Raw genomic sequence first — 57671 nt, forward strand, 5'->3', positions numbered from 1 at the left:
CCCCAGCCGCGCCGCATCGAATCCTCCGGCGTCGCCGACCTGTCCATCGAGATCACCGAAGAACTGCGTGGGGAGATCCGCCGCCATGGCAAGCATTGACATCGTGCCCGGCGTGCAGCGGCGTATCGGGGCGGTCGCCTCCCGGCCTCGCTCCGGGTCCCGTCCCCAGCCCCGCTCCGGGCTGCGTGCCACGGAGCTGCACGGCGTCGAGGCCGGTCTGGACGCCCTCGACGCCGTCCGGCCCCTGCGGACCCCGGTGGCCCGGGTGCTCCGGGAGACGGTGCTGCCGCCGCTGCTCGGTCTGCTGCTGGTGCTCGTCCTCTGGCAGGGCGCGTACAGCCTGCAGCTGACCTCGGAGTACCGGCTCCCCGGCCCGGCCATGGTCTGGCACTCGCTGACCGACCTCTGGTACGAGGGGACGCTGTTCTCGATCATCTGGACCAGCGTCTGGCGGGGTCTGTCCGGCTTCGCCGCCGCCGTGGTGATCGGTACACCGATCGGACTGCTGGTCGCCCGGGTGCGGTTCGTACGTGCCGCGGTCGGCCCGGTGCTCTCCGGCCTCCAGTCGCTGCCCTCGGTGGCCTGGGTGCCCGCCGCCGTCATCTGGCTCGGCATCAACAGCTCGGCGATGTACGCCGTGATCCTGCTCGGCGCCGTTCCCTCCGTCGCCAACGGCCTGATCGGCGGCATCGACCAGATCCCGCCGCTCTTCCTGCGCGCAGGCCGGGCCATGGGCGCCACCGGACTCGCCGGTGCCCGCCACGTCCTGCTGCCGGCCGCCCTCCCCGGCTACCTGGCCGGTCTCAGGCAGGGCTGGGCCTTCTCCTGGCGCTCCCTGATGGCCGCCGAACTCATCGCCTCCTCCCCCGACCTGGGCCTCGGCCTCGGCCGCTACCTGGAGAACCAGCGGGAGTTCAACGACATGTCCGGCGTCCTGCTCGGCATCATCCTGATCCTCTTCGTCGGCGTCGCCATCGACCTGCTCGTCTTCACCCCGCTGGAGCGGTGGCTGCTCCGCAACCGGGATGTGCGGGCGGCCCGTTAGGGCTTCCGGGCGGATGGTGCGAGCCGCTGCGGACTGCCGGGTGGAATTCGGGGCATGGTGGTACGCATGGACTTTCGAATCTTCACCGAGCCGCAGCAGGGCGCTTCGTACGAGACGTTGCTGCGCGTGGCCCGTGCGGCCGAACAGCTCGACTACGACGGCTTCTTCCGCTCTGACCACTATCTGCGGATGGGGGACGGCGACGGGCTGCCCGGTCCGACGGATGCCTGGATCACCTTGGCGGGCCTGGCGCGGGAGACCGAGCGGATCCGGCTCGGGACGCTGATGACGGCCGCGACCTTCCGGCTGCCCGGGGTGCTGGCGATCCAGGTCGCGCAGGTGGACGCGATGAGTGGCGGCCGGGTCGAACTCGGCCTGGGCGCAGGGTGGTTCAAGGAGGAGCACGACGCGTACGGCATCCCCTTCCCCGACCGGCGGTTCGGCCTGCTGGAGGAGCAGCTCGCCATCGTCACCGGATTGTGGGAGACCAAGCTGGGCGAGACCTTCAGCTTCGAGGGCGCGCACTACCGGCTGAAGGACTCCCCGGCGCTGCCCAAGCCCGTCCAGGAGCGGATCCCGGTGCTGATCGGCGGCCTGGGTGCCAAGCGGACGCCGGCTCTCGCGGCGCGCTACGCAGCCGAGTTCAATCTGCCCTTCGTCTCGGTCGAGCAGACCCGGGAGCAGTTCGCCCGGGTGCGGGCGGCGGCCGAGGAGCGCGGACGGCCGGCGGACGATCTGGTGTACTCCAATGCCCTGGTCGCCTGCGTGGGCCGGGACGATGCCGAGGTGGCCCGCCGGGCGGCGGCGATCGGGCGGGACGTGGCGGAGCTGAAGGCCAACGGTCTGGCCGGTACTCCGGCGGAGGTGGCGGACCGGATCGGCCACTACCGGGAGGCCGGGACGCAGCGGATCTACTTCCAGATCCTCGACCTGGACGACCTGGAGCACCTGGAGCTGATCGCGGCCCAGGTACGTCCGCAGGTCGGCTGAGCCGGCCCGGCTCCGGCGGTGGGCCGGCAACCGGGGGCGCCCAACGGGTGTGACCGGTGCACCTGGCCCGGACGGGGGTCGAACCGGCGGGGTTGCTTTCAGGGGCGCGGCGCCCTGCGAAACCTTCGCAGGGCGTGAGCAGTGCCCCTAAAAGCACTCACGAGGCTTCCGAGTCGACCCAGCTCTGGACCAGGCTCCGGACGGCGGGGAGGACCGGGCCCGGCCGGGACATCGCTCGGACGAACCCGGCCTCCCTGATCTCCAGGTAGCGCTTCAGCGCCGCCAGGTCGCCAAGCTGAACATATCCAGCCGGGTCCGACCCACCCGCCAGGTGATGGGGCACGACACCGTCGGCTGACCCGGCGTCAGCCGGTGCTACGTTGGATCAATGGTCGAACTGGCTGTCGGAAGTACCCGCGTGGACAATCGGACGCAGGTCCAGGACGGACTCTCGCCCGTCGGGCAGGCGGCGAGGGGCCGGGTGGTGGTCGAGGTCAGGCCGTTCCCGGCGAATGTGTGGTTCCATCGGGCGTTCACCAGGCCGGTGGTCGAGATCGACGGCGTCGAGTTCGGCGCGGTGTGGGGCGAGAACGAGGTGGCGGTCGGTGCCGGGTCGCACGAGATCGCGGTGTTCTTCCGGTACCGGGGTCAGCGCAAGGCCCGGCTGGGCCTGGGGCACGGCGTGTTCCGGGTGGACACCTCGGCGGCCGTGACCCGGGTGCGGGCGGCACTCGGGCCGACCAACGGGAGCCGCTTCCGGATCAGCGTCGGCTGAGACCGCCCGTACGAGCCCACCGAGTACGCCGAGTACGCCGAGTACGCCGCCGAGCGGTGCGAGCTGCCCAGGTGGCGAGAACGGGTACCTGCGGTCATGGTGGGCGACGGGGGTCACCACCAGGGAGGCGAGATGCCTGAAGTTACCGAAGCGTACGCGCCCGGCACACCGTGCTGGGTCGATCTGATGGCCAAGGACCAGCAGGCCGCGCTGGATTTCTACCGTGACCTGTTCGGCTGGCAGGGCCAGATCGGCCCGCCCGAGTTCGGCGGTTACACGGTGTGCACCCTGAACGGGAAGCCGGTCGCAGGGGTCATGACTGCCATGGCGCCCGAGGGGCAGCCGACGCCGCCGACCGTCTGGACCACCTACATCTCGACCAGTGACGCCGACGCCGCCCAGCAGGCCATCACCGCCAACGGCGGCACCGTGATGTACCCGGTCATGGACGTCGGCACCGTCGGCCGGATGCTGGTGGCGGCGGACCCGACCGGTGCGGTGTTCGGCGTCTGGCAGCCGGTGGACTTCTTCGGCGCGCACGTGGTCAACGAGCCCGGCGCGCTCACCTGGAACGAGCTGCACACCGGCGACGTCGACGCCGCCACCGCCTTCTACGGGAGCGCGCTCGGCATCGACGCCGGGCCGATGGAGGGCGCCGAGGACTACTACGCGCTCAAGGTCGGCGGGAAGCCCGTCGGCGGGATGACCAGGCTCAGCAACGACCCGCCCGGTACCCCCGCGCACTGGCTGACCTACTTCTCCGTGGACGACGCGGACAGCGTGGTGGACGCGCTGGTCAAGCGCGGCGGCACGGTACTGGTGCCGCCGTTCGACATGGTCGCCGGGCGGATGGCGGTGCTCGCCGACCCGCAGGGCGCCGTCTTCGCGGTCATCAAGGCCAAGCCGATGTAGGACTCCTCCGCAGCAGAGACCGGAGCCGCCCTGCGACGCGCCAGACGCGCCGCAAATGGGCGGCTTCGAGCTGTGGAAGGGCCACACTGGCAAGCATGTTGGGGCTTCCGGACCACATCCACGCCTTCCTCTTCGACCTCGACGGTGTGCTCACCCAGACCGCCAAGGTGCATGCCGCCGCCTGGAAGGACATGTTCGACACCTTCCTGAGAGCCGAGGCCGACCGCAGTGGTGAGGAGTTCGTCCCGTTCGACGCGGTCGCGGACTACGACGACTACGTGGACGGCCGCCCGAGGCTGGACGGCACCCGGGGGTTCCTCGCCTCCCGGGGCATCGACCTGCCCGAGGGAACCCCGGACGACCCGCCGGGCACCCGTACCGTCCAGGGCCTGAGCACGGCCAAGAACGTCACCGTGCTGCGCATGATCCAGGAACAGGGCGTCCAGCCGTACCAGGGTTCGGTGGCGTACCTGCACCGGCTGCAGGTGCTCGGACTGCCGCGTGCCGTGGTCTCCTCCAGCGCCAACTGCCGGGACGTGCTGCGGGCGGCGGGCATCGACGGGCTGTTCGACGTGGTGGTGGACGGCCTGGTCGCCCAGCGCGACCACCTGCCGGGCAAGCCCGCGCCCGACACCTACCTGGCCGCCGCCAAGGCCCTGAACACCCCTCCCGAGCACGCTGCCGTCTTCGAGGACGCCCTCGCCGGGGTCGCCTCCGGCCGGGCCGGTGGTTTCGGGATGGTGGTCGGTGTGGACCGCGTCGGACAGGCCGAGGCCCTGCGCGAGCACGGCGCCGACGTGGTCGTCACCGACCTCGCCGAGCTGATCGAGCCGGCCGGCGGCCAGGGTTCGGACAGTGCCGAGGACCCCGAGGGCGGCGGCAGCGGTGGGGGGAACCAGGCATGAGTCCGGCGAACGTCTTCACCATCGACCCCTGGGGCGTCGCTGAACACGGCCTCGACCTGCCCGGACTCGCCCGCGCCGAATCGGTGTTCGCGCTCTCCAACGGCCATATCGGCCTGCGCGCCAACCTGGACGAGGGCGAGCCGCACGGTCTGCCCGGCACCTACCTCAACGGTGTCTTCGAGCTGCGTCCGCTGCCGTACGCCGAGGGCGGCTACGGCTTCCCGGAGTCCGGGCAGAGCGTCATCAACGTCACCAACGGAAAGATCATCCGACTGCTGGTCGACGACGAGCCCTTCGATCTGCGCTACGGCGAACTCCGCAGCCACCAGCGCAGTCTGGACTTCCGTGAGGGAGTGCTGCGCCGGGAGGCGGAGTGGACCTCGCCAGCCGGCCGGACCATCAGGGTCGCCTCCAACCGGCTGGTCTCGCTCACCCAGCGCGCCGTCGCCGCGATCGAATACCGGGTGACGGCGGTGGACGGCCCGGTGCGGATCGTGCTCCAGTCCGAGCTGGTCGCCAACGAGCAACTCCCGGACAGCACCGGCGATCCACGTGCCGCAGCCGCCCTGGAGGCCCCGCTGCTCGCCGAGGCCGCGCACGCCAGCGGGATGAAGGCCGTGCTGGTGCACCGGACCAGGTTCAGCAGTCTGCGGGTGGCCGCCGGGATGGACCACCTGGTCGAGGGGCCCGAGCGTTTCGACACCACCGCCGAGAGCACCGAGGACCAGGGCCGGATCAGCGTCACCACCGTGCTGAAGCCCGGCGAGGAGCTGCGTCTGGTCAAGTTCATCGCCTACGGCTGGTCGGCGACCCGTTCGCTGCCCGCCGTCCGGGACCAGGTGGAGGCGGCGCTGACCGCCGCCCGGTTCACCGGCTGGGAGGGCCTGCTCGCCGAACAGCAGGAGTTCCTCAAGCAGTTCTGGGACACCAGCGACGTCCAGCTGGACGGCGATGTGGAGTTGCAGCAGGCCGTCCGCTTCGCACTCTTCCACATCCTCCAGGCCGGTGCCCGGAGCGAGGAACGGGCCATCCCTGCCAAGGGGTTGACCGGCCCCGGCTACGACGGGCACAGCTTCTGGGACACCGAGACCTTTGTGCTGCCGGTGCTCACCTACTGCCTGCCAGCCGCCGTCAAGCAGGTGCTCACCTGGCGGCACAGCACGCTGCCGATGGCCCGCGACCGGGCCGCCCAACTCGGCCTGGCCGGAGCGGTGTTCCCCTGGCGGACGATCCACGGCGAGGAGTGCTCGGGCTACTGGCCCGCCGGTACGGCGGCCTTCCACATCGGTGCGGACATCGCCGTCGCCGTCGCCCGCTACGTCCGGGCGACGGGGGACGCCGAGTTCGAACGCACCTATGGCCTTGAGGTGTTGGTGGAGACGGCCAGGATGTGGCGCTCGCTCGGCCACCACGACTCGGTCGGCCGCTTCCGCATCGAGGGCGTCACCGGGCCCGACGAGTACAGCGCCATCGCGGACAACAACGTCTTCACCAACCTGATGGCGCAGACCAACCTGCGCGAGGCCGCCGAGGCCGTAGCCCGGCACCAGCACGAGGCCGCCGCCATGGGCGTGGACACCGAGGAGACGGCGGCCTGGCGGGACGCGGCAGCCGCGATGTACATCCCGTACGACGAGAATCTCGGCGTGCACCCGCAGGCCGACGACTTCACCCAGCACCAGTTCTGGGACTTCGACAACACCCCGCCGGAGAAGTACCCGCTGCTGCTGCACTATCCGTACTTCGACCTGTACCGCAAGCAGGTGGTCAAGCAGGCCGATCTGGTGCTCGCCATGCAGGTGCGCGGAGACGCCTTCACCCCCGAGCAGAAGGAGCGCAACTTCGCCTACTACGAGCGGCTCACGGTCCGTGACTCCTCGCTCTCCGCCTGCACCCAGGCGGTCATCGCGGCCGAGGTCGGCCAGCTGGACCTGGCGTACGACTACACCGCCGAGGCCGCCCTGATGGACCTGCACGACCTCGGCGGCAACACCCGCGACGGCCTGCACATGGCCTCGCTGGCGGGAGCCTGCATCGCCCTGGTTGCGGGCTTCGGTGGTCTGCGTGACCACGGGGAGGAACTCTTCTTCAGCCCCCGACTGCCCCCCGGGCTGCGGCGGTTGGCCTTCGCCATGGTGGTGAGGGACCGGCTGCTGCATGTGGAGATCACCCATCACCGGACCACCTACACGCTGCGCCGGGGTGAGGCGATGACCCTGCTGCACGACGGGGAGAAGCTGAAACTGGGCCGGGGCAGGCCGGTCAGCCGGCCGACCGTGGTGCCCGAGGCGCCCACCGAGCGGTGCGTCCAGCCTCCGGGACGCGAACCTGCCCGGAGGCAGGCGCAGGCGGGCCTGCCGATCGGCGTGGTGGAGCACCTGCCCGCCGAGTGATTCGGCCAACTCCTTTCCGCCGGAGGGGGGCTGGTCGTGTTTCCGCAATGTACCGGAGCTGTGAACTCGCCCCGGGTTTCCCCCTGCCCCGGTAAAGGGCTGGTCGAATCTTTGAACGACCCGTTGTTTGACCTGACCATGGCTCACTAGCGTCTGCGCCGGATCCCGGTGGTGAGTGGCGGCCTGATCGACCGTCATTTCCGCCCGTCCGGTCGCCGGCGCGCCCACCTGCGCCCATGCGACTGCCCCCCACGCACAGCCCCCGGTTTACCCCCGCCACAGGAGGCAGTTCGGTGCATACCCCCACCATGCCCGCGTCCACCCGCCGGTTCGTCCTGGCACTCGCAGGCACCGCGGCGCTCGCAGTATCGGCCATCTCCACCGCCGTTCCGGCCGGTGCCGCCCCCGCCACCGTCCACAGCAAGGGTGGCACTTCGTGGGTGCGGGCCTGTGACACCCTCGCCAAGGGCGACACCATGGCCTGTAACGCGCTGCGCGTCACCAGCACCGTCCAGTCCGTCCACACGCTCGGCGTCACCCCCGATGCGACGCCCTCCGGCTACGGCCCGAGCGACCTGCTCAGCGCCTACAACCTGCCGGCGGGCGGCGGCGCGGGCCAGACCATCGCCATCGTGGACGCGTACAACGACCCCAACGCCGAGTCGGACCTGGCCGTCTACCGTGCCCAGTACGGTCTCCCGGCCTGCACCACGGCCAACGGCTGCTTCAAGAAGGTGAACCAGACCGGCGGCACCAAGTACCCGGCCAGCAACTCCGGTTGGGCGGGTGAGATATCGCTCGACCTCGACATGGTCTCCGCGATAGCCCCCAACGCGAAGATCATCCTGGTCGAGGCCAACACGGCGAGCATGACCAACCTCGGCACCTCGGTGAACACCGCGGTCAAGCTCGGGGCCAAGTTCGTCTCCAACAGCTACGGCGGCTCGGAGTCCTCCTCCGACACCTCGTACGACACCTCGTACTTCAACCACCCCGGCATCGCCATCACGGTCAGCGCGGGCGACTCGGCGTACGGCGCCCAGTACCCGGCCTCCTCCAGGTACGTCACCTCCGTCGGCGGTACCGCGCTCAACCGCAGCTCCAACGCCCGTGGCTGGAGCGAGTCGGTCTGGTCCACCAGCAGCACCGAGGGCACCGGCTCCGGCTGCTCGGCGTACGATGCCAAGCCCAGCTGGCAGAAGGACACCGGCTGCGCAAAGCGCACCGTCTCGGACGTCTCCGCCGTCGCCGACCCGGCCACCGGCGTCGCCGTCTACCAGACCTACGGCGGCAGCGGCTGGGCGGTCTACGGCGGTACCAGCGCCTCCTCGCCGATCATCGCGGGCGTCTACGCGCTGGCGGGCACCCCGTCCTCGGGCAGCTACCCGTCGTCCTTCCCGTACGCGCACACCTCCTCGCTCAACGACGTGACCACCGGCTCGAACGGCAGCTGCTCGCCGTCCTACCTCTGCACCGCGGGCACCGGCTACGACGGCCCGACCGGCCTCGGCACCCCCAACGGCACCACCGCCTTCGCGGGCTGATCCGCTCCGCCGCGAGGGCCCGCCGCTGCGGCGGGCCCTCGTCGGCTCGCTCACCCTTCCGGCGCACCCCTGATGCCCGGGGCCGCTGCCGCCCTCAGGCTGGTGGCGTCCTGTGACCGGACGGTGAGACGAGGTGCCCGATGGGCAGCGTGGCCGAACAGATGGTGGAAGTGCTCCGGCAGGCCGGGGTGGAGCGGGTCTACGGCGTGGTCGGGGACAGCCTCAACCCCGTGGTGGACGCCATCCGTCGCGCACCGGACCTCGCCTGGATCCACGTCCGCAACGAGGAGGCCGGCGCCTTCGCCGCAGCCGCGGAAGCCGAACTCACCGGGCAGCTGGCGGTCTGTGCCGGATCCTGCGGCCCCGGCAACACCCACCTGATCCAGGGCCTCTACGACGCCCAGCGCAGCGGCGTTCCCGTGCTGGCGCTGGCCTCGCACATCCCGTCCGGCCAGATCGGCACCGGCTTCTTCCAGGAGACCCACCCCGAGCGGGTGTTCACCGACTGCAGCAGCTTCTGTGAGATGGTCGGCACGCCCGCCCAGCTCCCGCGCCTGCTGCGGGTCGCGGTGCAGCACGCGCTCGGCGCGCGCGGCGTCTCGGTCCTGGTCTTCCCCGGCGACGTCGCCGCTCTCCCCGCCGCCGGGCCGACCGGCAGCAGCCACTTCCTCACCGAACAGGCCGTCGCCGCCCCGCCCTGGTCCCAGGTGCAGGCCCTGGCCGAGGCGCTCAACTCGGCCTCCCGGATCACCCTGTTCTGCGGCGCCGGTGTACGCGACGCCCACACCGAGGTGATGGAACTCGCCGGAAGGCTCAACTCCCCGATCGGCCACTCGCTGCGCGGCAAGGAGTGGATCCAGTACGACAACCCCTATGACGTCGGGATGAGCGGCCTGTTGGGCTACGGAGCCTGCCACGAGGCCCTGCACGAGGCCGAGTTGGTCCTGCTGCTGGGCACCGACTTCCCGTACGACTCCTTTCTGCCGCAGGCCCGCACCATCCAGGTCGACCACGACGCGACCAGACTCGGGCGGCGCACGCCACTCGAACTCGCCGTTCACGGCGACGTATCGGCGACCCTGCGGGCCGTACTGCCACTGCTGGAGCAGAAGCAGGACCGCCGCTTCCTCGACGACCTGCTGCAAAAGCACTGCAAGGCGCTGGAGGGCGTGGTCGGCGCCTACACCAGGAAGATCGACACCCTGGTGCCGATCCACCCCGAGTTCGTGGCGGCCGTACTGGACGAACTCGCCGCCGAGGAGGCGGTGTTCACGGTCGACACCGGGATGTGCAACGTCTGGGCGGCCCGCTACCTGACACCGAACGGCAGTCGCCGGGTGATCGGCTCCTTCCTGCACGGCTCCATGGCCAACGCGCTGCCGCACGCGATCGGTGCCCAACTCGCCTTCCCCGGGCGGCAGGTGATCTCGATGTCCGGCGACGGCGGGATCGGCATGCTGCTCGGGGAACTCCTCACCGTGGCCAAACACCGCCTGCCCGTGAAGACGGTGGTCTTCAACAACGGCGCGCTCGGCATGATCAAGCTGGAGATGCTGGTCTCCGGCTACCCCGAATGGGAGATCGACAACGGCGACGTCGACTACGCGGCCATCGCCCGCGCGATGGGCATCCAGGCCAAGCGCGTCACCGACCCGGCCCAGGTGAGGCAGGCCCTCACGGAGGCCCTGGAGCGCCCGGGCCCCGCCCTGGTGGACGTCGTCACCGACCCCAACGCACTCTCCATCCCGCCCCGCATCACCGCCGCCCAGCTCAAGGGCTTCGCACTGGCGGCGAGCAGAACGGTCCTCTCGGGCGGCGTCGGCAAGATGATCGACCTGGCCCGCAGCAACCTGCGCAACATCCCCAGGCCGTAGGCCGGTTGAGACGCCGAGGCCAGGCAGGCCCGCTGCTCCGTCGGTGCCGCACGGTCCGCCGTCGTCGGTAGTCACACGGTGGCCGCGAATGCACGACACCGGAAACATGCGGGCTCACCAGCCTCAACCGCCGGTGTGCCCGACCCTACGATGTCCATGATGTCCGTAAATGTCGCTACGCCGGATATGGATCCCCATGGATGACGACGCCCATTCCGCAGACGCAGTCCCCGCGGCCCCGTGCGGACCCGGCGCCGCCCGAGTGGTACCGCCGACTGCCGTGGTCGCAGGCGGCGGAGCGCTGGCGGTCTGGGAGCCCGCTTTCACACTCGGTGCCTACAACGTCGTTTTCTACTACCAGGTGCTCACCCTCTGGGCGGTGTCGACAGGCGTGCTGCTCAGCAGCCTGCTGCTACGTGACCGCGGGCCAGGGCGCGGATGGGTGTACCGGGCATGCCTGGCGCTGCCCAGCGTGTGGATCGGCGTCGCGGCCATCGTGCCCCACAAGGGGAAGCTGCCGGGCGGCCTGCTCTTCCTGGGAGGGGGCATCCTCAGCATCGTCGGCACGCCGCTGTTGACCTGGCTGCTCCTGCAGATCCTGCTGTTCGGGGATTCGACGCTCTCCGTGCGCCAGCAGAGGAGGGTCGTCGGCGCCATCGCGGTCGTCGGTGTGCTCGCCTTTGCGCTCGGCAAGCTGAACCATGTCTTTCTGACCTGCGGGGACTTCGACATCAGCGGCAACAGCGCCCCCAGGGGATGCAGGCCGGGGCACGCCTCCCCGTTCGGCTGACGGTGTGTCCTTCCGTTCGCCGCAGACAGGGCGACCGGCCAGTCGGCCGTCCAGCGGTTGGGGTGGGTGTGTAGTCAGACGGTGCCGAAGTCGCCCTGTGCGGCGGCGGCGAAGCTGGCCCAGGCGTCGCTGGTGAAGTGGAGCTGGGGCCCGTCAGGGTTCTTGGAGTCGCGGACGGGCACGATGCCGTGGGTGGAGGCGAACTCGGGGGCGAACTCGATGCACGCCCCACCATCGCCGTTGCTGTGCCTGCTCTTCTGCCAGCGGGGGGGGGAATCCGTCGGTGCCGAATGCTGCGGCAAGGGCGTTCGCGTAGTCCTCGCCTGGAGTCCGCCTGGCTGTCTCGACGAGTCCGCTCGCTGGACGACCGGCACAGGTCGCTGCCGCCCGACCGTTCCACGGTGGTCGAGGCGGCGGCCTGGGCGGACGGCCTGCCTGTTCGGCGGCTGGAGGGGCACCGGATGGTGAGAGGGGTTGCCCGGGTTTGCCTGTGGGGCAAAATTCTTGCCTGGGAGGCATGGCCGGTGTGCACTGGACGCATGAGTGAGGACCAGGAGGTCGAGGGCCTCGGCGCCCGGTTGAGGGAGCACCGGCTGGGCAGTCGGTACACCCTCGAAGCGGCGTCGGCCCGGGTGGGCCTCTCCCCAGCGTATCTGTCGCGTCTGGAGACGGGGCAGCGGCAGCCCTCGCTTCCGGTGCTGCTCGGGTTGGCCCGGGCGTACGGGACGACGGTCGCCGGACTGCTGGGCGAGTTGCCCGGTGAGCCGGATCCGGTGATCCGGGGCGGTGCGATCGAACCCGGTCGGGCCGGTGGCTGGGGCTACCGGCGGGCGGGCGCGCCCGGGCGTGCGATGCAGGCCCTGCGCGTCCACGTGCCGCCGGGCCTGCAGGATTCCGTGGTCCGGGTGCACCCGGGCGAGGAGTGGCTGTACGTCACCAAGGGCCGGATGCGACTGACCCTCGGTGACCGGGTCCATCTGCTGGACGAGGGTGACTCCGCGCACTTCGACTCGCTCACCCCGCACCGCATCGCCGCCGACTCGCCCGACGGCGTCGAGCTCCTCTTCATGCACACCCTGCTCCAGAGCCCGGCCGGCGAACTCTGCCTGGGCATGGCGCACTGAGCGGTCGGCGGCAAGAGCTCTGCCGGCTGAGACCCAATCCGACGGGAGGCCCGGGATGACCAAGCGCACGATCGACGCCGGACGGGTAGCGGACCGGCGTGTCTGGATACGCATGATCGTCTACACGGCGGCGACCCATGTGTTCGCCGGTTTCATTCTGCTGCTCTTCGAGCTCGGCTCGCGAAACAAGTAGGCGTAGCAGTCCGGTTGTTGCGATCACAACCGGAGCAGTGTGCACAGCGCCTCCAGTGCGGGGGCGAAGGCGTGCTCGGGTGGGGTCCCGTAGCCGATCACCAGGGCGGGCGCCTGGTCCGGTGCGGGCCCGGCGGCGGGGGTGCGGCACTCCGACAAGGTTTGTAGCGAGAGGCCCAACCAGGCGGCCTGGCTGCGCAGTTCGTGCTCGCTGAGCGAGTCGGGCGGCAGTCGGACGACCGCGTGCAGCCCGGCGGCGATCCCGGTGACCCGTACCCGCGGGGCGCGTTCGGCGAGGGTGGCGACCAGCTGGTCGCGCCGGCGCCGGTAGTGCAGTCGGGAGCGGCGGATGTGCCGGTCGAAGCCGCCCGAGGTGATCAGTTCGGCGAGGGTGAGCTGTTCGAAGGCGCCGGACTGGCCGTCGGCCAACTCCTTCTGCCGGACGACCGGTTCGACCAGGTCGCCGGGCAGGACGAGCCAGCCGAGCCGCAGTCCGGGGGCGAGACTCTTACTGGCGGTGCCCGCGTAGACCACCCGTTCCGGATCGAGGGCCTGCATGGCGCCGACGGGCTGCCGGTCGTACCGGAACTCGCCGTCGTAGTCGTCCTCGATGACGATCCCGCCGCTCTCGCGGGCCCAGGCGACGGCGGCCGCCCGGCGCGCGGCCCGCAGCGGTACGCCGGTCGGGAACTGGTGCGCCGGGGTGAGCACCGCCGCGCCCACGTCCGAGCCGGCCAGCAGATCGGTGCGTGCCCCGCCCTCGTCCAGCGGCAGCGGCACGGTCGCCAGGCCGGCCGCCGTGATCACCTGCTGCTGGGGCGGCAGCCCGTACTCCTCGACCGCCAGTGCCCGGACGCCGCGCTCGCGCAGTGCACCGCAGAGCAGCCCGAGGCCCTGGGTGTAGCCCGAGCAGATCAGAATCCGCTCCGGATCGGTGCGGACGCCGCGCACCCGGGCCAGGTACTCGGCGAGGGCGCGGCGCAGTTCGATCCTGCCGCGCGGGTCGGAGTAGCTGAGCGCCTCGTGGGGTGCCACGGCCAGGGCCCGGCGGGCAGCCGCCAGCCAGGCGGAGCGCGGGAACCGCGAGACGTCCGGGCGGCCCGCCAGCAGCTCGTACCGGACGGCGGGCCGCCGGGGCCGGATGGCCGGCGCGGCAGTGGCGGACGGCGTTCCGCGCTCGGCCACCACCGTGCCGGAACCCTGCCGGGAGGCCAGCCAGCCTTCGGCGCTGAGCTGGGCGTACGCCTCCGCGACGGTGTTCCGGGCGATGCCGAGGTCGCCGGAGAGCACGCGGGAGGAGGGCAGCCGGGTGCCGGGCGACAGGCGGCCGTCGCGGACGGCGGTGCGCAGCGCGTCCTCCAGCGCCTCGCGCAGGCCGAGGCCGCGAGCGCGTCCGGCCGTCAGGTCCAGGTGCAGGTCGCCACCGAAAGTGGCCCAGGATTCCATGTGCCAAATGAACCACGGTGACGGGCCACCTGGCACCTACGGTTGAACACATGACGACGAACCAGAACGCTTACGTCCCCGCCCCCGTCCAGCGCATCTCGCTCCCCGAGCTGGCCCCGGAGTTCTACCGGGCGATGATCAAGCTGGACAGCGCGGCGTCCGCCGGACTCGACCCGATCATCGCCGAGCTGGTCAAGATCCACGCCTCGATGATCAACGGCTGTGCCTTCTGCCTCGACATGCACACCACCGACGCCCGCAAGATCGGCGAGCAGGACCACCGGATCTACAGCCTGCCGGCCTGGCGCGAGACCCCGTGGTTCACCGCCCGCGAGCGGGCCGCCCTGGCGCTGACCGAGGCGGTCACCAAGGTCACCGAGGGGCACGTCCCGGACGAGGTCTTCGACGAGGCCGCCAAGGTCTTCGAGGAGAAGGAGCTGGCCCAGCTGCTTGCGATGATCATCACGATCAACTCCTGGAACCGGATTGCCATCGCCTCCCGCCTCAGCCCGGCCCCCAAGCAGGGCTGAGCCCAACCTCTCCGGGCAAGCGTGAGCCAAGCAGAGCCCCGCGCCCCTATGCGGTTACCCCTTGCCCCTAAAGGGTCTACTCGGGCCGATTTCCGCCAGTCCGCTGCCATGCCTCACCGACAGGCTGCCACCATGACGACTCAGTACGACAAGGCCAAGCTCTTCACCGACCTGCACCGGCCCGGCGACCCGCTGGTGCTGGCCAACGTCTGGGACGCCGCCAGCGCCCGGCTGGTCGCCGCCGCCGGTGCGCAGGCGATCGCCACCGCCAGCGCCAGTGTCTCCTGGACGCTCGGTGCCCAGGACGGCGGCGGCCTCGACCGGGACCGGGCACTCGCCCAGACCGCCCTGGTCGCGGGCGCGGTGGAGCTGCCGGTCACCGCCGACCTGGAGAGCGGTTTCGCCGAGACCGCCGCCGGGGTCGGCGAGACCGTCACCGCCCTGCTCGCCACCGGCGCGATCGGCGTCAACCTGGAGGACGGACTCGACGGCGGGGCACGCGAGTTGCGTCCGGTCGGTGAAGCCGCCGAGCGGATCGCGGCCGCCCGCGCGGCGGCCGATGCCGCCGGTGTGCCGCTGTACATCAACGCCAGGACGGATGTCTTCCTGCGGGGCATCGGCGAGCCTCAGGGCCGTCTGGACGCGGCGATCGCCCGGGGGCTGGCCTATGTGGAGGCCGGGGCGAGTGGTGTGTTCGTACCCGGCAGCGCAGATCCGGCCGTCATCGCGGCGCTGGCCGAGGCCCTGCCGGTCCCGCTCAACGTGCTCGCCGCCCCCGGTGCCCCGACCGTCGCCGAGCTCGCCGCCCTCGGTGTCGGCCGGATCAGCCTCGGCCCCGGCCTCGCCGAGGTCGCGTACGCGGCGGTCCGGCGAGCGGCTCGCGAGGTGTACGCCAAGGGCACCTACGGCGGCCTCGCCGACGGGCTGAGCTACCCCGAGCTCAACGGTCTGTTCCAGCGCTGACCGGGAATCAACAGACAGGACCGGTCGGTCCACGTCTTCCGGCCGCGGTCACCGGCGTCACGGGGCGCCGGTAGCCGCAGCCGGAGAGCTTCCCCGGTTCACTGGCCTCCCCACTCGTCGACGCCTCGTCAGGGTTCTTGAGTGGGGAGGTCGGAGCGGTCAGGTTCCGGACAAAACTTCGGTCAAGTCTTCACCCGGTGGTGCCGGCAGCCCCGGAAGTGTGGTCGAGTCTCCCCGGCCCCTTGGTTGTCAACCATCTCGGACACCAAGGGCTTTGGGTCAATGACGACTGGGGAGGCACTGTTGTCGGCACCAACCCGTACCAGGCGATGGCTCACGATCTGCGCCATCACGGCCACGATGGGACTGATCGGTGTACCCGCCGGAGCGGCTCCCGGCGGCCACTCGGCGCTTCCGTTCGGCGCCCGCCAGCTGGACGCGAAAGCGCAGCGGAATGCACGGGCGGCGGCCGCGACGGGCGCGTTCCGTCCGGCGGGCCAGGGCAGCGGTGGTGAGGCGGACGAGATCCAGGAGGGCGCCGACCAGCGTGCCGAGGCCCGTACCTCGCCCGGTGCGGTCGCCCCGGGGGCCTTCGCCGCCGCCTGGGCGCAACTGCGCGCTCTGCCGCAGGCGGGCGGGGACTGGAAGCACCTCACCGGCCTGCCGTACGACTCGGACGATCCTCGGTACCGCGACATATCCTCCAACTCCAGTGCGGGCATGGGGAAGGTGACCGGCCGGATGGCCGCCGTCGCGGCAGACGACCACGGCACGGTGTACGCGGGCAGTGCGGGCGGCGGCGTCTGGCGTTCCACGACCGGCGGCGGCCACTGGCAGCCCATCAGCGACAAGCTGCCCACCCAGGCCACCGGCGCGCTGGCCCTCGACGGCCGGGGCCGGCTGTGGCTGGGCACGGGTGAGGCGGTCACCAGCTCGGACGGGTATCTGGGGGCGGGCGTCTATGTGCTGGCCCACCCGGAGGACGGTCAGTTCAGCGCGCGCAGCCGGGTCGGCGGCGCCGAGCTGGACAGCACCACCATCCACGCCATCCGGTTCGGCGGCGACCGGGCCTGGGCCGCGACCAGCCAGGGTGTCTGGAGCCACTCGCTGAGTGATCTCTCCGGGCCGTGGCAGCTGGAGTTCGCACCCAACCCCGAATATCTGCACGGCGGTTCGAAGGCTGCCGACCCCAACGCGCCGTACAAGAACCTCACCAGCGACATCGCCATCGACCCGCGTGATCCCTCCAAGGTCGTCCTGGCCGTCGGCTGGCGTGGCGGCGACCCGAGCAACGGCTTCTACACGAAGGTGGACGGGAGTTGGCAGCGGCTCGGCGGCTCGCTCGGTGACCTGCCCTCCGGTGCCGCCGACGTCGGCAGCGTCACCTTCGCCCGCTCGGCGGACGGTTCGCGCTACTACGCGATCGACCAGTCCCCCGCCCAGCAGGCGAGCGACCCGAACAGCGGTCTTGCGGGGATCTTCGTCTCCAAGTCCGGTTCCCCGCTGGGCCCGTGGACCAGGATCGCCGACTACCACAAGCTCGCCGCCGCCGGTTCAGCGCTCACCCAGGCGGGTGATCAGCCGGGCCTTCAGTCCTGGTACGACCAGTCGCTCCAGGTGGACCCGACCAATCCGGACCACCTCTACGCCGGCCTCGAGGAGGTCTTCGAGACCACCGACGGCGGCGCGTCCTGGAAGACCGCCGGGCCGTACTGGAACTTCACCTTCAGCTGCTGGAGCATCGACCCGCACAAGCAGAGCGGTGACTGCCCGCCCACCACACACCCCGACCAGCACGGCCTGGCGGTCGGAAGCTACCACGGCCACCCGTATCTGATCGCGGGCAACGACGGTGGCCTGTACCGGCGTCCGCTGACCGGCCAGACCGACGCGAGCGGCCACGCCACCGACTGGACCTCGCTCAACGACGGCACCATCGACAGCCTCCAGTACTACTCCGTGGGCATCGGCAAGGACCCGTCCGGCCGGGGCGTGGCCGTCACCGGCGGACTCCAGGACAACGGGCAGTCGATGCTGCGGCCGCACGACACGGTGATGGGCTCCAACTTCGGCGGCGACGGCGGCGACACGCTCACCGACCCGGCCAACGGCTGCAACCTGGCCCAGGAGTACGTCTACCTGGCCATCCAGGTCACCCAGAACTGCGGGGTGAACGACGGTGCCTGGGCGACGGACCCGGGCAAGGCCACCTCGTGGAACGTCGCGCCGCCGGACAACGCACTCGGCGGTGCCGGTGCCCGCTTCATCGCCCCGCTCGGCGTGGACCTCGGGAACGACAACGCCTGGGTGGCAGGCGGGCGGCACGTCTGGGTGCAGAACCAGGGCTACGCGATCCGGTCGGGCAGCGCCTGGACCAGCGCGTACGACCTCGGCGACGGGCATGTGGCGACGGCGGTCGCGGCCTCCGGGGGCAAGGTGTACGCGGCCTGGTGCGGCCCCTGCAACAACCAGGGCTTCACCCGGGGCATCGCGGTCGGCAACGCGGACGGCACCGGCTGGCAGCAGCTCGCCCTGCCGGCCGACGGCCTGGTCCCCAACCGGTACCTCAGCGGGCTGACCATCGACCCGGCCGACCCCGCCCACGTCTACCTGGCGGTCAACGGCTTCTCCCGGCACTGGACGGAAGGGCCGGGCGCGGGCGTCGGGCATGTCTTCGAGACCAGGGACGCCGGGGCCCACTGGAGCGACATCTCGGCGAACCTGCCGGACGTCCCCGCCGACTCCCTGGCCGTCACCCCCGGCGGCGGTCTCGCCCTGGCGACGGACATCGGCGTCCTCTACCGCCCGGCCGGCCGCACCGGCTGGCAGCGCCTCGGCGAACTCCCCGCCGTCGCGGTCGACCAGCTCAAGTTCGGCCCCGACGGCCGCCTCTACGCGGCCACCCACGGCCGCGGCCTGTGGGCACTACGGCTCGACGAGTCCGACTCCTAGCCCGCCCCGGCCGGCCCCTGTCGCTCGCGGTCAGCGTGCCCGTACGGGGAGGGTGCGGACGCTGTTGCCGACGAAGGAGGGGATGGGGGCGGGCGCGGGGCCGTCCGCGAGGGCCAGGCTGGGGAAGCGTCCGAAGAGGCCGCGCAGGGCGGTCTCCGCCTCCAGCCGGGCCAGGCCGGAGCCGAGGCAGAAGTGCGGGCCGTGGCCGAGCGAGAGGTGCCTGCCCGGTTGGCGGGAGAGGTCGAAGCGGTCCGCGTCCGGGTAGTGCGCGTCGTCGCGTCCGGCGGCGGCGTAGGAGGCGAGCATCGCCTCGCCGCGCCGGATCAGCACCCCGCCCACCTCGATGTCCTCGGTGGCGTACCGCAGCGGGAACTGCCCCACCGGGGAGTCGTAGCGCAGGGTCTCCTCGACCACCGCCGACCACTCGTACGTCCCGTCCAGGACCTGCCGCAGCTGCTCGGGATGGGCGAGCAGCGCACGGACGGCATTGGTGATCAGGTTGAGCGTGGTCTCGTGCCCGGCCACCAGCATCAGCAGCAGGGTGCCGACCAGCTCCCGCTCGCTGAGCCGGTCGTCGACCTCGCGGGCGGCGATCAGCGCGGTGGTCAGGTCGTCGCCGGGTTCGGCGCGCTTGGCCTCGGCCAGGCCGCCCAGCAGGGCGTACAGGTCGGCCTGGGCGGCGATGGCCGCGTCCGGGGTGGCGGAGCTGCTGACCAGGGTGTCGGAGAGCGCGTGCAGTTCGTCCTGCTGCTGGGGCGGGAGGCCGAGCAGTTCGCCGATCACCTGCATCGGCAGCGGGTACGCGAAGTGCTTGCGCAGGTCGAACTCGCCGTCCAGCAGGGCCACCCGGTCCAGCAGGCGTTCGGTGAGCAGCTCGATCCGCGGCTGGAGCGCGGCGACCCGGCGCGGGGTGAACGCCTGGCTGACCAGGCCGCGCAGCCGTCGGTGGTCCTCGCCGTCCGCCGTGGTCATCCCCGGCACGGTGATGAAGTTGAGCAGCGGCCAGCCCTTGGGCAGACGGCCCTCGCGGAAGGTGTCCCAGAGCTGGGCGTTCTTGCCCACCCGGGGGTCGGCGAGCAGCTGCTGGAGGGTGTCGTGGTGGGTTATCGCCCAGACCACCACCCCGCCAGGGAGTTCCACCAGGACCGCCGGGCCGGCGGCGCGGAGCCGGGCGTTCTCGGTGTGCTGGTCGCCTCCGAAGGGGTCGAGCCGGACGGGGGCGGGGCGGGCATGGTCGAGGGTATCGGAGGTGTCCATACGGGCCTTTCCGGGGCAGGGGTGCGGGGCGGGGTGAAGGCGCTGTAGAGCACCGGCAGGGACACCAGCGCTCGCGACCACGGCGACGGGCGCCAGGCCAGTTCGTGGGAGGGGACGGCGAGTTGGAGATCGGGAAGCCGGTGCAGCAGGGTCTCCACGGCGGTTTCCACGATCAGCCGGGCCGGGTGCTGGGCCGGGCAGACGTGCCGTCCCGCACCCCAGGCGAGGTGGGCGCGGTTGCCGCTGACGCCCTCGGGGCTCTGGACGGCCGGGTCGGCGTTGGCGGCGGCGAGGCCGAGGACCAGCATGTCGCCCGCGTTGATGTACTGGCCGCCGAGGACGGTGTCGCCGGTGGCCCACCGGCCGGGGAAGTTCTGGGTGGGCGGGTCGCGCCAGAGCACCTCGTCCAGGGCGTCCGAGACGGTCAGCCGTCCGCCCGCGAGGGTCGCCCGGAAGCGCCGGTCGGTGAGCAGCAGGCGCAGAGTGTTCCCGGTCCAGTTGATGCTGGTCTCGTTGCCCGCGACCAGGATCACCACCAGGTGGTGCACCGCCTCCTCGTCGGTCAGCCGGGCCGGGTGGGCCAGCAGCCAGGAGGTGAGGTCGGCACCGGGCGTGGCCCGGCAGCGGCGGACCAGGTCGACCAGGATGGCCTGGAACTCGGCGTTCGCCCGTACCGACTTCTCGCTGCTGTCCACGAAGTGGCTGATCAGCTCGATGAGATGGGGTCCCGCCTCGGAGGGCAGGCCGAGCAGCTGGGTGAAGACCAGCAGCGGCAGGCGGCGGGCGTACTGGGCGACCAGGTCGGCGGTGCCGTCCGGACCCCAGCTGTCGATCAGGGCGTTGGCGGCGTTCTCGGTCATCTGACGCAGCTGCCGGTGGTCGATCCGGGCCAGGGTGTCGGCGACCGCGCCGCGCAGCCGCTGGTGTTCGGCGCCGTCCAGGTTGAGCAGGGTGGGTCGCCAGGAGGTCATCGGCAGCAGGCGCGAGTCGGGCTTGAGCCGGCCCTCCTGCGGTATTCGCCAGCGACGCGAGTCCTTGGAGAACAGCTGCTCGTTGCGGGTGAGTTCGAGCAGTTCGGCGTAGCCGAGCACCAGCCAGGCCTCGACCCCGGGTTCGAGCTCGATCGGCGCGACCGCGCCGTGCTCCTCCCGCATCCTGGCGTAGAGGCCGTGCGGGTCGTCCGAGACCGAGGAGCCGTAGAGCGGTACGGTGCCCAGCTTTCCGTGCATCGGGCAGCCGGGCGGCGGGACCTGGGCCCCGGGAACCTGGGTGTCCGGCTGGGGAGTTGTCATGGCTGGGGCTCCAGGACTGCGGTGGCGTGCAGGTGGTCGACGAAGTCGATCAGGACGTCGTACGCGCCCTGGCGGTCCCGGGCGTCACAGGCGAGGATCGGCACCTCGGGCAGCAGGTCGAGCGAGGCGCGCAGCTCGTCCTCGGGGTAGTCGGGGGTGTCGGGGAAGGTGTTGACGGCCACCGCGAAGGGGATCTGCTGCTCCTCCAGTTGCCCGAGCACATCGAAGCTCTCCTCGATCCGCCGGGCGTCGACCAGGGCGATCGCGCCGAGCGCCCCGCGCGAGAGGTCCTCCCACAGGGGCCAGAACCGCTGCTGGCCCGGTGTCCCGAAGAGATAGAGCGCGAGGCGCGGGTTGAGCGTGATCCGGCCGAAGTCCAGGGCGACCGTGGTGGTGGTCTTCTCGGGCCGGCCGGTGAGGTCGTCCACGTCCGCCCCTGCGGCGGTCATGGTCTCCTCGGTGCGCAGTGGCGAGATCTCGCTCAGCGAGCCGACCAGGGTGGTCTTGCCCACCCCGAACGGACCGGTGACCAGGATCTTCACGGCGCCCTGCACGGTGGACGGCAGGTAGACGGGCTCAGCGGAGTTGGCGGAGGCCAACTAGCACCTCTTCCAGGAGGGTTGCGGGCAGGAGATTGGCCTGCCGTACGGGTGGGACTACGGGGGGCAGGACCTGGACGGCGCCGAGGTCCCAGAGGTCGCCGACCAGCACCTTGACCACGCCGAGCGGCAGGCCGAGGTGGGCGGCGACCTCGGCGACGGAGAGCAACTCCCGGCAGAGCTTCAGGATTCGGCGCTGCTCCCGGTTCAACGTGGCTTCGTCGTCGAGGAGTTCGCCGAGCTCGGCCTCGGGGACGGCACTGACCAGGCTCTCCAGCGCCAGTTCCTCCAGCGCCTGGACGTTGGGGCTGGGCCGGCTGCGGCCTCCGGTGATCACATACGGCCGGACGGGTCCGTTCAACGCAGCCCCCCTGCGCCGTGCTCCACCCGGGGCGGGCTGGTCAGGTGGGTGCCGATCCGCTCGACCAGCACCTGCATCTGGTACGCCACCAGACCCGCGTCCACGGCCTCGCCGGTCACCACGGCCAGGTGGGCGCCCGCCCCGGCGGCCACGACGAACAGATAGCCGCCGCCGTACTCGATGATGATCTGCCGGGTGCTGCTCTGGTGGCCGCCGAAACCCTGTGCCACCCCACGGGCCAGCGACTGGAGTCCGGAGCAGGCGGCGGCCAGGCGCTCCGCGTCGTCGCGGGCGATCCGCTCGCTGCGGCCGATCTCCAGGCCGTCGTTGGACACCACGACGGCGTGCTGCACCTCGGGAACGCCGACGATGTCTGCCAGCAGCCAGCCGAGGTCAGGAGTGGTGGTCATGGAAGTCTCCGAAGTGCTGGGGGGTTTGGGGGGAAAGGGGGAAGAAGTCGTCGTTCCGAGGGCCCGGACCGTCCGGCCGGGGCTGCTGCCGGGCCGCTGAACGGCCGCTGGCGGTACCGGCCTGGAAGAGAGACATGAAGGTCTGCGCGTCGCGTGCGGAGCGCGGCGGCACCGGGGCCTCGGCCGGGCCGGCGGCGGGCGCGGGCCCGGCCGCGCCCCGCCGGTTCACCCGGCGCGGCAGCCCGCCGGGCGGGGGCGAGGGGGACGGCACGTGCTCGGCCGGCGAGATCCGCTGCTGTGCCGGGACCCGTTCGTGTGCCGGGGCCCAGTCCTGCTCCGGAGCCCGCTCCACCGGCGGGACCTGGCCCGGTGCGGCACCGGGGGCCGCTCCCGCAGTGGCTCCGAACCCGAAGTCGTCCATGCTCCGGCCGCCGCCGGCGGGTGTGGGCAGCGGCTCGGTGAGCAGCGGTGTCGGCAGCAGCACCACGACGCGCACCCCGCCGTAGGGCGACGGGGCGGAGCTGAGGGTGACCCGGAAGCCGTACTGCTCGGCCAGCCGGCCGACCGCCGCGAGCCCCAGCTGCGGTACTTCGCCGAGCCGGGAGACCTCCATCGTGGTGCCCCCGGCCAGCGCTGCGGCGGCCTTCTCGACGGCGTACTCGGGCATGCCGACGCCGGCGTCGTCGATCTCGATCACCGCGCCGTTGTGCACCGGCATCAGGGTGACGTGGACCTGGGTGCTCGGCGGGGAGTAGCGGGTGGCGTTGTCGAGGAGCTCGGCGATGGCGTGGATCAGCGCCTCGGCGGCGGCGCCGACCACGGCGGTCTCGATCCGGCTGCGGATCACCACGCGCTGGAAGGGCAGGATGCGGGACTGGGCGCCGCGCACCACGTCCTCCAGGGCCACCGGTTCGGGCCAGTGCCGGCCGGCCCGCGCGCCGCACAGGACGGCCAGTGTCTGGGCCAGGCGGGCCTGTTGGGCGGCGGCGTGGTCGGCCTTGAGCAGCCCCTCCAGCAGGGCGGGGTCGTCGTGGCGCCGTTCCATCTCGTCGAGACCGGCCTGCTGGTCGTGGGCCATGACCAGAATGCGGCGGGCGACGCTGAGGAAGGCCCGGCGGGTGGACGCGTTGAGCTCCTGCTCGTGCTGGACGGCCGCGTGCTCGCTGCTGCGGCGTTCCGCCTCGGCCTGGAACTGTGCGCGCAGGGCGGTGAACTCCTGCTCCTGCGCGTCGAGTCGCGCCTGGAGGGTACGGCTGACCGCGCGGTACCGGGCGGCGGCCAGCAGGGAGAGGACGGCGAGCACGCCGGCAGCCGAACCGCACCACTGAGTCATCGTCACGCGGGGATTCTAGGGGGATGATCCTACGTATGTGTGAACGTATCTGACGTTCAGTGATCTGATCCCGACATTTCTGCTGCTGAGCGGCTCGGGAAAGGTCTCAATTTGGCCGAATCGGGCTGCCATTCATCTTCTGGTCATCCCAAATCCGGTTACCTGTCGGTAATTTCGGTTTTCGTGCCGATCCGGTGGGGCGGCGGTGATCGGGCTCAGCTGCCCGCGCCGAGGCGCTGGACGATCACCAGGGTCCGGTCGTCGGCGACGTTCCGGGCGAGTGTCCGCAGGAGTTCTCGTGCCGGGTCGGCGGCGCTGCCGTACCGCAGCAGCGGGGCGGCCGCCGTCAGCAGCCGGTCGATGCCCTGGTCGATGTCCTCGCCGGGGACCTCCACCAGACCGTCGCTGTAGAGCAGCAGCGAGTCGCCGTGCGCCAGTCGCCCGGTGGCCGCCGGGTACTGCGTCCCGCCGAAGATGCCCAGCGCGGGGCCGGGTTCGCCGCGCAGCGCCCAACGGCCGCCGTTCGCGCGGTGGTAGTGCCCGGCGGGCGGGTGTCCGGCGGTGAACAGCCGGTACCGGCCGGTGGAGGGGGCGAGCGCGAGATGGATGGCGGTGGCGAACTCGTCGTCCCAGTCCAGCCGGGAGAGATAGTCGTTGGCCCGGGGCAGGAAGGTCTCGGGCGGTACGGAGCCGAGCAGTACCGCGAAGGCTCCGGAGAGGTGCATGGACCGCGCGGCCGCCCGGCTGCCCTTGCCCGAGACGTCCACCAGGACGATCTCCAGCAGGTCCCGGTCGGGGCGGTGCGAGGAGAGCAGGAAGTCACCGGCGAAGAACGTGCCGCTGACCGGGGAGATGGCCCGGTGGAAACGCCAGTCCAGCAGCCGTTCGGGGAGCCGGCCGAGGGCCCGGGTGCGTTCGGAGAGCTCCAGCAGCATCGAGCCGCCCCGGGTGCCGCGCAGGCCGAGCCGAGTGCGGTGGTACGACATCAGCGCGCTGATCACCGCCGCCACCACGACCACGACGGCCGAGCCGGGCCGCAGCCCGTACGGGACGCGCAGCAGCCAGTCGGCGGTCAGTCCGAGCCCGATGGGGATCAGCAGTACCAGCAACAGCCGGATGTGCAGCACGAAGCCGCCGAAGAGCAGCGGCAGGATCAGGGCGGAGGGCGGGCATTCGTCGGGCGAGGCGATGGCCAGGACGGTGAGCAGCACGGCGAGTACGGCCAGCAGGGCCAGCGCCGTCCGTTCGGCCCGCGGGTCGCCGTCCTGGAGTTTGCTCTGCCAGCGGCCGAAGGAGCCTCGCCGCAGCCGTCCGGCCAGTTGCCGTGCCACCGTGGTGACTGCGGGCACGAGGACCTCCGCCGAGACTCGGGCCAGGCCGCTGACCAGCCGCTGGGTCAGCCCAATCTAGCGGCGTCCGGGCCGATCCCCGTGTTTGCCGCGTCGGGCGCCGTCGGCGTGGGCTCCGGCTTCCGGCGGCGGGCCCTTGCTCCCAGTGCGGCCGTTCGTTCTCGGTACCGGCGCTTGCCGTTGGGGCGGGCGCTGCCCCGTGAGCCTGCGAGCCCCCCGACCCCGCGTAGCGGGTGGCGCGGGCAGCGCCTACTGGCCGTCGCTCTCCCCGTACGGTTCCTGGGGGCGGGCGGGGACCGGGCGCAGCGAGCGAAGGCCCCGGGCCACCACAAAGGCGCGCCGGGCCGCCTCCACCAGGCCGCCGGAGGCGGGGCGGGCCGTCGCGGAGGTCGTGACCGAGGTGCGCTGGCTCGGAACGAGACCGGTGACGGGCCGGGTGGTCTGCGCGGTCTGCGTCATCCCGTCCTCCTCTTCAGTGATCGTGCCCTGGGGCGTGGTGGTCTGCGGCATGGTGTCCTCCCCAGCAGCGGGCTGCTGCTGACGGGATGTGGGCCGCCCGGATGCTACCTACCCCGGCTGACCGCAAGTGTGGCGGGTCGTCTGCGACGGTTCGGTCTCGAAATCCACCCGAATCCATACCGGCGCGCACCGGCCGCCCGGGCCGGTCTCGAACGGGTGTCCGGCCGGCTCGCGGCGCCGGCGGTGAGCGGGTAGCCGCCAGTGGGCGCGCAGGTGAACCCTCGCCGGTGAACCGCCCTGCGGATCCGGCCTGTTCGCAACCCTGCGCCCTGCGACCCGCTCCGTCAACCCCCGCCGGAGCGGGGTTTCGGGCCGTCGGGCCGTCGGGCCGTCGGGCCGTCGGGCCGGCCCTCAGGCCGTCGGCCAGGCCCGCAGCCCCTGGGTCAGGACGCCGATCAGCCGCTCCTGCGTCACGGTCAGGTCCTCTGCCAGCTGGAAGGCGCCGCTGGTGGAGAGCGAGGCGAAGCCGTGTGCCACGGAGCGCACCGTACGGGCCGCGTGGATCGCCTCCGAGCCCTCCAGGCCGTATCCGCGCAGCACCGCCACGATCACGCCGACCAGCCGGGCCGCCGCGTGCTGCAACTCCGGCTCCTCCTGCGGGGCCTGCGGCAGGGCCGCGTACCGGCGGGGGTGGCGGCGCGCGTAGTCCAGGTAGGCCCGCAGCAGCGCCTCGGTCGCCTCGTCCCGGCTCCTTCCCTGCACCGCGGTGCTGAGCTGCTCGGCGAGTTCCTCGGTGACCCGGACGGCGATCAGGCGGCGCAGTTCGGTCAGGCCGCCGCTGACGTGCTTGTAGAGGGACGGGGTGGCGACGCCCGCGCGGGCGGCGACGGCGGCCAGGGTGAGGGCCTCGGGGCCCTGCTCGTCGATCAGTTCAAGGGCATGGCCGACGACGGCGGCGGGGGTGAGTCCGACCCTGGGCATCAGGCGACCTCGTGCAGGAAGGGGAGCAGGGCGTCGGCGGTGGCCTGGGGGAACTCCGCCATGGGGTAGTGCCCGGCACCGTCGATCATCACCTTACGGCCCTTCAGCGCCGCCGCCTGCCGGTCGGCCAGTGCGGCCGGGTCGGGGAAGTCGATGTCCTTGCTGCCCATGATCACCAGCGCGGGGCAGCGTACGGCCGCGGCCAGCCCCACCGCTGCGGAGTCGCCCCCGAGCTGGCCCCGGGTGGCGGTCTTCCGGCCGGGGGTGCGCACCCGTTCCGGCGCCGCTGTCGTCGAACGCGATCCGGCCTCCAGGGACGTCGAGGTACTGGGTGGTGACGGTGCTGTCGGACATGGCCTGCCTCCTCGGTGGCCGTTCCCTGTAGCCATAAAGCTATGGCTAATAGCCTTAGGCGTCAAGGAGGTCCGCGGGGCTTCGCAGGACTTCGCAGGACTTCGCAGCGTGTGCTGTACGGTGCGGCTGTCTGTGGGACCCGAGCCGAGGAGTCGTCATGCCGTTCATCAGCGTCAAGCAGCTGGCCGGTCGCACCGAGGAGCAGAGGGCCGAGATCGCCCGCGAGCTCACCGAGACCTACGCCCGGGTCACCGGCGTGAAGCCGGAGAACATCTGGGTGGCGATCGAGGAGGTCCCGACCGAGAACTGGGCGATCGCCGGTGTCACCTTCGCCGAGAAGGCCCGTCGGGCGCAGGGCTGATCTCGGCGGACATCACGGGCCGTCATGGGGCGAGCTGGCCAATCGTCACAAATCGCCCATTGCACCCCAGGAAGCCAGGACTGCACCATTCGAGCAGCTTGGAATCATGGGCTTCTCGGATTAACGTTTGATAACGCAGCGCGGTCGGCAACGCCGTACCCGAACGGCACCGTGCGCCGTCGCCCAATCCCTCAAGGCCCGCCCAAGGCGGGCTCGGGAGCCGGGGAACCACGTTCCTTGGGGTGAATCGAGTGGGCCCCGGCCCGCCCGTAGGAGACCTTCCTGCTCCGAACCCGTCAGCTAACCCGGTCGGCGCGAAGGAAGGAAAGGAGCGCGCCCCCGTGGCGTCCTTGTCGCACACCCCCGTGAACCTCGGGATCGGCACCCAGCTGCTCGAACTCCCCCAGGAGCAGGCCGCACCGGCTGACGGGGCCGCCCGGCACCGGATGCCCCGCCAGCCGCGCAGCGGATCCCTGCTCGGAGTGACCGCGATGGCCGCCGGTCTCGGCGCCACCAGCCTCGCCGCCGCCGGATCGGCCGCCGCTGCCACCGTCGCGCAGCCGCCCGCCGCAGCTCCGGCGCTCTCCGCACCTGACACGGCCTCGGACCGTGTTCTGTCCGCCGACCCCGGACTCGCCCTCGCCGCGCGGATCCAGCAGCAGGCCGACGGCCAGCACACCACCGCCGAGGAGTCCGCCCGGCTGGCCGCCGCCCAGGAGGCCGAGGCCAAGCGGGCCGCCCAGCAGACGGAGGCCGAAGCCGAGGCCGAGCGCGCCCGGCTCGGCACCCTCACCCTGCCGACCAGCGACTACACGCTCACCGCGCACTTCGCCCAGTCCGGTTCGCACTGGGCCCACCTGCACACCGGCCTCGACTTCGCCGCCCCGACCGGCACCCCCGTCACCGCTCTCGGCACGGGCAGGGTCACCTCAGCCGGCTGGTCCGGCGCGTACGGGTACCGGGTGATCCAGACCCTGCCCGACAGCACCGAGATCTGGTACTGCCACCTCTCCGCGATCTCCGCAGCCTCCGGCGAGGTCGCCCCGGGCACCGTGCTCGGCAAGGTCGGTGCCACCGGCAACGTCACCGGGCCGCACCTGCACCTGGAGGTCCGCCCCGACGGCGGAGCCCCGATCGACCCGCTGAGCTGGCTCCAGGCCCACGGCCTCCAGCCGTAGCCCGGCGGCGCGGGGAACTTCGATCACGCGCCCGACCATGCACCCCCTGAGGGCGCCGGGAACTGCGCGGAAATCCCCGCACCATGGAGCAGTTCAGGCACGTGCCGGGCCATGCACCACCTCAGGGGCGCGGGGAACTGCGCGAATCAGGGGGCGGGGAACTGCGCGAAAAACCCCACACCTTCACGCAGCTCGGGCACGCGTCCGACCGTGCACCCCCTTCGGGACAGTGCACGGTCGACCGGGCTGCGATCAGGACTCCGACTCCGCCTCCGACTCCGCCTCCGCCTCCGCCTCCGCCTCCGCCTCCGCCTCCGCCTCCGCCTCCGCCTCCGCCTCCGCCTCCGCCTCCGCCTCCGCCTCCGCCTCCGCCTCGGTGCTCGCCAGGTACTCCTCGATCTCCTCGGTGCCCGGCTCGGGTGCCAGGTCCTGGTACTCCGCCACCAGCAGCTCGGGCAACCCCGGCACCGTCCACTCGCCGCACAGCCGCAGAGCCTCTGCCGCCACCACCGCCTCAAAGCCCTCGAAGTCGCCCGAGAGCTCCTCGGGCATCGGCAGCCCAAGCGCGTTCAGACCGGCCAGATTGCGGTAACTGCGCTGCATCAGACGGTTCTCCAGGAGCATCCGGGCGCCGTCCGTGGCCATGCCGACCGACAGCATCCGGGCCCGGTTCCACCCCTCGTCCCCCTGGACGGGCTCCAGCAGCCCCTGCTCCTCCAGCCAGGCGAAGCACGCCACCCGCTGATCCTCCGTCAGCTCCCGGAAGTCGTCCAGCCAGGCCCGCACGGCCGCCTGGTCGGAGGTGTCCACACCGTCCGCGCGCAGCAGCAGTGTGTAGAGCCGGGGCCAGGTCACCAGGTGCGGGCGCCGCAGCAGGTCGCAGAGCAGCTCGCCCTGCCACTCCGCCTCGGCCTGCAGTTTCGCCTGCCGCTTGGCGTTCAGCCGCCTGCCGGCCCGCTGGTGGTCGATCAGCAGCCGCACCACCCGCCCGTACGCCTCCGGCTCGGTCGCGGGTTGCACATACAGGTACAGCCGCTCGTACAGCAGCTGCTCAAGCAGCGGCGAACTCAGCTCCGGGTAGCCGTCGTGCATCGGCGCGTCCCCGAGCTCCAGCAGGGTGAGCACCGTCCGCAGTGCCTCCTCGGGCACCGGCTCGTACCCGTGCTCGGCCGCCCAGGCGAGCAGGTCGGTGGTACGGGTACGAGGGGTGAGCTGCAGATCGTGGTTCACGCTACGTACCGTAGCCGGTGCGGCGGGAGCCCGGCGGCAGTGCGGGTGGCGTGCCCGGCGACCCGGTGACCGGTGAGCGTGTCCGGTGCCTCGGTGCTGCGGCCTCTCGGTGCTCCGGTCGGCCGGTGGGCGGCTCGGCTGTAGGGTCGGGCGGCATGAAGCCTGAACCGGGACGGGCCGTGCTGCTGACCGGCCCGCGCCTCGCCATCCGCGAGTTCCACCACACTCCCGGCGACGTGGATGCCCTGCACGCCGTCTTCGGTGACCCGGAGACCGCCAGGTACCTGCCCTTCGAACCGCGCGACCGCGAGACCTGTGCCGACCAGATCGAGCTCTACATCGAGCAGGCAGAGGCGGACCCGCGCACCGCCTACCGCCTCGCCGTCACCGTGCTCGTCGAGGACGACCCGGAATACGCCGCCCCGATCGGCACCGCCGTCCTCGGCCTCGGCGAACACCGCTCGGCCACCATCGGGTACGCGCTGCGCCGCGACACCTGGGGCCGGGGGTATGCGAGTGAAATCACCGCCCTGCTGTGCGAGTTCGCCTTCGACGCCCTCGGCCTGCACCGCCTCGAGGCCCGGGTGGACCCGGAGAACGCCGCCTCCGTCCGGGTGCTCACCAAGGCCGGCTTCCAGTCCGAGGGCCGCATCCGGCACGACCTCTGCCTGCGCGGTACCTGGTACGACTCGCTGCTGTTCTCGCTGCTGGAGCACGAAAGGGTGGCGCCCGCTGGAGAGCGGAGGTAGGGAGAACCCCACCACGAACTCGGCAGTGGGCTGCATACCGGTGGTCGCTGCGAACCGGCATCTTGGAGTCGTGAGCACGGACGACACCGAGGGGCCTGCAATGACCAGCACCAGCATGGGTGGCACCACCCCCCTGCACCGCACCGACGCGTACCCGCCGCAGCGCCGCGCCGGGCAGGCCGCGGCGTTCTGGCTGGCCCCGCTCGCGGGGTCCACCTGGCGGGAGGTCGGATTTGCGCTGACATCCCTGCCGATCAGGGTGCTCAGCTTCGGCTTCGCCGTCACCTTCTTCTCGGCGGGCCTCGGCTTGCTGGTCACCGCACTCGGCCTGCCGGTGCTGGCCCTGCTGCTCAGCGGCGCCCGGGGCTTCGGTGCCCTGGAGCGCCACCGGGCCCGCACGCTGCTCGCCACCGAAGTCGCGGGCCCGGCCCCGGTCCGCCCCGGCCGGCCCGGATTCTGGGGCGGCGTCACCGCACGGCTGGCCGACCCGGCGGGGTGGAAGGCGGTGCTCTACCAGGTGCTGATGTTCCCCTGGAGCGTGCTGAGTTTCGTCGTGCCGACGGTCTTCCTGGCGCTCGGCTGGTCGCTGGCGCTCTACCCCGCCTACCACTGGGTCTTTCCCCGGTATGTCGGCTGGCCCGGCCTCAGGCTGTTCGACTTCCGCAGCGGCAGCGGGCACTACGAGTACTTCATCAGTTCGCCGTGGCAGATCGCGGGCGTCTCGATACTCGGGTTCGTCCTGCTCTACCTCGCGGCGGGGCTGGTGCGTGCGATCAACAGCGTCAGCCGCGCCGCCATCCGGGGCCTGCTCTCCGACCGCTGAGCGGCCGACGCTTCCTCAGGCGGTGGGCGTGCACCTGTCGGAGTCCCAGGCCCCGGGCAGCGGACCGCTGACCACACGGTCGCTCGGTCGATGCGGCCGCTCGGTCGATGCGGCACGGTCGCTGCTCGGATGCGGCCGACTGCTCATCATGGTCGGATGAAGCGGGCCGGACGCTGCCACCCGGGAGGTCCCGTGAGCCCGCCCGCCACACTGATCACCTCCCGTCCGCTCGACGAGCACTGCCAGCTCTTCGGCCTCACCCGCAGCGCGATCGGCGCCGTGCCCGGGCCCGTGCTGGACTGTCCCGGAGGCGCCGCCGACCTGGTCGCCGAGGCCCGTGAACCGGGCATCCGGGTGGTGGCCGCCGACCCGGCGTACGCGGGCCCGCACAACTGGCCGGACTGCTCGAACTGACCCGGGTCACCGCTCCCGGCGGCGAGGTCCGGATCTACCCGCTGTACGACGGTGGCGGCCGCCGCTGCCCGCACCTGGACGAGCTCCGCTCGGCGCTCGGGCGGCGGCAGATCGCCAGCGAGGTACGGGCCTTCCCGAGGGCGGGCGACGGGCTGACCCGGCGCGTACTGGTACTGCGTGCCGCAGACCACCGCCGTCGCCGACACCGCGTCAGCCAGCGGGCTGCCTGACCTCGCCTGCGCCGGCCTCGGCCGCGACGGCCTGTCCCGCGCCCGCCTGTTCCACGCCGACGAGGGCAACCTGCTCGGCCGCAGCCCCGCCGCTCCCGCCGGTAGTCCCACCGCTCCCGCCGGTAGCTCCGCCCCTGGCCGGTTCGGCGGACGCCGCAAGCAGCTTGAGGATCTCCTCGCCGACCACCCTGCGACGCGAGTACGGCGGTACGGCGGTCGGGTTGCGCAGCTTGTAGTCGACTGCCTCCCGCAGTGCCGCCTTCTCCTCGTCCGTCAGCGCGGTGCCGGTGGCGATCTCACGTGCGGCGAGCAGCGCCTGCAACAGCTCGAAGGGCGAGAGGTTGCGGTCGATCGCCCTGACGATCAGGTCGAGGTTGGTCGGGTCGGGCTTGCCCTGGAGGAGTGCGAGGGCCTGCACCCGCAGGCCCTCGACCCCGGTGTCGAACATCTTCCGCACCTCGGTCGGGGTGTAGTCCAGGCTGCTCGCCGAGGTCGAGGTCTGGCTCACCGAGTCGGCCAGGGTCTGCCGGTCGGCGGTGGACAGCGCCCGCGCCAGCAGCAGTCGGGTCAGCAGCCAGCCGGACAGGAACCCGAGCACGCTGAAGTAGACCACCACCGTGGCCACGAACCCCGCCGCACCGTTCTCGCCGCCGACCATCGGCGCCAGCGCGTCGCCCACCTGCCGCAGCCGGTGCGGCACCGCGCCGATCTGGGTGAGCCCGGCGCCGAGCAGGATCTTGGTCAGCCAGTCGGAGGCCTGCTCCAGGTTGGTGTTCGGCGCGTAGCTCGCGGTGGAGGTCGCGCTCAGATCGGTGGGGTGCGCCGCCGCACCGCTGGAGAGCAGACGCGGGATGCCGAAGAGAAAGCCGACCCCACCGCCGGCCGCCGTGGACATCGCCGCGACCAGCAGACCGCCGCCGAGGGTGCCCACCCAGTGACCGCTCGCCGCCGAGTACAGCACGAGCCCTGCCAGACCGGCCGCGATCACACCGCCGAGGCCGAACCGAACCTCCGGCGCCAGCCCGCCTCCATACCGTGCGAACCCGCGCTTCGCCGCGATCCCACGCCCGACACCCACCGACGGCCTCCCCGAATCACCCGCTTGGTGGCAGCGACTGTAGCGGGGCACCGCCACGGCCCGACAGGGAGTGCGGCGAGCTCAGGCCGACCGGTCGGCGGCAGGAGCCTCGGGCTTGCGGGCGAAGCGGCGGCGGATGTCCCGCGCCGAGCGCCACAGGTCGCGGACCACCAGGAGAAAGAGCCACGGGCTCGCGATCAGCACCGCATCCCAGACCCAGCTCCGACGCGAGACGGTGAGGCCGGCCCAGAGGACGGCCAGGCAGAGCAGAAGCAACCCGGCCACCGCGCGCACCTTGCGGATACGACTGGTCACAGGGGGCTCCCGGGAACGACGGATGACGCTGCCGGCCAGTCTTCCCGGCACACCTGGGCGCGATCCCAGCCGTTCGAACGGTGGGACCGACGGGCCGGTCCGACTCCGGTCCAGCCCTGGGCCGCCCCTTGCCGGCCCGGAAATGCCGAACCCCCGGGGCCTCTCCTTGAGGGTGTCCCGGGGGAACGACTACATCTGCGCGGTTCACGCGTCCGCGGGGGCTGGACCTAGAAGGCCGCCGCCACGGAGGCGCGCCCGAGCGAGTCAGACGCGTCTACGTGCGCAGTTGCGTGGGTACTCAACTCAGGATCACCTCCTTTCGTGTTCTGAGCCCACCATAGGCAGGCCCCGGACAGGAGGCAACGGATTTATTCGAGGAAAGCTTCGAGGGAACGCAGAAGGTCCGGCAGACGAATCTGCCGGACCTTCTGGCTACTGAGTAGCGGGGACAGGATTTGAACCTGCGACCTCTGGGTTATGAGCCCAGCGAGCTACCGAGCTGCTCCACCCCGCGTCGGTGAACCCAACACTACGGGAGAGTCGCCAGGAAGGGAAATCGGTTCTGCGATCAACTTTTTCACCGGGTGCTCCTCGCCGGGCGTTCCTCAGCGGGCGTTCCTCAGCGGGCGTTCCTCATGGGGGTGCGCCCCGCCCGGTGCTCTGCCGCGGCTGCCCGGCCGGATGCCGGGCCCTTCGCGCGGTGCGGGCGCCGGCCCAGACGGCAAAGCAGACCAGGGCGGCGAAAGCGGGCACCATCAGCAGCCCGTACACCAGGAGAAAGCCGTGGGTGCCGAGTCCCGCGGCGGCGTTCCAGGTGCCGTGCAGGGCCATCGCCAGCAGCAGGCCGACCGGAGCGGCGAGGCGGGCCAGCCAGCGGCGGCCGGTGGTGAGGCTGATCGCGAGGCCGAGTCCGGTGAGGGCGGTGAAGAGCGGGTGGGCGAAGGGGGAGAGCAGTCCGCGCAGTACGAAGGTGTGGACGGTGCTGTCGAAGTCCCGCAGGCTGGGCTGTGCGCCTAGGCCGATGTTGTCCATCCGGGTCTGCTGGTCGTCGGTGAAGGCCCGCCCGAGGTAGAGGGCGTTCTCGGTGAAGGAGAAGCCGCACGCGGTGGCCCCGCCGAGCACCACCCCGGCAGCGAGGGTGCGCGGGTTGGAACGGGCTCGTCGCCGCCCGCCGCGCGTGTGCGGCCGGTGGTACGGCGCCGGGCGGAAGTACGGGAGCGGGCGCAGGTGGCGGCGCAGCCGCGGGGCGGCGCGCAGACGGTGCACCGAGCGGCGCAGTGGCGCCGGGGAGCGCCGCATCAGGACGGCGCAGGTGCGCTCGGCCCGGCATCGCAGCCGGCGGCGTACCGGGAGCAGCAGCATGATCAGGGCGGCGCCCTTGGCGGTCTCCTCGATCAGCGGGGTCGCGAACTCGGCCACGAGCGTCTCACCGCGCATGCTGCCCCGGTGGGCGATGAGGAAGTCGCTGGCCCAGCCGTTCGCCATGATCGCCACGGTGGTCGCGGCGCAGGCGCCCCAGGCGAGGCAGAACAGGGTGTGCCGCAGTGGCACCCGCGCGGTCAGGTTGAGCCAGGCGAGCGCGCCCAGTACGAACGGCAGCGGCAGCAGGGCCAGCCCGAGGCCGACCAGCAGGCCGGTGGTCCCGGTCTGCCGGTGGACCAGTTGCAGTATCAGCACGCCGCAGGCGGCGAGGGCGAGGGCGGCCAGCCCGGAGGAGACGGCCGGGTAGCGCAGCGAGGCGATCCGGCGGAGCAGGTTGTCCGCCCCGACGTACGGGTGCCGGGGCAGCAGCCAGCCCGCCCGGTGCACCCGGGGCCCCGGGTTCGTCCGGTTGCCGTCGGAGTGCGCGGGCGGGCTGATGGCGGACCCGGGTGATTCGACGGCGGCCGCTGCGGGCGCCGGGACGTCGGAGTATGGGCCGTCGCTGGACGGACTGCTCACCCGAAAAGCGTAGGGGAACGGTGCACTCCCGGGCAGCCCCTCGGCACGATCGGTGTCGACTGCCTCACCTCGGGTGACGATCCGTCAGGTCGGTCGCCCCGGGATCAGCGGCGGCGGAAGAGGAGGTCGTGCACGACATGGCCCTTGGCCGTGCCGGCGCGCTCGAACTTGGTGACCGGACGCCACTCGGGCCGGGGTGCGTAGCCCGGCACGCTGCCGACGGGGTGGTCGGCGGGCTCCAGCCAGCCGGAGCCGTCGCCTTCGGGGTACAGGTTCTCCAGCTCGGGCGAGGCGGAGAGGACGTCGAGCATCTGCTCGGCGTACGGCTCCCAGTCGGTGGCGCAGTGCACCAGGGCGCCCGGGGCCAGGCGGGGGAGCACCAGGTCGAGGAAGTGCGGCTGGATCAGTCGGCGCTTGTGGTGCTTGGGCTTGGGCCACGGGTCGGCGAAGTAGACGCGCAGACCGGCGAGCGAGGCGTCGGGCAGCATGTCGCGCAGCAGGATCACCGCGTCACCTGCGGCCAGCCGGACGTTCTCCGAGCCGTCGCGCTCCAGCATCTGGAGCAGATTGCCATGGCCGGGCGTGTGGACGTCGGCGGCCAGGATGCCCATGGCCGGGTCTGCGGCGGCCATCGCGGCGGTGGTCTCGCCCATGCCGAAGCCGATCTCCAGGGTCACCGGGAGCTCGCCGAACAGGCTCGGGAGGTCGAGCGGGGTGCCGTCGATCGCCAGGCCGTACCGCTCCCAACCCCGGTCCAGGGCGCCGGCCTGGGCGTTGGTCATCCGGCCTCGGCGCGGCTGGAAGCTGCGGATCCGGCGCTCGCTGTGCTGGGCCTCGGTGGCCTTGTGCGGGTACATCGGCGCGGGGTACGCGGCCGGTGCGGCGGAGAGCCGGGCGGACGGGGAAGGCTGGGTACTGGGGGCGGTGGCAGTCACAATCGCCCCATTCTACGGGGGGCGTACCCGCCCCCGGACGGGCGCGTGACGCAGACCTCACGCCCGATGCGCACCGTGATGCAGACGGCTGCCGCGCAGACGGCTGCCATGCGGTGCCTCAGGGGCGCGAGTCTCTGCTCGGTCAACTGCGTGCGCGAACCGCACCACAGTCACGCCGTGCCCGTGCCCCAGAGGCACCGGTCGGCGCGCTGCCCGACGGTGAAGGGCTACGCACCGCCCGCCGTGAGGGCGGCGAGGGCCCGGCGGGCCACCTCACGGCCGATCGGGAGGGAGGCCGTGGCCGCCGGGGACGGGGCGTTCAGCACATGGACCGTGCGCCGGGGCGAGGACGGATCGTCCGGGTCGAAGCCGGCGAAGGCGAAGTCGTCCAGCAGCGCGCCGTCCCGGGCCACGGCCTGGGCCCGCACCCCGGCGGCGGCCGGGACCAGGTCCTCGGCCGCGACCGCCGGCAGCAGTCGCTGCACCGCCGCCGTGAACGCCCGCTTGGACAGTGAGCGGTGCAACTCGCCGATCTCGTACCGCCAGTGCCGCCGTGCGATCTGCCAGGTGCCCGGGAAGCCCACCGTCTCGGCGATGTCACGCGGCCGCACCGTCCGCCAGTCGTAACCCTCACGGGCCAGTGCGGGGACGGCGTTCGGGCCGACGTGGACGTCGCCGTGCACGCCCCGGGTCAGGTGCACGCCGAGGAACGGGAAGGCCGGATCGGGCACCGGATACACCAGCCCGTGGACCAACTCGCGCCGCTCCTTGGTGAGTTCGTAGTACTCGCCGCGGAACGGGATGATCCGCACCCCGGGATCGTCCCCGGCCAGCCGGGCGATGCGATCACTGTGCAGCCCGGCGCAGTTGACCAGCACCGCACAGCGCAGCTCCCCGCCGCCCTCGATCTGCACCGTGACCCCGTCCGCCCGTCGGACGACCCCGCGCAGCGCGCAGCCGGTCCGCAGCACCGCGCCCGCCTCCTCGGCGAGTTCGGCGTACCGCCGGGCGACGGCCGCGAAGTCGCAGATGCCGGTGGTCTTGACGTGCAGCCCGGCCAGCCCTGTCACCTCGGGCTCGTACTCGGCGATACCGGCCGCGTCGAGCTCGGCCACCGGGATGCCGTTCTCCCGGCCGCGCTGCACCAGCGCGTACAGGCGCGGGAGCTCCTCGCGGCCGGTGGCGACGATCAGCTTCCCGGTGACCTCGTACGGGATGCCCTGCTCGCGGCAGAACTCGACCATTTCGGCCGCGCCCTCGGTGGCGTACCTGGCCTTGAGCGAGCCGGGCCGGTAGTACACCCCGCTGTGGATGACGCCGCTGTTGCGGCCGGTCTGGTGGGTGGCGAAGGCCGGTTCCTTCTCCAGCACCAGCACCCGGAGGTCCGGTCGCTGTCGGGCGAGCGCGTACGCGGTGGACAGCCCGACGATCCCGCCGCCGACCACCGTCACGTCGAAGTCGTACGCCACCGCCGCACCTTCTTCCTCCCGGCACCCGCCGCCCAGGTGCCCGCCGCTGCGATGTTGGCACGGCGGCGGGCACCGGTCGAGAGCACCTCGCGCGTTCGACCGAAAGTCCGGCCGGCCGATCCCGGGCGGGTGAACTGCCCCGCGCCCCCGGGGCGGTGCGCTGGTGCCGACCGCGGAGCGATCCCACCGGCCAGGGGTCAGAGCCAGGGCCAGTCGGCGTCGCGGCCCGCCTCCAGCAGGGGGATCAGCCGGAACGCGGCGTCGCTGAGCCCGCCGAAGGTGTGCCGGTTGGCCGAGCCCGACGGCGCGTGGCCGGTGGCGTACCCGGCGAGGTTCCAGGTGTAGACCGGGACGTGGGCCGGGACGGGTGCCAGCGGATCGCCGCGCCAACTGCCGTACGCCTGCTCGTCGGTGATCACCACCACCCGGTCGTGGCCGTGGTGGTGGCGGGCGACGGCGCCCATGGTGTCGGTGCCACCGAGATTGTGGAACCGCTCCAGCACCTTGAGCACCGACTCGCCCCGGCCGACCTCGACCACCTGGCTGCCACTGCCGAACTCGACCAGGTCGGCCTGCTCGGCCCGGACCTTCAGCGCGGTGCCGAAGATCGCCGCCGAGTCGGCCCGGTTGAGCTGGCTCTGTGCGCTGGGCCGGTCGAACATCGAGCCCGAGCGGTCCACCAGGATCAGCGTCCGGCCGGGCAGCGCAGGCACGTTGGCCAGCGAGTGCCCGAGCGCGCGCTCCAGGGCGCGCCCCCAGCGCAGCGACGGCGTGTGGCGGTGCGCGGCCAGGTAGCGGAACGGGAACTGCCTGGACCTTGCCACCTCCGCCGGGTCGCTGATCCGGCGCGCCACCTCGGCGGCGACCTCGTCGCAGACTCCGGCTTGGTCGAAGTTCCGCAGGTTGCGCAGCAGCGCCATCGGGCCCATGGACGGGATGACCGCCTCCCAGACCGCCGCATCCAGCGGTCCCTGCAACCAGCCGGCCAGTGCCTCCCAGGTCAGCCCCGCCGCGGCCAGCCGCTCGGCGCCGCCGTCGGCGACGACGGCGGCCCGGCGCTGCGCCACCGGGAGCGCCAGCAGCTCGCGGTTGGCCGTCAGCAGCCGGTCCCCGGCCGGCGGCACGGCCTCGTCCGGGCGGTGCCGCCGGTCCAGCGCGTACTTGAACAGGGCTCCCTGCCACGGCTTTTCGGGGTGCGGCGCCGGGTGGGTGAGCTCCAGTACATCGCCGAAGCGGTACCCCTTGGAGGAGGTGTCGTACTTGAGCAGTGCCCGGCTGCTGTAGAGGCGGCGGGCAGCGTCGGCGACACCGCGCTTGACCGGCTGCGGCAGTCGGCGGCCGTACCTGGACGTCCAGTAGGCGAGGAACTCACCGGGCTCGTCCGGCCGTTGGAGCACGGCTTCGATCACCTGGCGGGAGTGTCCCGGTGCCTTGGCGTCCAGCCGGGCGCGGGTGAACTCGGCGGCGCCGACCAGGGCGGCGGTCCGCAGCTGCGCTTCGGCGCGCAGCCAGCGGAGCAGGAGATGCGTCCATTCGGGGTCGCTGACGGCCAGTTGGCGCACCAGCGCGGTGAACCGGTCGTCGCGGTCGCCACCACGCTCGTAGTACGTGTCCTGGCCGACCATATTGGCCACCGAGAGCAGGAAGAGCTCGGACTTCTCGTCGCGCAGGTACCCGGTGCCGCCCTGGTGGTTGACGGCGCGTCGCCCGGTGGTCGTCACGGGCGACACCGGACTCGCCTTGGCCCTGCGAAGGTTGAAACGCGACATGCTGAAGTCCCCCTGCTGAACGGTGAGAAGGGGGAGGCACGGCGGAGCAGGGGCGCCCGAGATCGGTGTCGGTTCCGGCGAACCGGCGTCGGTGGAGGTGACAGTCAGGTGCTCTGTCCGACTGAGCTACCGGCCGAGCGTGCGCTCGGACCGACCAGGACTCGAACCTGGCACCCCTGAGCCGGAAGTAACCCCCGCCTGCGCACCGGGCGCCCCGGTGCTGTGCCTCCCGAGATCAAGAGCGGCGGCGGTGTTTCGCGGGTTCGAACCGCAGCGCCCTGCCGAGGGCACCTGCCAGAGAAGTAACCGCTGCCTGCGCACCGGGAGGTGCGGCAGAACTATTCACGAATGGTGTCCAGAGAACAGAAGCGGCTGAGGTGACGAAGCTGCTCTACCAGTTGAGCTACACCGGCCCGAAGCCGGTGACGGGACTCGAACCCGCAACCCGCCCATTAACAGTGGAAGTAACCTCTGCCTGCGCACCTGGACGAGGACGACGATAGTCAGACCGCTCCCGGACCCGCATCCGAATTACGCGGGTGCCACCAGCACCAGCCGGGCCCGCTCGGTCAACTCCCTCACCCGGCGCTCGTCCTGGAACGGCTCGAGGCGGCGCAGCATCTCGATCACGTAGTCCCGGCTGCGCTGGGAGGAGATCCGCCCGGCCACCTCGACGGCGCGTTCGCCGGCGGCGACGGCCGCGTCCAGATCGCCCGCCTCGGCCTCGGCCATCGCCGAGACCACCAGGCGCAGGCCGTGCGAGCGGACGAAGCCCTCGGTGGGCCGGGCCAGTGCCTCCCGGGTGAACTGCCGGACCTTGGACGGCACGCCCAGGTCACGGAAGCACTCGGCGGCATCGGCGGCCAGCCGGTCGTAGGCGTAGAAGTCGATCCACGCCGGATCGGGATCCCCGGCGCGTGCCCGCTCCAACGCACCCTCCGCTGCCGCGAGCGCGGCCGCACACGCCGGTGCGTTGCGGCTCTTCGCCCGGGCACGGGCCTCCACCAGATGGAAGAAGCTCATCGTGCGGGCCGTCGCCAGTCCACGATTGCGCTCAAGCGCGGCCTGGGCCAGGTCCACCGCCTCCTCGGCGAAGCCCCGGTAACTGGCCTGGAGACTCATCGAGGCCAGCACATAGCCGCCGAGCGGCACGTCGGCCGCCGCCCGGGCGAGTCGCAGCGCCTGGATGTAGTAGCGCTGCGCCGCCTCGTGCTGGCCGGTGTCGAAGGCCATCCACCCGGCCAGCCGGGTGAGTTCGGCCGTCGCGCCGAACAGGGCGCGCCCGACCGCATCACTGTACGAGGCCAGCAGCAGCGGCGCGGCCTCCACCCGCAGGCACTCCGGCACCATCGAGGAACGCCAGTCGCCGCCACCGTACTTGGAGTCCCAGCGGCGGGCCTCCTGGGCCGCCTCGCGCAACTTGGCGGCATCCGAGTGGCCCACCCGGTAGCCGCTCAGGTCCGGCGCCAGCGCCTCCCGGGCCACCGAGCCGTCGACCGGGGTGATCAGCCAGCGCGAGACCGGCGTCGCATACGCGGCGACCGAGAACGTCCCGGCCAGGCTGTCGCTCCAGCGGCCGCCGCCCGGACCGCGACGCAGCTCCAGGTCCACCCGCCACAGGTCGGTCGCCGAGCGGACCGCCTCCGGGACCTCGCGCGGGAAGGCGAGACCGAGTTCGGGCGTCGGGTCGGTGTCGCCCAGTCCGATCTCGTCCAGTGGCACAGGGCGGCCGAGTTTGCTGCCGATCGCCGTCGCGATCAGATGCGGCACCGGGCCCTGCGGAATCATGCCCTTGCTGACCCAGCGGGCCACCGAGGTCTTGTCGTAGCGAAGGGTGAGTCCGCGCTGGGCGCCGAGGTCGTTGACCCGGCGGGCGAGGCCGGCATTGCTGATCTGGGCGAGAGTGAGGATCGTGCCGAGCCGTTCGTTCGGCCCTCGTGAGCTGACGGTCATGGTGGCGGCGGCACCCCCTGCGGCGTTGTGTGGCGGCTGCTGTGCGTCGGCTGCTGTGTGCTGGTGGTGCTGGTGGTGCTGGTGGTGCTGGTGGTGCGTGTGTCGGTGGTGCGTGGGTGGATGGTGCGTGGGTGGTGCGACTGCAGCGTGCGGTGGTGGCTCTCCTGCGGATCCGGTGAACTCCGCCAGTGCGAAAGGCCGCTGTGGAGTGAGGGGGTTCGCTCGGGGTGCCGGGTGCGGTGCGTGGAGCCGGGGCGCTGCTGCACCTAGAGTAGTCGTCCGCGTTCCGAGGGTTAAGGGCTCGCATTCCGGATGGCGGGATCACGTGCCTGGCCCGGTCGGGAGGTGGCCGGGCGAAGCAGGCGTGACGGCAGGTCGGGTCGCGCGTCCCGGACGGTCGTGCTCCGGTCCTGTGTCGATGTGCGCCCGGCCGTGCCCCCTGGCCCGAGCGGCAGGTGGGCGATTCGCTGGTGCCTGTGGGTCGGCCCGTCGTCGAGGACCCGGCGGGCCGGGGGACACCGCCGCCTCCATCCCCGCGGGCGGCGGTGGGTCCGGGAGGGCATGCGGATGCCCTCCCGGGCAGTGCGACGCCTTTCGGCCATCTGAGGATGTCCATGTCAGGACGCCGCGCGGGGCGGCCCGGGCCACGGAGGGGGAGGCCCGGTCCGCCCCGATCCACCCACTGCGGTCCCCGTCGCTCGGATCGTGCAGTGCTCGTCGCGGGTCGCGGGTCGCGGGCTGCGGGCGGTGGTCCTGTCCGGAGCGCCCTGGCGTGCGGTTCCGTCCGAGCCGAGAGGGCAACAACGGCCAACGCGGGCAGATCCGGTGGCACCATGTCTCCTGAGGGTGCGCCGGCGCCGAGCAGTCGACCGACGCATCTGGCACATCGTCAGGTGGAGGCGCGATGCGGTGGCTCACGGGCTGGAGCGGGGGCGCGCCCACAGCGAACGCGACCGCGCGGACGGGTGCGCACTCGGTGTCCCGTACGGAATCACGGGCGCGGTCCGGCGTCCAGGCGCCCCCTGGTGCGCTGGATCCTGACGCGGCGTCAGGTCGGGCGGGGGTGGATGCCACGGTCTTCGCGCCCCCCAGTGCCGTCCGACCGCTGGCCGCAACCACTCTCTGGTCCGGCCCCAACCCGCTCTGGGCGGTGGGCGACTGGCGTCCCGAGGAGATCCGCCTCGTCACCCTCCGGCCCGGCGTACCGGCCACCGTCACCACCGGCCTCACCACGCCCGCGTCGACCGAGCACGACACCCCCGCCACCACCCGCCTCGCCGTCCTCGGCCGCTGTGGTGCCTCCGACGCCGAACTCGCCGCGGGCCTCGCGTCGGCACGCGGCGGTGCCGTCCGCCACCTCACCGCCTGGCCCGGCAGCTACACCGTCGTCCTGCGCACCGGTACCCGCAGCACCCTGCTGCTCACCGACCTCGCAGGCGCACTCCCGGTCTTCCACGCCCCCTGGTACGACGGCACGGCGTACGCCACCGCTGCACTCCCCCTCGCGGACCTGATCGGCGCCCCGCTCGACACCGGCCACCTCGCCGCCCGGCTGGCCTGCCCCGAATCGCCCGAGGCCCTCGGCACCGGCACCCCCTACCTGGGGGTGCAGCGCGTCCCGCCCGGCCACGTCCTGGGCATCCGCAGCGGCCGCCCGTACACCGCCTCGTACGAACACGAGACCACCGGCGGACGGCGCGAGGAGGCGCCGGCGGTCCGCGAACTCACCCGCGCGCTGCTGGAGTCCGTCCGCTGCCGGGTCCGAACCTCGGCGCCTGCCGAGGACCGCCCCAGGCTCGGTGTCGACCTCTCGTACGGCACCGCCTCCGCAACCATCGCGCTGCTCGCCGCTGCGGTACCGATCGGCCCCTCGGCCGCCCCGACTGCCGCGGCGGGCCCTGCGTCGGCCACTGCCCCGGCCGCCATGCCGCGGAAGGGCGCGGTGAAGGGCTCGTGGGCCAGGCCGACAGCGACGATGTCCCGCCGGACGGCCGAGCAACCTGCCGGGAGCGAGGTACTCACCGCCGTCACGGTCGGCGAGACCATGGGCGGGGGAACGGGCAGCGGCGAGGCCGACGGCGGTGGCATGACACTCGCCGTCGAAGCGCCGCGCCTACAGCACATCGTGCTGCCACCGACCCTCCCGTACGCCGAGTTCGCGTCATCCGCCGGGCCGGATCCCGCGAGGCCCGACCCCGCTGACCCCGCCGAGTCCGAGTCCGAGTCCGAGTCCGCCGTGCCGGCTCCCCCCAAGACCGTCGGCCGGCCGGAGTCCACGGGCCCCACCGGCCCCACCGGCCCCACCAGCCCCACCGGACAGACCAGCTCCGCCGGCCGGGCCCGGGCCGCGCACGCCGATCCACCGGCCGATCCACTGGCCGATCCACCGGCCGGCCCGCTCACCGACGAGCCCGGACCCGCGCTGGTCGCCATGGCGCGACTGGGCGGCCGGTTCAGCGTCGGCGGCGCGGACCACCTCACCGGTTACGGCGCCCGCCACGTCCTCGACGGCCACCCGGCCCGGCTCGCCGACCTGGTCAGGGACGGCCGATCACGCGAACTCCTCTCCCCGGTGGCCGCGTTGGCCGGGGCCGATCTCGCCACGGCGGGCACCTTCGACGGTGCCGTCCGCACGCCGGTCACCGTCGTACGCGCCGCCCACCGCCTCGCCAGGGCGCACTACGCGGAGGCCCTCGACGACACGGCGGTACGTCTGACGGCCCGCCGGTTCGCCCGGCGCGGCCGGACGGCCGGCGAGAACTCGGCCGCCGACCTCGCCTGGTGCGTCCCGGGACCGGCCGCGCGCTTCCTCTCCGACGACGCACTCTCCGCCGTCGCCCTCCGCCTGCGGATCGCCGCCCGGGGGCCGGTGCCCACCGAGCCCCCCGGCGCCCGCCGGGCCAGGCTCGCCCTGCACCGGCGCGCCGCCGAGTACCGCACCCTGCTCCAGGCCGCCGAGCAGCACGGCCAGCGGCTGCACGCGCCGTTCCTCGACAACCAGGTGGTGCGCGCGGCCCGGCTGCTGCCCGACGAGATACGGCTGCAACCCGGTGCGCGGCACGCCCTGCTGCGGGCCGTCCTCACCGGTGCGGGCCGCACCGACCTCCCCGCCGACTGGGGCCGGGGCCCCCGCCCGGACCGTTCCGGCGCGGCCCGCACCGGCCTGAGGCAGGCTGCCGACGGGCTGACCGAGCTCTTCCAGCAGCCCCTGCTCGCCGAAGCCGGACTGATCGACCTGCCCGCTGTCCGCGCGGCTCTCACCCGTGCCGCCGACCCGGTCGCCGAGCTCCCGCCCGGGACGCTGGCCGGTCTCGCCGACCTGGTCGCCGCCGAACTCTGGCTCCGCCGCGTCCGCGCCCGCCGCCACGGCTCCTGCTGGACCGGTCTCCCTCAGCCGCAGCGCCCGGCTCTGCTCCGCCCGGCCTGACGGCCCCCGGCCGGGCCAGGTCCTGTCCGACGGGCCTCGGGCAGGTGGCAGGCCGTTCACCGTGCGGGGACGCGCGACCGCCGTCTGCGGAGAGGTCCGCAGTTCGGCCGGGGGTGGTTCGCGGCCGGGCAGGTGGTCGATCATGATGGGGTGACCTGCCCAGAGGAGGCCACCGTGACCGAAGCCCTCCCGGTGCTCGGCGAAGCGCCCGTCGCGGACCCGCCCGGTGTACTGGCCGCCTGTGACGGCTCGGACGGTTCGCTCTGGGCACTGGACCGCGCGATGACGGAGGCCGAGGTCTTCGGCCTGCCGCTCCGCGTCCTCGCGGTGGTCAACCCGTCCCCGAGCGGCTACCCGCCGGGCATGGCCGAACTGGTGCAGGAGAGCATCGAACGGCTGGTAGCCAGCATGTCCGACGGTCTGCGCAGGTCCGTCGCCGCCGTCCAGGTGGCGCGTGTGCGACCGTACGACGGCGAACTCTCGCTGCATGTGGTGCTCGGCAATGTGATCGAGATCCTGCTGTCCTGCACGCCGGGCCAGCACACCCTGGTGATCGGGACGCGTGGCAACGGCGGTTTCACCCGCCTGCTCCTCGGCTCGGTCAGCACCGCGGCCGTCCACCACGCCGCCTGCCCGGTCCTGGTCGTCCCCGCGCCACCGGCTCGCTGATACCGAGCCTCCCTGGCCTTCCCCGGTCCCTGCTGCGGGCGCATTCATGAGCGTGCACTCCCCGAGACGCAACAGAGCGCGCCCCCAAGCGCCCGCGCGCGGGAATTCCTGCAGGTGGCGGACGGTTCACCCGCCCGGCCCCCAACTCCCACCCCGACAGGAGCCTGCCGCCATGAAGGTCGAGATCTTCTCGGACATCGCCTGGGCCTGGACCAAGGGTGCAACAGGCCCTTGACCTGGGGAAACGCCGATTTGCGGAATCTTTCCCACTCCAGGGTTACCAGTAAGGCCCTGCGACGGAGTGGGAAGCGATGGAACGCGCCGACATAACGACCCTGCGAGCCCTTGGGTTCGCCGACGATGAGCTGAAGACCCTCGGGCTCTGGGAGCCCGCCAGTGGGGAGCCTGTGACCCTCGCTGAGGCGTACATCCGCCGCAGCCAGAAGCGAGACGACGTCACGACCCTGCGCAAGCACGTTCGCGACGTCTGCCGCGCTGCCGCCTTCGACGGGGTCCGCATCCGGCACGTGTGGTTTGAACAGAAATCGGCCAGCAAGGCGCACGTCCGCCGCGAGGAGTTCGACAAGGCCACCCGCGCTGTCCTGGACGGCCTGAGCAAGACGCTCTACGTATGGAAGACCGACCGGCTGTCCCGCCGGGGCATGGGACAGGTCGGGTTGCTCCTGGACGACTTCGACAAGCGCTCTGGACGCGTCGTCAGCGTGACGGAGGGACTGGACTCCTCCAAGGGCTCCCGGATGGTCTTTGCCATTCTCAGCGAGCGAGCCCGGGAGGAAGCCAAGGACATTGCGATGCGCGTGAAGGCTGGCAAGGACGCCCACCGTGCTGAGGGCCGCTGGACCGGCGGAGTGACGCCGTATGGCGTGTACAGCCCCAAGGGTTCCGGCCGGTTGGCGCCCCATCCCACTGAGTATCTGGTCTCCCGCCGTATCGCTGACTCGCTGCTGGCTGGGTTCACCCCGGCCACGATTGCGGCGATGCTCGTCAGCGAGGGTGCGCGCACGCGCACGGGGAAGAACTGGACGGCCACGGGCATCATCTCGCTGGCGCACTCGCCCGCGTGGGCTGGTCTGCTGCCCGACCGGGAGCGGATGACTGACGAGTTCGGCGCACCGTTGGACAAGTGGCACCGGGCGTGCAGCCCGCTCATGGGGCCGGACGGCCACCCAGTGTCAGCGGGTGAGGGTGTCGTCGCGTTCGCAGAGTGGTCGAAGATCCAGGCTCTCCTCGCCTCCCGAGCTGTGGAGGGGTCCGACTTCGGGAACCGGGCGCGCGGAAAGCGTAGGCCGGTGACCCTCCTCTCGGCCCTCCTGCGCTGCCCGCACTGCAAGGGGCCGATGCAGAACGCCGGAGTCTCGTACTACTGCCTGGCGCGCAAGCAGTCCGGCCCGACGGCCTGTCGGGGGATCACGACTGAGCGTCAGCGCGTGGACTTCGCTGTGTACGTGCTGTGGCTGAATCACATCATGTCGCTGCCGCCGGAGTCAGAGACCATCCACGAGATCGCGCGGCGGTGGCTGTCCTATCAGGACCCCGAGAAGGAAGCCCGAAAGGCTGCCGTCAGCGCCGCTCTGGACAAAGCCGTCAGTCGGGAACTGAGGCTCCAGAAAGAGTTCTTCATCGGCGGCAGCGTGGATGAGACCACCTACGAAGTGCTTCGTCGTGAGCTTTCGGCCCAAATCGACGGTATGAAGCGGGAATTGGCCGAGCTTCAGCGGGAGGCAGATCTCTCCCCGCTGATGGACGCGGAGTCCCTGGCGGCTCTCTGGGGCACGGCGGGGGTGGAGGGACAGCGCGCGCTGCTGGCTGCGGCTCTGAGGAGCATCACATTGACCCCGGCGCGGTTCCGGGGGGACCGGACGCCGATCGAAGAGCGGCTGATCCCTGATTGGCGAGACGAAGAAGGCCGTGCCAGCTGGCCGGAGGTAGCGCTTGACGCCGTGAAGCGCAGCCGTCTGCGGCGAAAGGAGAGGGTTGCTTTGCAGGGCACCTGAGCGCCCCTCTGGCGCCCTTTCAGCCCCGCTAGGCCCCTGTGGTCCGGCGGGGCTTTTTTCATGCCCGTGGACGGCCGCACAGGCTTCCGGCCGGGAGTCGCGGGGAGATGCTGGAGCCTGGCGCGCTCCCACAGCGGAGGAATCCAGGCAATCGCCCCCCCGGCGATGTAGTTATGTAGGTTGGACGCTTGTTCTGGTAATGCCTATAGAGTTCTATAGGGATACGCAGATCGAGCCTCAAACCTACATACCTACATCGCCCGGCGTCCGGGAACGACAGAGGGACCACCTACGAGGTTCGTAAGTGGTCCCTCTGCTGTGCTGCGCCCTACATGGCCCTCGATGGAGAGCCGGGCGCAGCGTCAGGCCACACCGGCCTTCTGGCAGACGGAGCGGACGGTCATTGCGGACCAGGTTGCGGCACGGCGGGGAGGCAGGCCCTCAGCGTCGAGAATCTCACCGATGGCCCGGTATGACTTCCCCTCCGCGCGTAGCTGCAAGATGCGGTCACGTGCGGCTGCTTCGGCGGGGTTGGGCGCGCTGTCGCGGTCCCGGCCCTCGCCCTCGCCGTGAGTGCCATAGGCGTACGCGCCGACAGCCTTCCGGCCGGAGGCTTGCTTGGCTGCCCGGCCGTCCCGGAGCCTCTTTACCACCATTCGCCGGTCGAGTTCGGCGAAGACTCCGACCACCTGACGCATCGCGGTGCGCATCGGGTCGTCCGGGTCGTCCTGGTGGACCTCTCCAGTGTCGGCGGTGAAGACGTGCCCGTTGTCGCGCCACACGATGGCCAGGGTGGCTTCCTGGACGGTGAGCGCGCGAGCGAGCCGGTCGAGGCGGGGGATCAGAAGTCCCTCGGCGTCGCCCTCCCGGATCATCAGGAGAGCCTCGGACAGGCCGGGCCGGTCGAGTGCGTCGGTGGCGCCGCTCACGCCCTCCTCGCGGACCATGCGCACGATGCGGTGACCATGCGCTTTGGCCCACGCCTTGACAGCCTTCTCCTGGACTGCCAGCCCGTAGCCGTCAGAGACCTGGCCAGCGCCCGAGACCCGGATGTAAGCGACCAACCGCATGGTTCCCCCTCAGATTTCGTAAGTCTTTCCGTGGAAAAACTTACACCGCAGGTCAGAGGGTTTCAAGACTGACGGCCCCCTGGATCTAGCCTCCAGCGCTGCGCGCGCGGCCGCAGGTTGGCGGGTCGTTTTTGGGGCTGGCCAGTGTGACTCCCAAAACGGACATTAGGGTGCATGGGGGGCATATCGTTCTCCAGGTTGTCACGCGGAAGGGACCCGGCCACAGGGGGCGCGCACGCCGCCGCGAATTAGAGACCGGGGGGTATCGGGCGGGCGTGCCTCTAGAAGGCCCTGCGCGGCCCCTCTGGCGGCCTCAGGTGGGCGGATCGCTACTCCAGCGGCTTGCGCCGGGCGTACCGTCTGCATCATGGCGAGCGAGCATCTTGGGGATCGACTGGCGCGACTTCGCCGGTTGGCTGATCTGACACAGGAAGGCTTGGCGGAGAAGTCTGGCGTCTCCGCTGACGTAGTAAGGAAGTTGGAGCAGAAGCGCAAGCATTCCGCCCGGCTGCCGACGCTCCACGCACTTGCCAAAGGGCTTGGCGTAGAAGTCACTTCACTTCTGGGTGACCCTCCAGCTGTGCCGTCCACAGGCGATGCTGAGCCGCCGGAATTGGTGGCTGTGCGCCGGGCAATCATGCCGCCGCTGTTCGCTCCACCGCCGGTTGCCGATGGGGCCGACACACTGTCCCTCCCGCTGCTACGTGCAGAGATCGCCGACGCATGGACGCTTTACCACGCTGCTGACTTCGGACGCGTGATGGAGTTGCTTCCCGGAATCATCGCTGATGCTCGGCTAGCGGCTGCCGTCGGCAAGGGGCGTGACCGGCTGGAAGGCCAGCATGCTCTAGGCAAGGCATTGCAGCTCGGCGGGCACCTTGCTATCCGGCTCGGCAAGACTGATCTCGGGCTGTCTAGCTTGGAGCGGGCCATAGCTGCCGCTGACACGTCCGAAGACCCGCTTCTACCTGCGATGATCTGCAACTCAGTGGCGTGGGCCTACCAGCGTCAGAACCGGCTAGACGACGCGCAGAACCTCGCTGTCCATGCGGCCGATGGTGTGGAGCGCGACCACGCGACCAGCGCTGAGGGGCTGCGGGTGTGGGGTGGCCTAGTTATGTCGGCGGCCACGAGTACGGCGCGCAGCGGGGACTACACGGGGGCGTCCGACATGATGCTGACCGCCGAGGAGGCAACCGGTCGCCTTGCTCGCATGCCCGCCACTGCCGACGGCCGGATGGTGAGCGTTTTCAACCGGTCGTCCGTCCGTATCGAACGGGTCCGGCTCGCTGTCCAGCATGCCCGGCCGGACGAGGCGTTGGCGCTAGCGAGGGGCATCCGGCTGAGTGCCGACACGCCCCCGTCGTGGCGTACCTGGCTGCTCCTGGACGTTGCCCGCGCGTACGCCGACATGGGCGACGCTGCCGGGGCTGTGGCGACGCTGGAGAGGCTGCAACGGGTCGCGCCGGGCTGGATGCGGCATCACACTCTCGCCGTAGCCATCGTGTCCGATCTCTGGGCGGGACCAGCGCGACCGCCTGGCCTGCGCAAGCTCGCGCGGCTCCTGGGCGTTGCCGAATAAGCGCTCAGAAGTAGGACGTTCCGTCCCTGTCGGCGGTACTCCCGTGACGGGAACCTCTTCGTGTTGATACGGAGAGGAGTCGCGCCCGTGGCGGGAAGTACGCGCACAGCCAAGACGTATGAGGAGTACAAGGCCGAGCGCCGCAAACAGGTAATCCCGTCCAAGGGTTGGCGTCCGCTGGACGACTACGACCCGGCGACGGCCGCCCGGCTGCTGTCCGTGCGTGGCACGCCCCGGGATTGGCACTTCTGCGAGTGCGGCAGCGAGAAGTGCCCTGACAAGGGGAAGGCCGACGGCAGCGCGCTGGGGCTCCACCTGAGCCGTTCGATTCCCCCGGCGGTGAACGATGCCGCCTGAGCAGACCGTCATGGAGAGCAACCCCCCGGGCGTGACGGCGAATGACTGCCCGTCCTGCGCTGGCTTCGATGCTGTAGCCGCGAAGTACCCGGAGAACCGGACGATCCTCAACATGGTCTCCAAGTGGCGTGCCCAGCACGCCGATTGGGACGAGTGCACCAACCCGCGAGGGGGCACCGGTGATTGACCCCCGACCCGAACTGACGCCCGCTGAGCTGCCGGGCGTAGAGGCGCTGCGACGCCGAACCATGATCCTTCGATCCGAGACGCGCCACAGGCGCAGGAGGATGCTGCACGTGCCTTTCAACCCCCACCGTCCGCAGTCCGGCATGTTCGACAGCCACGGGGACGGGCACCCGCCCCGGTCGGCCTACCTGCCCGCGCACAGGGGCTGTGAGCCGGTCTCTGAGCCCCTGGGGGGCGACGTGGCGACGGATGCCGCTCCGGTGGCTGAGGAGGGGCAGGAATGACCGTCAAGCAGCGTCTGCGGTTCCGGGAGTACCACGTCAGGCACAACGCGGAAACGGCCCCCGTCGGCATCGCCCGGTGCACCGATGGTGAGGGGCTGTGCATGTGGAGCACGGACGGTGCTCCGGCGAGCATGGACGACCTGACCAAGGCCATCTCTGCGCACACCGCAGAGTCGGGCCACACGGCCTTTCTGCGGACCGTCACGGACGCCGTGACCGTGGTACCCGGCAAGTGGGACGGCGAGTAGCTGCCCGCCCCTAAGCGGCCCCGTCCGTGCGTCGTCCCCCGTGGCGCATGGTCGGGGTTTTCACCCGTCTGGGGGGCGCTCGCGGTAACCTGTTGCTCCCTTGGTTCATGGATGCCCTTGGTGCTTCATCGGTAAGCGTCGCTTCGAGCAGGCGCTCGACCGCTTCCCGGGCAAGGACGAGGTCGAGGTGGTCTTCCGTCCGTACCAGCTGGTCCCGGACGCCCCCGAGCAGGCCACACCGCACCGCGCCTGGCTGGCCGAGCGCTACGGCCCGCAGTCCGTCGCGATGGACGCCCGGGTCGCCGAGCTCGGCCGGGCGGAGGGCATCGACTACGACTTCGACGCCGCCCTGCACGCCAACACCTTCCTGGGCCATCGTCTGCTGCACCTGGCCGAGAGCGAGTACGGCGCCCGTACGCAGGTCGAGCTCAAGGAGCGCCTGCTGAAGGCGCACTTCAGCGATGGCGCGGACATCGGAGACCGGGAGCAGCTCACCGAGATCGCCGTCGCCGCCGGTCTCGACCGGGCCCGGGTGGCGGAGTACCTCGAGGGCGAGGAGGGCACCGCCGAGGTCCGCGCGCAGCTCGCGGAGGCCCGCGAACTCGGCATCACCGCCGTGCCGACCTTCGTCTTCGAGGGCAAGTGGGCCGTCCAGGGCGGTCAGGAGGCGGCCACCTTCCTCCGCGTCCTGGAGCAGGTCGCCGCCGAGACCGCCGAGACCGCCGAGACCGCCAAGACCGCCAAGACCGCCGAGACCGCCGGGGCCGCTTGCACCGACGACAGCTGCGCCGTCTGACGGCGGTCCGGCAGCCGCCTCAGGTGCAGCTGAACCGTGCGTCCGCCCAGTCGGCGAGGCTGACCAGCTCCCAGCTGCCGTGCGCCGGAGTGACGACGAGCCGGATCGTCCGCCGGCCGTCCAGCCCGACCCGCAGGCGTACGGGGGCGTCGCCCTGCTCGAACTCGCCCGAGCGCCACAGCGTCTCGCCGCCACCGTCCTGCACGCTGAAGACGACCTTCCCGAACCGCACCGTGGCGTCGTCGAGGCCGGCGACGGCCTGGAAGGACGAGCAGCTGCGGTTGAGCTCCACGGTCACCGTCGAGTCGGGGCCCACGCTCAGCCCGTGCCGGTAGTGCCGACCGCTGGTCCAGAGGTCGTCGCGCTGCCAGACCCAGTCGCTGGTGCTGCGCGAGATGCTCGGCCCCGAGGGCGGTTCCCGGTCCGAACCGTGGCTGAACGGGAGGTTGTTCACCCAGTAGTCGGTCGGCGGGACCGGCGGCGGGGACGGTGTCGGGACGGTGGGCGTCGGCACCGGCGCGGGGGTCGGCGGTTCGGGTGTCGGCGGTTCGGGTGTCGGCACCGGCGGGACCGGTGGCGGGGACGGGACCGCAGGCGGTTCGGGCGTCGGGGGCCGTTCCACGGGCGGAGCGGGGGCGGACGGGGCCGACGAAGCGGCCGGGCTCGGCCGCTGGGCGGGTGCCGGCGCCCGCCGGCTCGGTGTGGGCGTCGGTGTCGGTGTCGGTGTCGGCGTCAGCGTGGGCTCGGGCGTTGCCGAAGGCGACGGTGCGCCGGCTGGCGCCGGGCTCGGCCTGACGGCAGGCGTCGACAGAACGGGCGAGGAGGCCGCAGGCGCGGCTGCCGGCGGCTTGGGCGCGGTCGTACTGGTCAGCGCGTACGCGGCGACGGCGGCCGCCGCCGCCACCGCGATACCGGCCGCGATGGTCGTCTTGGCCGCGGTGCCCAGGCCCTCTGCGGCGACGGCCCCGGCGTTCCCGCCGCCTGCCGCCCCGCCCGCCCCGGAAGCACCGGCGGCGGCTCCGCCTGCCGAACCGCCGGTGGCCGCGCCACCGGCCACCGCCGTCGCCCCGACGGCACCGACCCCGACGGCGGCCGCCGCTGCGGTGAGGTACCCGGCCCCGACCCAGACCAGCACACCGCCGGGCAGGAGTACGCGCAGCCCGGTGTTGATCTCGGTCAGTTCCAGGTATGCCGCCGTGCAGCGATCGCACTCCTGGACGTGCCTGCCGACCTCCGCCGAGGCGCGCTTGCGCAGCGAGCCGCGCGCGTACGCACCGAGCCGGTTGGCGTACGCCTCGCAGTCCTGGGCCTGGCTGCCCGACACATGGGCCTGCAGGAAGCCGGCGGCCAGGCGGTCGCGTGCCCGGTGCGCCTGGACGGCCGTGGCGTTGGCGGTCTTGCCGAGCATCACCGCGACGGTCTTGGGCGACTCCCGCTCGACCTCGGTGTGCCAGAGCACCATCCGGTCGTCCTCGGGGAGTCCGACGAACGCCTGCATCACCATCCGCTGGTCGGCCATGGCCATCGCCCAGGCGTCGGCGCCCGGGTCCGACAGATCGAGGTCGTCGGTGGCGGCCGAGGTCTGTGCGAACGTACTGAAATCGTTGACCAGTTGCTCGCGCCGTTCGCTGCGCGCCCAGGCGGCGGCGACGTTCCGGACGGCCGTCAGCAGGTAGGCGCGGACGGCGAAGTCGGGGCCCTTGCCCGAGCGCAGGGCCTGAAGGGTGCGGGCGAAGACCTCGCCCGCCAGGTCCTCGGCGGTGAAGCTGTCCCGGCAGCAGGTGCGGGCGTAGCGGCGCACCGAGTCGGCGTGCCGCCGGTAGATCTCCCCGTACGCGGTGTCGTCCCCGGCTCGTACCCGGGCGGTCAACTCGGCGTCGGACGGTGGGCGTTCCCCGTCCACGGGGTCGGCGGGGGCGGGAACCACGGCGCGGGCGGGGCCGTCCTCCGGCCGTCCGGCCCGGTGACGGCCGTCGCCGACGAACGCCTCCGGGGTCACCCCGCCCCGACCGGCCGGGGCCTGGCCCGGCACCCGGCCGGACAGTGACTCGCGGATGGGCATACCGCTCTGGTCGGGTACCTGACTCGGTGTCTGCCCGGCTCGGTGGCCGGGCACCGGGGACGGCGACTGTCCAGGCAGGTCGAGGCCGTAACCGTGGTCGTTCTGCTCCTCGGGGCTCAATGCGGCCTCCAGTGCTCGGCACGGCCCGCGGAACCGCCGTTGCCACGGTTCAGGAGGCCGCGACCCCCAGCACATCCGCACGGGACGGTACGCCGATGTGTGAGTGCACCCTGGGCACCCGCAGTCGGGCGAACGGCACGCAACGGGACAATGGCTCCAACCACGGCCAAAGAATGGCATAGTGCGGCGGCCACCGGTAGCCGGATCGTCGGCGACCCACTCTTCCGGGCAACACTTCGCGGGTGTGTTCGAGCGGGAACTGTCGTGCGTCAGCGGGCTCGTAGACCGTGCAGCAGGATCTGCAGCAGCCGGTCCGCGGGCGAACCGTCCGTCAGGCCCGCCACTGCCCGGCCGTCACGATCATGGATACCGTCGCCCTCCCCGGCTCCGACGCCGATTCCGGTGCCGGCCCCGATGCCGAGACCGCTTCCGGAGCCGGAGCCGGAGCCGGAGACCGAACCGACCACGGCCTCGGAGCCGCGCGCCGGGTGACCCTGGATCACATGCACCGGCACGGCGGCCGTCAGTACCAGCACCACGTCCGACACCGTCACCCCTGGCCGCAGCTCGCCCGCCGCACCGGCCCGCGCGACGAGCGCCGCCAGCAGATGCAGCAGCAGCCGGGGATCGGCGTCGGTGGAGGGCTGTGCCTCGGCCCCCGACCCGCGTTGTTCGGGCACCCACGGTTCCGGGAACCCGAACTCCCCGATCCGGCGCTGCCCGAAGCCCTGCTCGGCAAGGCTCTGCGGCGCGAATCCCGATCGGCCGTGGCCCGGTTGCCCGAGGCTCTGCCCGCCGAAGCCCCCTCCGCCTGCCTGGCCGAAGCGCTGTTCCGCGAAGAACTGCTCCGGGGCGCTGTGCTCCGGCAGACGCTGTTCGGGCACGTGCGGCGCGCCCGCCGTGCCGAGCTCCTCCGCGTACCGGAAGGCCGACGGTGGCAGGAGTCTTCCCGCGCCCGAACCGACCGCCCGCGCCAGGTAACCGGCCAGCGCCTCCCACGGACCCGCGCTCCCGTACAGCGACTCCCGTGCCTGCGCGGTCAGCCAGGCGACCTCCTCGGCCGCGATCCGCTGGACCAGCACCTCCTTGCTCGGGAACCGCCGGTACACCGTGCCGACCCCGACCCCGGCCCGCCGCGCCACCTCCTCCATCGGCGCGTCGTAGCCGAGTTCGCCGAAGACCTCACGGGCCGCCCGCAGGACGCTCTCCAGGTTCCGGCGGGCGTCCACCCGCAGCCGGGCCGGGCCGCCGCCGCGCGGTGAGTCCTCGGCCGAGCCGCCACAGCCCCCGTGCGTGCCGGACACGCCGGGCGTGCTGTGCGGGGACTGAGCCGCGGTGCCGTACGTCTCGTGGTCCCCCGGGCCGCGCTGTTCGGGCACGATCCCGCCGATCCCGCCGAGCGCACCGGGGCCTGGAGCACTGCCGTGCAGTCCGCCTCCGTGCAGTCCGGCCCCGCCGAGGCCGCCAGTGCCGCCCTCGGCTCCCGATGACACCGGGTGGCCGAGCACTCGTTCTTGATCCGTCATCCCAAAACCTCCCCCGCAGGCGCCCGGCAACGGGCGTCACTGCCTGGCCAGTTCGCACCCCCCCGGTGCGCGCAGTACCGCCGTCCGGGACCGGACGGCCTTCCTGGACCACCCTTCCCCGGTTCACCCTGGCGCAGTCGGACACGCGATGGTCGGTACCGGTCGTTCCGGCCCGACGCACAATCCGACCATAGTTCAAGGAAGTTCGCGGTAGAAGTGGCCCTAAATCCCGGCCCGGAGGCAGATCGGGCCCATCCGTAGCGGAGTCCAGCCCACCGCTTCCGGTACGGCCTGTGGACAAGAAGCCGTCCGGCAGGGCGTCATTGAAGGCGTGAAGCAGGTCACATCGGCAGGGGGTGCCCCATCAGGATCCTGATCGTCGGCGGTGGCTGCGCCGGAATGTCCGCCGCACTCCGTCTCCAACAGCTGCTCAAGCCACAACTCGGCTCCGGGCGAGCCGAGATCACCGTGGTCGAACCTCAGCCTTATCTGACGTACCACCCACTGCTCGCCGAGGTCGCGGCCGGATCCATCGACCCGAGGCATGTGGTCGTACCGCTGCGCCGGGTGCTGCCGGACTGCCGGGTGCTCACCGCCCGCATCACCCGGATCGAGCACGCCGCCCGCCGGGCCTGGATCGACACCGCACCACGCGGTGAACGCGGCACGCCCACCGAAATCGCCTACGACCTGCTGGTGGTGGCGCCCGGGTCGGTCTCCCGCACCGCACCCGTCCCGGGACTTGCCGAGCACGGCCTGGGCTTCGCCACCGTCGGCGCGGCGGTCGGCCTGCGCAACCACGTCCTGGAACAGCTCGACCTGGCCTCCTCCACCCGTGACCCGGCGCTCCGCCAGGCCGCGCTGACCTTCGTCTTCGTCGGCGCCGGGTACGCGGGCGTCGGTGCGCTCGCGGAGCTGGAGGACATGGCCCGCTACGCCGTCAAGGGCTACCACAACCTCGCCCCGGAGGACCTGCGCTGGGTCCTGGTCGAGGCAACCGACCGGATCCTCCCCGAGGAGTCACTGGACCTGGCCGCCCACACCCTCGCCGAACTGCGCGACCGCAGCGTGGACGTACGCCTGGGCACCACGCTGGAATCCGCCGTGGACCGGGTGATGAGCCTCTCCGACGGCAGCCGCTTTGCCGCTCGCACCCTGGTGTGGACGGCGGGCGTACGGCCCGCGCCGTTGCTGCGCGACACCGACCTCCCACTGGACGCGGCCGGCCGGGTCCGCTGCCTGCCCACACTTCAGATCATCGGACCGGACGGCGAGCCGCTTTCCGATGCCTGGGCCGCCGGTGACTGCGCAGCGGTACCGGCCGCGCCTGCCCCATCAACCTCCTCTGTCTCCTCGGCCTCCTCTGTCTCCTCGGCCACCGTGCCTCCGGTCGATGTCGAGCTCTGTGCCCCGAACGCGCTGCACGCCCTTGCCCAGGCCCGCCTCCTAGCCGAGAACCTCGTCGCCGTGCTGGCCGGCCGCCCCCAGCGCCCTTACCGGCCCGAACGCCAGGACTGCTCGACCTCGCTCGGCATCGGCCGGGGAGTCGCGCACACCAAGCGGGGCCACCTCACCGGCCGTCGCGCCTGGTGGCTGCACCGCGCCCGCCACCTCCAGCGGCTGCCCAGCCTGGACCGGCGGGTGCGCATCCTGACCGGCTGGTTTCTCGGTGGCCTGTTCAGCCGCGAGGTGGTCTCGCTCGGGTCGGTGGAGCACCCGCGTTCGGAGTTCGAGGCCGGGTTCCCGGAGCGCTGAGGCCGGATGAACTCGGCCCGCCCAGGGGGTCGTACGACCTGCTGCCGCGCGACCCGGACGCGCTGCAATGGTCATACGACTTCCGAAACCACGTCTCGGCCTGACAGGATCTGCCCAACCAAATCATTACGCCCAGTGCTGCCCTGCGCACCAAGTGTGATTATCTGTTCGGAAACTGACCGAGGAAGCGGCCGAGTTGAACCTCATGCGCTGGAGCGCCCGGCTCACCGGAGCCCCGTGGCGCACCGCTCCCATCACCCCGCCCGCCGACCCGGTCACCGTCCCAGGGCCGCGCGACC

General features: G+C 72.0%; 51 protein-coding genes, 1 tRNA gene, 1 pseudogene and 1 riboswitch. Of the genes and pseudogenes, 29 read left to right on the plus strand and 24 right to left on the minus strand.

Going from position 1 to position 57671, the window contains the following annotated elements:
* The 10 genes and pseudogenes from P3T39_RS29420 to P3T39_RS29465 form a co-directional block, all read left to right on the plus strand.
* Positions 1-99: pseudogene (locus P3T39_RS29420) on the plus strand (ABC transporter ATP-binding protein); the annotation flags it as partial.
* Positions 86-1045, plus strand: a complete 960-nt coding sequence (locus tag P3T39_RS29425; protein ID WP_280702245.1) for an ABC transporter permease — start codon at positions 86-88, stop codon at positions 1043-1045. The pseudogene P3T39_RS29420 and the gene P3T39_RS29425, both read left to right, overlap by 14 nt.
* Before the next feature lie 66 nt (positions 1046-1111).
* Positions 1112-2035: an LLM class F420-dependent oxidoreductase gene (locus P3T39_RS29430; RefSeq protein WP_280702246.1), complete on the plus strand. Its 924-nt coding sequence runs from the start codon at positions 1112-1114 to the stop codon at positions 2033-2035.
* Between the two features lie 418 nt (positions 2036-2453).
* Positions 2454-2810 (plus strand): hypothetical protein, encoded by a 357-nt coding sequence (locus P3T39_RS29435; protein WP_280702247.1) that lies wholly within the window; start codon positions 2454-2456, stop codon positions 2808-2810.
* A gap of 132 nt (positions 2811-2942) precedes the next feature.
* On the plus strand, positions 2943-3722 hold the full coding sequence (locus P3T39_RS29440) for a VOC family protein (protein ID WP_280702248.1): 780 nt from the start codon (positions 2943-2945) through the stop codon (positions 3720-3722).
* A 95-nt stretch (positions 3723-3817) separates the two neighbouring features.
* Positions 3818-4627 carry an HAD-IA family hydrolase gene (locus P3T39_RS29445; protein ID WP_280702249.1) on the plus strand — a complete coding sequence of 270 codons (810 nt, stop codon included), beginning with the start codon at positions 3818-3820 and terminating at the stop codon, positions 4625-4627.
* Positions 4624-7020, plus strand: a complete 2397-nt coding sequence (locus P3T39_RS29450) for a glycosyl hydrolase family 65 protein (protein WP_280702250.1) — start codon at positions 4624-4626, stop codon at positions 7018-7020. The genes P3T39_RS29445 and P3T39_RS29450 overlap by 4 nt, the downstream gene beginning before the upstream one ends.
* Positions 7021-7328: 308 nt before the next feature.
* Positions 7329-8564, plus strand: a complete 1236-nt coding sequence (locus P3T39_RS29455; RefSeq protein WP_280702294.1) for a S53 family peptidase — start codon at positions 7329-7331, stop codon at positions 8562-8564.
* Positions 8565-8704: 140 nt separating this feature from the next.
* Positions 8705-10438 (plus strand): pyruvate dehydrogenase, encoded by a 1734-nt coding sequence (locus P3T39_RS29460; protein ID WP_280702251.1) that lies wholly within the window; start codon positions 8705-8707, stop codon positions 10436-10438.
* A gap of 196 nt (positions 10439-10634) precedes the next feature.
* Complete coding sequence (locus tag P3T39_RS29465) at positions 10635-11228, plus strand: hypothetical protein (RefSeq protein WP_280702252.1); 594 nt, start codon at positions 10635-10637, stop codon at positions 11226-11228.
* A gap of 74 nt (positions 11229-11302) precedes the next feature.
* Here P3T39_RS29465 and P3T39_RS29470 read toward each other — a convergent pair whose 3' ends face one another.
* Positions 11303-11530 (minus strand): DUF397 domain-containing protein, encoded by a 228-nt coding sequence (locus P3T39_RS29470; RefSeq protein ID WP_280702253.1) that lies wholly within the window; start codon positions 11528-11530, stop codon positions 11303-11305.
* A gap of 237 nt (positions 11531-11767) precedes the next feature.
* Between P3T39_RS29470 and P3T39_RS29475 the strand changes: the two genes are divergently transcribed.
* Positions 11768-12352: an XRE family transcriptional regulator gene (locus tag P3T39_RS29475; RefSeq protein ID WP_280702254.1), complete on the plus strand. Its 585-nt coding sequence runs from the start codon at positions 11768-11770 to the stop codon at positions 12350-12352.
* A gap of 55 nt (positions 12353-12407) precedes the next feature.
* Positions 12408-12545 carry a DUF6126 family protein gene (locus P3T39_RS29480; RefSeq protein ID WP_280702255.1) on the plus strand — a complete coding sequence of 46 codons (138 nt, stop codon included), beginning with the start codon at positions 12408-12410 and terminating at the stop codon, positions 12543-12545.
* Positions 12546-12568: 23 nt separating this feature from the next.
* On the opposite strand, the gene P3T39_RS29485 is transcribed toward P3T39_RS29480, so the two are convergent.
* The gene (locus tag P3T39_RS29485; protein ID WP_280702256.1) at positions 12569-13990 is read right to left on the minus strand and encodes a PLP-dependent aminotransferase family protein; all 1422 of its coding nucleotides are present in this window, start codon (positions 13988-13990) and stop codon (positions 12569-12571) included.
* A gap of 50 nt (positions 13991-14040) precedes the next feature.
* Here P3T39_RS29485 and P3T39_RS29490 point away from each other — a divergent pair, with 50 nt between their 5' ends.
* The 3 genes from P3T39_RS29490 (at position 14041) to P3T39_RS29500 (ending at position 18435) form a co-directional block, all read left to right on the plus strand.
* Positions 14041-14520, plus strand: coding sequence for a carboxymuconolactone decarboxylase family protein (locus P3T39_RS29490; RefSeq protein WP_280702257.1), 480 nt, complete (start codon positions 14041-14043; stop codon positions 14518-14520).
* Positions 14521-14652: 132 nt separating this feature from the next.
* Positions 14653-15483: an isocitrate lyase/phosphoenolpyruvate mutase family protein gene (locus tag P3T39_RS29495; protein WP_280702258.1), complete on the plus strand. Its 831-nt coding sequence runs from the start codon at positions 14653-14655 to the stop codon at positions 15481-15483.
* A gap of 360 nt (positions 15484-15843) precedes the next feature.
* Entirely contained in the window at positions 15844-18435 is a 2592-nt protein-coding gene (locus P3T39_RS29500) for a glycosyl hydrolase (RefSeq protein WP_280702259.1), read from the plus strand.
* 30 nt (positions 18436-18465) lie between these two features.
* Here P3T39_RS29500 and P3T39_RS29505 read toward each other — a convergent pair whose 3' ends face one another.
* From P3T39_RS29505 to P3T39_RS29550, 10 genes are all read right to left on the minus strand, one after another.
* Positions 18466-19575, minus strand: coding sequence for a cytochrome P450 (locus P3T39_RS29505; protein ID WP_280702260.1), 1110 nt, complete (start codon positions 19573-19575; stop codon positions 18466-18468).
* Complete coding sequence (locus tag P3T39_RS29510) at positions 19539-20984, minus strand: cytochrome P450 (RefSeq protein WP_280702261.1); 1446 nt, start codon at positions 20982-20984, stop codon at positions 19539-19541. The genes P3T39_RS29505 and P3T39_RS29510 overlap by 37 nt, the downstream gene beginning before the upstream one ends.
* Complete coding sequence (locus P3T39_RS29515; protein ID WP_280702262.1) at positions 20981-21583, minus strand: ATP/GTP-binding protein; 603 nt, start codon at positions 21581-21583, stop codon at positions 20981-20983. The genes P3T39_RS29510 and P3T39_RS29515 overlap by 4 nt, the downstream gene beginning before the upstream one ends.
* The gene (locus tag P3T39_RS29520) at positions 21561-21944 is read right to left on the minus strand and encodes a DUF742 domain-containing protein (RefSeq protein WP_280702263.1); all 384 of its coding nucleotides are present in this window, start codon (positions 21942-21944) and stop codon (positions 21561-21563) included. Before P3T39_RS29520 ends, P3T39_RS29515 begins: the two co-directional genes overlap by 23 nt.
* Positions 21941-22354, minus strand: a complete 414-nt coding sequence (locus P3T39_RS29525) for a roadblock/LC7 domain-containing protein (protein ID WP_280702264.1) — start codon at positions 22352-22354, stop codon at positions 21941-21943. The genes P3T39_RS29520 and P3T39_RS29525 overlap by 4 nt, the downstream gene beginning before the upstream one ends.
* Positions 22338-23687: an ATP-binding protein gene (locus P3T39_RS29530; protein WP_280702295.1), complete on the minus strand. Its 1350-nt coding sequence runs from the start codon at positions 23685-23687 to the stop codon at positions 22338-22340. The genes P3T39_RS29525 and P3T39_RS29530 overlap by 17 nt, the downstream gene beginning before the upstream one ends.
* A 215-nt stretch (positions 23688-23902) precedes the next feature.
* A complete protein-coding gene (locus tag P3T39_RS29535; protein WP_280702265.1) occupies positions 23903-25036 on the minus strand; it encodes a PP2C family protein-serine/threonine phosphatase in 1134 nt (377 codons plus the stop codon).
* A gap of 249 nt (positions 25037-25285) precedes the next feature.
* The gene (locus P3T39_RS29540; protein ID WP_280702266.1) at positions 25286-25546 is read right to left on the minus strand and encodes a hypothetical protein; all 261 of its coding nucleotides are present in this window, start codon (positions 25544-25546) and stop codon (positions 25286-25288) included.
* 360 nt (positions 25547-25906) lie between these two features.
* Entirely contained in the window at positions 25907-26476 is a 570-nt protein-coding gene (locus P3T39_RS29545; protein ID WP_280702267.1) for a TetR-like C-terminal domain-containing protein, read from the minus strand.
* Positions 26476-26748, minus strand: a complete 273-nt coding sequence (locus P3T39_RS29550; RefSeq protein ID WP_280702268.1) for an alpha/beta hydrolase — start codon at positions 26746-26748, stop codon at positions 26476-26478. The genes P3T39_RS29545 and P3T39_RS29550 overlap by 1 nt, the downstream gene beginning before the upstream one ends.
* Before the next feature lie 239 nt (positions 26749-26987).
* On the opposite strand from P3T39_RS29550, the gene P3T39_RS29555 reads away from it, so the two are divergent.
* Both P3T39_RS29555 and P3T39_RS29560 read left to right on the plus strand, forming a co-directional pair.
* Positions 26988-27191, plus strand: a complete 204-nt coding sequence (locus P3T39_RS29555) for a 4-oxalocrotonate tautomerase family protein (protein ID WP_280702269.1) — start codon at positions 26988-26990, stop codon at positions 27189-27191.
* A 170-nt stretch (positions 27192-27361) separates the two neighbouring features.
* A riboswitch (cyclic di-AMP (ydaO/yuaA leader) is annotated at positions 27362-27520 on the plus strand.
* Positions 27521-27532: 12 nt separating this feature from the next.
* Positions 27533-28369, plus strand: coding sequence for a M23 family metallopeptidase (locus P3T39_RS29560; RefSeq protein WP_280702270.1), 837 nt, complete (start codon positions 27533-27535; stop codon positions 28367-28369).
* 252 nt (positions 28370-28621) lie between these two features.
* Here P3T39_RS29560 and P3T39_RS29565 read toward each other — a convergent pair whose 3' ends face one another.
* Positions 28622-29599 carry a hypothetical protein gene (locus tag P3T39_RS29565; RefSeq protein WP_280702271.1) on the minus strand — a complete coding sequence of 326 codons (978 nt, stop codon included), beginning with the start codon at positions 29597-29599 and terminating at the stop codon, positions 28622-28624.
* 155 nt (positions 29600-29754) lie between these two features.
* On the opposite strand from P3T39_RS29565, the gene P3T39_RS29570 reads away from it, so the two are divergent.
* The 3 genes from P3T39_RS29570 (at position 29755) to P3T39_RS29580 (ending at position 31585) form a co-directional block, all read left to right on the plus strand.
* Positions 29755-30348: a GNAT family N-acetyltransferase gene (locus tag P3T39_RS29570; RefSeq protein WP_280702272.1), complete on the plus strand. Its 594-nt coding sequence runs from the start codon at positions 29755-29757 to the stop codon at positions 30346-30348.
* A gap of 100 nt (positions 30349-30448) precedes the next feature.
* Complete coding sequence (locus tag P3T39_RS29575; RefSeq protein ID WP_280702273.1) at positions 30449-31171, plus strand: sensor domain-containing protein; 723 nt, start codon at positions 30449-30451, stop codon at positions 31169-31171.
* A gap of 192 nt (positions 31172-31363) precedes the next feature.
* Positions 31364-31585, plus strand: coding sequence for a hypothetical protein (locus P3T39_RS29580; protein WP_280702274.1), 222 nt, complete (start codon positions 31364-31366; stop codon positions 31583-31585).
* Positions 31586-31795: 210 nt separating this feature from the next.
* Here the strand turns inward: P3T39_RS29580 and P3T39_RS29585 are convergent, their stop codons facing one another.
* The 8 genes from P3T39_RS29585 to P3T39_RS29620 all read right to left on the minus strand — a co-directional run bounded on the left by P3T39_RS29585 (position 31796) and on the right by P3T39_RS29620 (position 41275).
* The gene (locus P3T39_RS29585) at positions 31796-32893 is read right to left on the minus strand and encodes a hypothetical protein (protein WP_280702276.1); all 1098 of its coding nucleotides are present in this window, start codon (positions 32891-32893) and stop codon (positions 31796-31798) included.
* Between the two features lie 81 nt (positions 32894-32974).
* Positions 32975-33208, minus strand: coding sequence for a hypothetical protein (locus tag P3T39_RS29590; protein ID WP_280702277.1), 234 nt, complete (start codon positions 33206-33208; stop codon positions 32975-32977).
* A gap of 440 nt (positions 33209-33648) precedes the next feature.
* Positions 33649-33722: transfer RNA gene (locus P3T39_RS29595), tRNA-Met, on the minus strand.
* 119 nt (positions 33723-33841) lie between these two features.
* Positions 33842-35149 (minus strand): PrsW family intramembrane metalloprotease, encoded by a 1308-nt coding sequence (locus P3T39_RS29600; RefSeq protein ID WP_280702278.1) that lies wholly within the window; start codon positions 35147-35149, stop codon positions 33842-33844.
* Between the two features lie 104 nt (positions 35150-35253).
* Entirely contained in the window at positions 35254-36084 is an 831-nt protein-coding gene (gene trmB, locus P3T39_RS29605) for a tRNA (guanosine(46)-N7)-methyltransferase TrmB (RefSeq protein WP_280702279.1), read from the minus strand.
* A 227-nt stretch (positions 36085-36311) separates the two neighbouring features.
* Entirely contained in the window at positions 36312-37553 is a 1242-nt protein-coding gene (gene lhgO / locus P3T39_RS29610; protein WP_280702280.1) for an L-2-hydroxyglutarate oxidase, read from the minus strand.
* A 197-nt stretch (positions 37554-37750) separates the two neighbouring features.
* Entirely contained in the window at positions 37751-39322 is a 1572-nt protein-coding gene (locus P3T39_RS29615; protein WP_280702281.1) for a TROVE domain-containing protein, read from the minus strand.
* Between the two features lie 531 nt (positions 39323-39853).
* Complete coding sequence (locus tag P3T39_RS29620; RefSeq protein ID WP_280702282.1) at positions 39854-41275, minus strand: MFS transporter; 1422 nt, start codon at positions 41273-41275, stop codon at positions 39854-39856.
* 1063 nt (positions 41276-42338) lie between these two features.
* Here P3T39_RS29620 and P3T39_RS29625 point away from each other — a divergent pair.
* The 3 genes from P3T39_RS29625 (at position 42339) to P3T39_RS29635 (ending at position 47386) form a co-directional block, all read left to right on the plus strand.
* A complete protein-coding gene (locus tag P3T39_RS29625) occupies positions 42339-44702 on the plus strand; it encodes an asparagine synthase-related protein (RefSeq protein WP_280702283.1) in 2364 nt (787 codons plus the stop codon).
* Between the two features lie 174 nt (positions 44703-44876).
* Positions 44877-45371: a universal stress protein gene (locus P3T39_RS29630; protein ID WP_280702284.1), complete on the plus strand. Its 495-nt coding sequence runs from the start codon at positions 44877-44879 to the stop codon at positions 45369-45371.
* Positions 45372-45682: 311 nt separating this feature from the next.
* A complete protein-coding gene (locus P3T39_RS29635; protein WP_280702285.1) occupies positions 45683-47386 on the plus strand; it encodes a recombinase family protein in 1704 nt (567 codons plus the stop codon).
* 362 nt (positions 47387-47748) lie between these two features.
* Here the strand turns inward: P3T39_RS29635 and P3T39_RS29640 are convergent, their stop codons facing one another.
* On the minus strand, positions 47749-48456 hold the full coding sequence (locus P3T39_RS29640; RefSeq protein ID WP_280702286.1) for a recombinase family protein: 708 nt from the start codon (positions 48454-48456) through the stop codon (positions 47749-47751).
* 367 nt (positions 48457-48823) lie between these two features.
* Between P3T39_RS29640 and P3T39_RS29645 the strand changes: the two genes are divergently transcribed.
* The 5 genes from P3T39_RS29645 (at position 48824) to P3T39_RS29665 (ending at position 51909) form a co-directional block, all read left to right on the plus strand.
* Complete coding sequence (locus P3T39_RS29645) at positions 48824-50038, plus strand: helix-turn-helix transcriptional regulator (RefSeq protein WP_280702287.1); 1215 nt, start codon at positions 48824-48826, stop codon at positions 50036-50038.
* An 87-nt stretch (positions 50039-50125) separates the two neighbouring features.
* Positions 50126-50395, plus strand: coding sequence for a hypothetical protein (locus P3T39_RS29650; protein ID WP_280702288.1), 270 nt, complete (start codon positions 50126-50128; stop codon positions 50393-50395).
* 10 nt (positions 50396-50405) lie between these two features.
* On the plus strand, positions 50406-50582 hold the full coding sequence (locus tag P3T39_RS29655) for a hypothetical protein (RefSeq protein ID WP_280702289.1): 177 nt from the start codon (positions 50406-50408) through the stop codon (positions 50580-50582).
* Between the two features lie 279 nt (positions 50583-50861).
* The gene (locus tag P3T39_RS29660) at positions 50862-51113 is read left to right on the plus strand and encodes a hypothetical protein (protein WP_280702290.1); all 252 of its coding nucleotides are present in this window, start codon (positions 50862-50864) and stop codon (positions 51111-51113) included.
* A gap of 100 nt (positions 51114-51213) precedes the next feature.
* Positions 51214-51909 (plus strand): DsbA family oxidoreductase, encoded by a 696-nt coding sequence (locus tag P3T39_RS29665; protein ID WP_280702291.1) that lies wholly within the window; start codon positions 51214-51216, stop codon positions 51907-51909.
* A 19-nt stretch (positions 51910-51928) separates the two neighbouring features.
* On the opposite strand, the gene P3T39_RS29670 is transcribed toward P3T39_RS29665, so the two are convergent.
* Both P3T39_RS29670 and P3T39_RS29675 read right to left on the minus strand, forming a co-directional pair.
* Positions 51929-54091: a sigma-70 family RNA polymerase sigma factor gene (locus P3T39_RS29670; protein ID WP_280702292.1), complete on the minus strand. Its 2163-nt coding sequence runs from the start codon at positions 54089-54091 to the stop codon at positions 51929-51931.
* Between the two features lie 269 nt (positions 54092-54360).
* Entirely contained in the window at positions 54361-55617 is a 1257-nt protein-coding gene (locus tag P3T39_RS29675) for a helix-turn-helix domain-containing protein (protein ID WP_280702293.1), read from the minus strand.
* Positions 55618-55986: 369 nt separating this feature from the next.
* Between P3T39_RS29675 and P3T39_RS29680 the strand changes: the two genes are divergently transcribed.
* Positions 55987-57372: an FAD-dependent oxidoreductase gene (locus P3T39_RS29680; RefSeq protein ID WP_280702296.1), complete on the plus strand. Its 1386-nt coding sequence runs from the start codon at positions 55987-55989 to the stop codon at positions 57370-57372.
* Positions 57373-57671: the final 299 nt, after the last annotated feature.

Source organism: Kitasatospora sp. GP82 (assembly GCF_029892105.1).
In the GTDB taxonomy this organism is placed as follows: Bacteria; Actinomycetota; Actinomycetes; order Streptomycetales; family Streptomycetaceae; genus Kitasatospora.

Bases quoted from the DNA above. Each gene is read 5' to 3' on its own strand.
- P3T39_RS29615 (WP_280702281.1), bottom strand. From the start codon at position 39,322: ATGTCGCGTTTCAACCTTCGCAGGGCCAAGGCGAGTCCGGTGTCGCCC.
- P3T39_RS29540 (WP_280702266.1), bottom strand. From the start codon at position 25,546: ATGCCGCAGACCACCACGCCCCAGGGCACGATCACTGAAGAGGAGGAC.
- P3T39_RS29660 (WP_280702290.1), top strand. From the start codon at position 50,862: ATGACCGTCAAGCAGCGTCTGCGGTTCCGGGAGTACCACGTCAGGCAC.
- P3T39_RS29510 (WP_280702261.1), bottom strand. From the start codon at position 20,984: ATGACAACTCCCCAGCCGGACACCCAGGTTCCCGGGGCCCAGGTCCCG.
- P3T39_RS29460 (WP_280702251.1), top strand. From the start codon at position 8,705: ATGGGCAGCGTGGCCGAACAGATGGTGGAAGTGCTCCGGCAGGCCGGG.
- P3T39_RS29455 (WP_280702294.1), top strand. From the start codon at position 7,329: ATGCCCGCGTCCACCCGCCGGTTCGTCCTGGCACTCGCAGGCACCGCG.
- P3T39_RS29485 (WP_280702256.1), bottom strand. From the start codon at position 13,990: ATGGAATCCTGGGCCACTTTCGGTGGCGACCTGCACCTGGACCTGACG.
- P3T39_RS29645 (WP_280702287.1), top strand. From the start codon at position 48,824: ATGGCGAGCGAGCATCTTGGGGATCGACTGGCGCGACTTCGCCGGTTG.
- P3T39_RS29450 (WP_280702250.1), top strand. From the start codon at position 4,624: ATGAGTCCGGCGAACGTCTTCACCATCGACCCCTGGGGCGTCGCTGAA.
- P3T39_RS29675 (WP_280702293.1), bottom strand. From the start codon at position 55,617: ATGACGGATCAAGAACGAGTGCTCGGCCACCCGGTGTCATCGGGAGCC.
- P3T39_RS29620 (WP_280702282.1), bottom strand. From the start codon at position 41,275: ATGACCGTCAGCTCACGAGGGCCGAACGAACGGCTCGGCACGATCCTC.
- P3T39_RS29640 (WP_280702286.1), bottom strand. From the start codon at position 48,456: ATGCGGTTGGTCGCTTACATCCGGGTCTCGGGCGCTGGCCAGGTCTCT.
- P3T39_RS29570 (WP_280702272.1), top strand. From the start codon at position 29,755: ATGAAGCCTGAACCGGGACGGGCCGTGCTGCTGACCGGCCCGCGCCTC.
- P3T39_RS29530 (WP_280702295.1), bottom strand. From the start codon at position 23,687: ATGACTCAGTGGTGCGGTTCGGCTGCCGGCGTGCTCGCCGTCCTCTCC.
- P3T39_RS29425 (WP_280702245.1), top strand. From the start codon at position 86: ATGGCAAGCATTGACATCGTGCCCGGCGTGCAGCGGCGTATCGGGGCG.
- P3T39_RS29500 (WP_280702259.1), top strand. From the start codon at position 15,844: ATGGGACTGATCGGTGTACCCGCCGGAGCGGCTCCCGGCGGCCACTCG.
- P3T39_RS29490 (WP_280702257.1), top strand. From the start codon at position 14,041: ATGACGACGAACCAGAACGCTTACGTCCCCGCCCCCGTCCAGCGCATC.
- P3T39_RS29480 (WP_280702255.1), top strand. From the start codon at position 12,408: ATGACCAAGCGCACGATCGACGCCGGACGGGTAGCGGACCGGCGTGTC.
- P3T39_RS29445 (WP_280702249.1), top strand. From the start codon at position 3,818: ATGTTGGGGCTTCCGGACCACATCCACGCCTTCCTCTTCGACCTCGAC.
- P3T39_RS29430 (WP_280702246.1), top strand. From the start codon at position 1,112: ATGGACTTTCGAATCTTCACCGAGCCGCAGCAGGGCGCTTCGTACGAG.
- P3T39_RS29525 (WP_280702264.1), bottom strand. From the start codon at position 22,354: ATGACCACCACTCCTGACCTCGGCTGGCTGCTGGCAGACATCGTCGGC.
- P3T39_RS29545 (WP_280702267.1), bottom strand. From the start codon at position 26,476: ATGCCCAGGGTCGGACTCACCCCCGCCGCCGTCGTCGGCCATGCCCTT.
- P3T39_RS29475 (WP_280702254.1), top strand. From the start codon at position 11,768: ATGAGTGAGGACCAGGAGGTCGAGGGCCTCGGCGCCCGGTTGAGGGAG.
- P3T39_RS29495 (WP_280702258.1), top strand. From the start codon at position 14,653: ATGACGACTCAGTACGACAAGGCCAAGCTCTTCACCGACCTGCACCGG.
- P3T39_RS29575 (WP_280702273.1), top strand. From the start codon at position 30,449: ATGACCAGCACCAGCATGGGTGGCACCACCCCCCTGCACCGCACCGAC.
- P3T39_RS29655 (WP_280702289.1), top strand. From the start codon at position 50,406: ATGGAGAGCAACCCCCCGGGCGTGACGGCGAATGACTGCCCGTCCTGC.
- P3T39_RS29440 (WP_280702248.1), top strand. From the start codon at position 2,943: ATGCCTGAAGTTACCGAAGCGTACGCGCCCGGCACACCGTGCTGGGTC.
- P3T39_RS29465 (WP_280702252.1), top strand. From the start codon at position 10,635: ATGGATGACGACGCCCATTCCGCAGACGCAGTCCCCGCGGCCCCGTGC.
- P3T39_RS29635 (WP_280702285.1), top strand. From the start codon at position 45,683: ATGGAACGCGCCGACATAACGACCCTGCGAGCCCTTGGGTTCGCCGAC.
- P3T39_RS29555 (WP_280702269.1), top strand. From the start codon at position 26,988: ATGCCGTTCATCAGCGTCAAGCAGCTGGCCGGTCGCACCGAGGAGCAG.